The organism is Cellulomonas chitinilytica, assembly GCF_016862675.1.
Lineage (GTDB): Bacteria > Actinomycetota > Actinomycetes > Actinomycetales > Cellulomonadaceae > Cellulomonas > Cellulomonas chitinilytica.
In genome coordinates this window covers 57,672-115,342 of sequence record NZ_BONK01000016.1, presented here as the reverse complement: position 1 = coordinate 115,342, position 57,671 = coordinate 57,672, and the positions used below count along the sequence as shown (strand labels likewise).

The window sequence follows — 57,671 nt, the reverse complement described above, 5'->3', positions numbered from 1 at the left end:
GAGGCCATCGCTCGGCTGCGGTCGCGCGAGGTGCACTCGGTCGTCGTCTCGGCGCACACGGGCGAGGGGATCGCGGAGCTCCAGGCGCTGGTCGCGGACCAGCTCCCGCGGCCCGGCGTAGCGGTCGACGTCGTCGTGCCGTATCACCGTGGCGACCTCGTCAGCAGGGTCCACGAGCACGGTGACATCGAGTCGGAGGAGCACGTCGCGGACGGCACGGTGCTGCGCGCACGGGTCGACGCAGGCCTCGCGGCCGAGCTCGAGGCGGCCGCGCTGCCGCGTGCCTGACGGGCGGCCCGGGGCCGGTCGGGGCGAGCGTCGTCGCGCACTAGGCTGACGCGGTGCCTCCAGCCGACCCGTCCGTCGACGACCTGCTCGACGTCGCGGTCGGGGTGCTCGGTGGTTCCCGCCGGGACGGTCAGCACCGCATGGCCGTGGCGGTCGCGCACGCCCTGGAGAACGGTGAGCACCTGCTCGTGCAGGCCGGCACCGGCACGGGGAAGTCGCTCGGCTACCTCGTCCCGGCCGTGCGGCACGCCGTCGTCGCGGAGGAGCGCGTCGTCGTCTCGACCGCGACGCTCGCGCTGCAACGGCAGGTGATCACGCGCGACCTGCCGCTGGTGGCCGACGCGCTCGCCCCGAAGCTGCCCCGGGCGCCGAAGATCGCGCTGCTCAAGGGGTGGCACAACTACGTCTGCGTGCACAAGGTGGCCGGCGGTTACCCCGAGGACGACGCGGGCACGCTGTTCGACCTGGGCGAGCACGCGGGCGCCGCAGAGCACCCGGCCCTCGGCGGCACCGGCAGGTCGGGTGGCGGCGAGTCGCTCGGCGACCAGGTGGTGCGCCTGCGGGAGTGGGCGGAGGAGACGGAGACGGGCGACCGCGACGACCTCGTCCCCGGCGTGGGCGACCGTGCCTGGCGGCAGGTGTCCGTGACGTCGCTCGAGTGCCTCGGCTCCAAGTGCCCGATGCTCGACGAGTGCTTCCCGGAGCGGGCCCGCGCCGCCGCCCGCGAGGCCGACGTCGTCGTCACGAACCACGCGATGCTCGGCATCGCCGCGTCGGGATCGCCGGGCGTCCTGCCCGAGCACGAGGTCCTGGTCGTCGACGAGGCCCACGAGCTCACCGACCGGGTCACCGCCCAGGCCACGTCCGACCTGTCGCTCGGCAGCGTCGATCACGCCGCGCGCCTCGCCCGGCGGTACGGCGGGGTCCCCACGACCGACCTCGACTCGGCCGGTCAGGCGCTCGCGGCCGTGCTCGTCGAGCTCCCTGAAGGACGGTTCCCGCAGGGGCTGCCGGACGCCGCGCGCGACGCGGTCGCCGCGGTCCGCGACGCGTCGCGCACCCTGCTGAGCGTTCTCAAGCCGGACACGGCGTCAGGCGGCAAGCAGGTGCCCGCCGACGGCGGGATGAAGATGGCGTCGTCCGCGATGCTCGCCCTGTTCGAGACCGCGGAACGCATGGCCGCCGACCCGGAGGACAACCGGCACACGGTGCTGTGGTGTGCTCGGACGGAGGACCGCCGGGGCACGGTGCAGACCCGCCTGCATGCCGCTCCGCTCGCGGTCAACGGGCTCATCCGCACGAACCTGCTCGCGGGGCGCTCGGGCGTGCTGACGTCCGCGACGCTCGCGCTCGGGGGGTCGTTCGACCCGCTGGCCCGCGCCGTCGGGCTGGAGGTCCGCCCCGACGCCGAACCGGTGGGGCCGCCGACCCTCGGTCCGGGGGACGACGACGACCAGGCGGAGGGCGCGAGCTCGGCGTCGTCGGCCGAGCCGGCGCGCGCGCAGTGGTTCGGCCTCGACGTCGGCAGCCCGTTCGACTATCCCCGCCAGGGCATCCTCTACATCGCGCGGCGCCTCCCGCCGCCCGGCCGGGAGCCCGCGACCGACGCCCAGCTCGACGAGATCGAGGCGCTGGTCCGCGCCGCCGGTGGCCGGACGCTCGGGCTGTTCTCCTCGCGTCGCGCGGCCATCGCCGCAGCGGCCGCGATGCGGGAGCGGCTGGAGGTCCCCGTGCTGCTCCAGGGGGACGACCAGCTGCCGACGCTCGTCTCGCAGTTCGCCGCCGACGAGCCGACCTGCCTGTTCGGGACCCTGTCGCTCTGGCAGGGTGTCGACGTCCCCGGACCGGCCTGCCGGCTCGTCCTGATCGACCGCATCCCCTTCCCGCGACCCGACGACCCCGTGCGGTCCGCCCGCTCCGAGGCCGTCGCGTCGGCGGGCGGCAACGGCTTCATGGCCGTGTCGGCGACGCACGCGGCGCTCCTGCTCGCGCAGGGTGCCGGCCGGCTCATCCGGACCGTCGACGACCGCGGCGTCGTCGCCGTGCTCGACCCGCGCCTCGCGACCGCGCGGTACGGCGAGTACCTCGCCGCGTCCCTCCCGGACTTCTGGCGGACGACCGACCGTGCCGTGGCCGAGCAGGCGCTGCGGCGGCTGGCCGCGTCCGACTAGCCTCGACGTGTCGGCACCCTGCGCGCCGAACACGCCGACACCACCGGGTGCGGGCGTGCGATCCGAGGAGGATGCATGACCGAGAGCCGCGACAGCGACGACGAGCAGCTGACGCCGTCGGCGCCGCACCGCCGCCGGTCCAAGCTCGCCATCGTGGGCGCGGGTGCGGTCGGCTCGACGATGGCGTACGCGGCGCTCATGCGCGGGGCCGCCCGGACCGTCGCGCTGTACGACATCAACAGCGCGAAGGTGAACGCCGAGGTGCTCGACCTCGGGCACGGCATCCAGTTCATGCCGATGGCGGAGGTCGTGGGCTCCGACGACATCTCCGTGTGCGCCGACGCCGACGTCGTCATGTTCACCGCGGGGGCGAAGCAGAAGCCCGGCCAGACCCGGATGGACCTCGCCGAGGCCACCATCTCGCTGGTCCGCAAGGTGCTCCCGTCGCTCGTCGAGGTCGCACCCGACGCGGTGTACGTCATGGTCACGAACCCGGTCGACATCGTCACGTACGCGGCGCTCAAGCTGTCCGGTCTCCCGCCGACCCAGCTGTTCGGCTCGGGCACGGTGCTCGACTCGTCACGCCTGCGCTACCTCATCGCCCAGCGCACCGGGGTCGCGGTGCAGAACGTGCACGCGTACATCGCCGGTGAGCACGGTGACAGCGAGCTCCCGCTGTGGAGCTCGGCGAGCATCGGCGCCGTCCCGCTGCTCGAGTGGAACGGCCTCGGGGAGCACGGGCCGCTCACCGCGCAGGTGCGCGACGAGATCGCGCGCGAGGTCGTGGAGTCGGCGTACCGGATCATCGAGGGCAAGGGCGCGACGAACTACGCGGTCGCGCTCGCCGGCTCGCGGATCATCGAGGCGATCCTCAACGACGAGCGGCGCATCCTGCCCGTGTCGTCGCTGCTCGACGACTTCTACGGCATCAGCGACGTGTGCCTGTCCGTGCCCACGATCGTCGGCGCGCAGGGGGTCAGCGACCGACTCGCGGTCCCGATGTCCGTCGACGAGCTCGCGGGACTGCGCCGTTCGGCGGACGCGCTGCGCGCGGTGGCGCAGCGGTTCGGCCTCTGAGCCCTCGCTCGGCGCGCGCTTTGCTCGGCGCGTCACCGGCGCCGCGTCCTGCCGCGTCCCCGAGGAACGGTGCAGGTGACACGGGCGCACCTGACTGCCCGGCCCGGCCGGGTCCGCCGCTGATCGTCGGGTGACTGACCCGCGTCCTGCCCGGGTGCCCGCGCGACGCGGGCACCCGGGAGACGCTCAGAGGCTGCGCAGGACGCTCACGACGCGACCGAGCACAGTGGCGTCGTCGCCCGGGATCGGGGCGTATGCCGCGTTGTGCGGGAGCAGCCAGATGTGCCCGTCCGTGCGCTTGAACGTCTTGACGGTCGCCTCGCCGTCGATCATCGCGGCGACGATCTCGCCGTTCTCCGCGACCGGCTGCCGCCGCACGACCACCCAGTCGCCGTCGCAGATCGCCGCTTCGACCATCGAGTCGCCGCTGACCCGGAGCAGGAACAGCTCACCGTCACCGACGAGCTGGCGGGGGAGCGGGAACACGTCCTCGACGACCTGCTCGGCGAGGATCGGCCCACCGGCCGCGATGCGGCCCACGACCGGCACGTAGGACGGCGTCGGGACGGACTCGTCACCGTCTGCGCCGAACGTGCTCCGGGTCCCGTCAGGTCCGGTCCAGGCGCCGACGCCTCGCGAGTCGTCCGGATGCACGACCTCGATGGCGCGCGGCCTGTTGGGGTCGCGTCGCAGGTACCCCTTGCGCTCGAGGGCCATGAGCTGGTGCTTGACGCTCGACGGGCTCGTCAGCCCGACGGCCTCGCCGATCTCGCGCATGCTCGGCGGGTACCCGCGGGACTCGACGGACGACCGGATGGTGTCGAGCACGAGGCGCTGGCGCGCCGTGAGCCCGTCGGGTCCCTGCGCGCCGTCGGGCAGCGCGTGGATGGTCGCCAGGTCTGCCTCGTGCGGGGACGCGTCCCGTGTGTCCGCCACTGCACCCTCCTTGGTCGGGGCCTCGACGAGGCACCCGTGTCCGTCCTGCGTGCCGCGGTCGCGGCCGTCGGGCTGGTCGCCCTGCGAGCTGCCCACCACCGGTCACGGTCGCGTCCGTGGTCACGGTCGTGTCAGTGGTCGGTGGTGGGCTGTGCTCGCACCGCCAGCCTAGGGATCACGGACGTCCAGATCAAACATCTGTTCGATCAGATCTCGACACGTGTCGGCGGTTGCTGGTAGACATCGTACAGGCGTTCGTAGAACACCCGTTCGAACGCAGCCCGGCCGGCTCGGCGGGGTCGCAGCGGATGAACCGGACCAGACCGGACCGGAAGAGGGAGTGAACCACGATGACCGCACTGGTGATGACGCGACCCGGGGTCGTCCGTGTGCCTGTGTCGGCGCGCACAGCCGGCGCGGTTCGTCGCGACCGGCCGGTTCCGCCGGCGGGCGGCGGCCAGCTCCGGCTCACGGCCCGCGGGCGTGTCGTCCTCGCGTTCCTGGCCCTCCTGCTGGTGGGCGTCGGCCTCGTCATGACGCAGGCGGACCGCGCGTCGGCGGACGGGCCGTCCGGGGCGGTCGAGGTGGTCCGGCACGTCGTGCAGCCCGGCGAGACGCTGTGGGGGATCGCGCGCCAGGTGGCGGGTCCCGGTGAGGATGTCCGCGACGTCGTCCTGCAGCTCGTCGAGCTGAACCGGTTGCCGAGCGCCGGGCTGATGGCGGGTCAGTCGATCGTGGTGCCGGCGGCGTGAGCGCCGGTCCTGGCAGGTTGACCCGTGCGGCGAGCGGCGGCTAGGTTAGCCTTACCTCACTACGCGGGCTGGGGGGCTCGCGTGAGGAGCGGGACACCAGGTGCGACAGCACCGGTGGCCACCGCAGCACCGGGCGTGGCCGAGGCGAGTCGGCAGCGCCACGAGGACGGGGGCGTCCTCGCCGGGGGCGGCCGACAACGTGCGGCCGCCCCCGAACCATTCCTCCGCGCGACCGGACGAGTCGCCTTGCATGCGGCGAACGCGGTGGCCTAGCGTCGCCTGGACGTCCACGGCGAGCGCGGTCCCGCGTCGCCGGGTCTGCTCGAAGGGGTTTCTCGGTGCACTGTCCGTTCTGTCGACACCCGGACTCCCGGGTCGTCGACTCGCGCACGTCCGACGACGGCTCGTCCATCCGGCGTCGCCGCCAGTGCCCGCAGTGCAACCGGCGGTTCACGACGGTGGAGACGGCAAGCCTCTCCGTCGTCAAGCGCTCCGGCGTCACGGAGCCGTTCAGCCGCGAGAAGATCGCGGGCGGTGTGCGCAAGGCCTGCCAGGGCCGGCCCGTGAGCGAGGACGACCTCGCGCTGCTGGCCCAGCGGGTCGAGGAGACGCTGCGATCGTCAGGGTCCGCCGAGATCGACGCCTACGAGATCGGGCTCGCGATCCTGGGTCCCCTGAGGGAGCTCGACGAGGTCGCCTACCTGCGTTTCGCGAGCGTCTACCAGGCGTTCGACTCGCTCGAGGACTTCGAGGCGGCGATCACCGTCCTCCGCGCCGATCGTGACGGCGTCGACGAGGGTGCGCAGGACGCGGTCGCCGGCGACACCGCGGTCACGCCAGGAGCCACGTCGGCGTCGTAGGTTCGTCGGGTGATCCCTGACGACCTCCCCCTTCTCCGTGTCCCCGGTGCCGCCGCGGTCCTCCCCGACGGGAGCGCGGCGATCGTCTCCGTGACGCATCCCGATCTCGAGAGCGACGAGTACGTCGGGCAGCTGTGGTCCGTGCCGCTGACCGTCGACGGCCCGAGCGTGCCGACCCTGCTGACCCGAGGACACCGCGACACCGCGCCGGACGTCTCGCCCGACGGGCGCTGGGTGGCGTTCTGCCGCGCCGAGCCTCAGGGCAAGCCCCAGGTTTTCGTCGTCGAGGCCACCGGAGGGGAGCCGGTGCGGCTCACCGACGCCCCGCTCGGTGCGGCATCGCCGCGCTTCTCGCCGGACGGCACCCGGATCGCCTTCCTCGCCCGGGTGCCGGACGAGGGCCGGTACGAGTCGGGCGGCGACCCGGCCGGCGAGCCGCCGCGCCACATCACCGAGCTGCGCTACCGGGCGGACGACGTCGGGTTCTACCGGGACCGGCCGAAGCACCTGTTCGTCGTCGAGCTCCCGACGCGCGACCTCGAGGGCGCCGAGCCCCCGACAGCCGAGTCGCCCACAGCCGAGCCGCCCACCGCCGTGGCGCTCACCGCCGGCGACCTGGAGGTCGGCCAGGCGCGTTGGCTCCCGTCGGGCGACGCGCTGGTCGTCACGGCGGCCCGGCACGGGTCCAGGGAGCAGGACCTGCGGTCGGACGCCGTCCTCGTCCCCGCGCGGCCCGACGGCGCTCCGCAGCCGCCGCGGCCCGTGACGGACGCGGACGCCGGCAGCACCCTCGACGTGCACGTCGCTCTCCCGTCGACCGACGGCAGCACCCTGTGGCTGGTCGCGACCGACCTGGGCGCGTCCGGCCTCGACTTCGTCGCCGCGCATGCGGGCCTGTACCGGATGTCGCTCGACGAGGGCGGTGCGCCGCTCAGCGGGCCGGAGCGGCTGACCGACGAGGAGTCCGTGAGCCTGCTGGAGTCGGTGCTGGTGGAGGCTGACGGGTCGCCGCTGGTGGCCGGGGAGCACCGGGGTGCCGTGCACCTGTTCCGGCTGGACGAGCGGGACGCGCTGGTCCCGGTGCTGGCCGGCACGCACGTCGTGTCCGGTGTCGCCGCGACCGCCGACGGCCGGCGGGCGGTCGTCACGGCGGCGGGTCCGTCGACGGCCGGCGACCTGCTCGAGGTGGACCTGGGCACGGTCGCGAGCCGGTCGCTCACCGACCTGTCGGCGCCGCTCGTCGGGACCGGGCGCGTGCGGGTGCCCGTCGAGCTCACGACCTTCGCCCCGGACGGCTACCCGGTGCACGGCTGGGTCGTCCACCCCGACCCTGAGCGGTTCGGCGCGGGTCCCCACCCGACGGTCCTCATGGTCCACGGCGGCCCGTTCGCCCAGTACACGCACGCCCTGTTCGACGAGGTGCAGGTGCTCGCCGAGGCGGGGTACGCGGTGGTGCTCGGCAACCCTCGTGGGTCGTCCGGGTACGGACGGGCGCACGGCCGGGCAATCCGTGGTGCTTTCGGCACGGTGGACGCGGACGACGTCCTCGCGCTGCTCGACGCGGCGCTCGCCGACCCGACGCTCGACGGCGACCGGGTCGGTGTCATGGGTGGCTCGTACGGCGGGTACATGACGGCGTGGCTGACGACCCGCACCGACCGGTTCGTCGGGGCGATCGTCGAGCGGGGCTTCCTCGACCCGGTGAGCTTCGTCGGGTCCAGCGACATCGGCTGGTTCTTCGGTCTCGCGTACCTCGGCGACGACCGTGACGACGAGGGTGCCGCGGCCCTGGCGGCGCAGTCTCCGATGGCGCACGTGGACGCCGTGCGGACGCCGACGCTCGTCATCCACTCGGAGCAGGACTGGCGCTGCCCGGTCGAGCAGGGGCAGCGGTGGTTCGTCGAGCTGAAGCGTCGCGGTGTGGAGGCCGAGCTCCTGCTGTTCCCGGGCGAGGGGCACGAGCTGACCCGGTCGGGCCGGCCGCGGCACCGCAAGCAGCGGTTCGACCACGTGCTCGCCTGGTGGGCGAGGCACCTGCCGGTGCAGCCGTGACGCCGGGCGGGGTCACCGGTCGCTCGAGCGTGGCCCCCACAGGTTGATGCCGGCCTCGACGGCGTGCGGCTCGACGGCCCGGAGCTCGTCCGGCGACAGCGGCGGGTCGGTCGCGGCGGCGAGGTTCTCGTCGAGCTGCTCGACGGTGCGCGCCCCGACGAGCACGGACGTGATGCGGGGGTCGCGGAGCACCCACGCCAGGGCGAGCCGGGGCAGTGTCCGGCCGCCCGCGCGGGCGATCCCGTCGAGTGCGCGGACGTGCCCGAGCACGTCGTCCGTCAGCCACTCGGGCCGCAGCGGCCCACCCCGGGCGGCACGCGAGTCGTCGGGGACGCCCGACAGGTAGCGGCCCGTGAGCATGCCTTGGCCGAGCGGGGAGAACGCGACGACGGCCATCCCGGCCCGGGCGGCGACGTCGAGCAGCGACGTGCCGTCCGGGCCGGGGCGTTCGACCCAGCGGTTGAGCAGCGAGTACGCCGGCTGGTGGACGGCGAGCCGCACCCCGAGCCGGTCGGCCACGGCGAGCGCCTCCACGGTCCGCTCCGCGGAGTACGACGAGATGCCGACCTGCCGGGCCTTGCCCGACCGGACGGCCTGCGCGAGCGCTCCGACGGTCTCCTCGAGCGGTGTCGCGGCGTCGAACCGGTGGCTGTAGAACACGTCGACCGCGTCCACCCCGAGCCGCCGCAACGACTCGTCGAGCGACGCGCGCAGGTACTTCGCCGACCCGTGCTCGCCGTACGGCCCGGGCCACGCCCGGTACCCCGCCTTCGTGGTGAGCAGGAGCTCGTCGCGCCGGCCCCGCAGCTCACGGCCCAGCAGCCGGCCGATCGTCTCCTCCGCGGCGAACGGCGGCGGGCCGTAGTTGTTCGCGAGGTCCAGGTGCACGACGCCGCGGTCCACGGCGTGCAGCACGAGCCGCCGCTGGGCGTCGAACGACGTGCCGGTGCCGAAGTTCTGCCAGAGGCCGAGCGAGACGACCGGGAGCGACAGCCCGGAGGTCGAGCGCCGGTGGGGCAGTGAGCTCACCGGGCGACCGTACCCCGGAGGAACCCGGCGGTCGGCGGTCCCGCCCGCAGGTGGGAGCATTGCCCTGGCGTCCTCGGCTCGCGTCGGTCAGGCTGACGGTCGGGGCCGACGACGCCCCCAGCACCGAGCACCCCACAGGAGGAGACGCCGATGGCGAACGACGAGAGCACGGCCGGGGCGGTGACCGAGGACACGAAGGCGAAGTTCCGGGAGGCCCTGGAGCGCAAGAAGTCCACGCAGCACCGGACGGCCGACGGATCCTCGAACACCGGTCAGGTGCACGGTTCCGAGACCGCGGGCCCGGCCCAGCGCCGGTTCCAGCGCAAGAGCGGGTCCGCCTGACCTCATGACGACGAACGCCCCCTGCCTCGCACGAGGCAGGGGGCGTTCGCGTGCGTCAGGCGCTCAGGACAGCAGCCGCAGCCGCACCGACTCGGGGCGCGACGACAGCGCCTCGACCACGGCGGCGTCGACCGCCGAGCCGGCGTCCGTCACCACGTAGCCGAGCTCGCCGCGGGTCGCGAGCAGCTGGCCCTCGATGTTCACGCCGTGCTCAGCGAGCGTCGCGTTGACGGCGGCGAGCACCCCGGGCACGTTGCGGTGCAGGTAGGCGAGCCGGTGCACGCCCGGCGGCTGGTCGAGGGCCACGTTCGGCAGGTTCACGGACAGCGTGGTCGACCCGGTGGCGAGGTAGTCGCGCACCTTCTGCGACACGAACTGCCCGATCGCCTCCTGGGCCTCCTCGGTGGAGCCGCCGGTGTGCGGGGTGAGGATGACGTTCGGCAGGCCCCGCAGCGGCGACTCGAACGGGTCGCCCTTGCGCTTCGGCTCGACCGGGAAGACGTCGATCGCGGCGCCGCTCAGGTGACCGGACACGATGGCGTCGCGCACGGCGGCCGGGTCCACCACGAACCCGCGCGACAGGTTCAGCAGCACCGACCCGGGGCGCATGCGCGCGATCTGCTTGGCGCCGAACAGCCCCGCGTTGCCGCTGCGGCCGTCGACGTGCAGCGTGACGACGTCGGCCGTCTCCAGCAGCTCGTCGAGCGTGTGCATCCGCCGGGCGTTGCCGAGCGCGAGCTTCTCCGCGGTGTCGTAGAACACGACGGACATGCCGAGGTTCTCCGCGAGCACGGACAGCTGGGTGCCGATGTTGCCGTACCCGATGATGCCGAGCGTGCGGCCGCGGACCTCGTGGGCGCCGGTGGCGGACTTGTTCCAGACGCCGTCGTGCATCGCCTTGTCGAACTCGGTGAGCCGGCGCGTGAGCGCGATGATGTCGGCGATCGCGATCTCGACCACGGAGCGCGTGTTCGAGAACGGCGCGTTGAACGTCGCGACCCCACGCGCCGCCGCCGTCGCGAGGTCGATCTGGTTGGTGCCGATGCAGTACGCACCGATCGCCACCAGGTCCGGCGCGTTCTCCAGCACGGTGGACGTCACGTGCGTCTTGGAGCGGATGCCGAGGAGGTGCACGCCGTCGAGCGCCTCGATGAGCTCGGGTTCGTCGAGCGCTCCGGTGCGCGTGGTCACGTCGAACCCGGCCGCCTCGAGGATCTGGCGCGCCTGGGGGTGGAGGTTCTCGAGCAGGAGGGCTTTCAGCACGCCCCTATGGTGCGCCCCTCCTGCACCGGAACCCAGGGCGGTCCGGCCCTCGGACAGCCGTCTCACGCCAGACCGGCGGGCAGGGGGGCCGAGTGCAGCACGTGGAGGCTGCGCGTGGGCCGGGTCATCGCGACATACAGGTCACCTGCGCTCGCGGCGAGCACCTCCGCGGGCTCCACGAGGACGACGACGTCGAACTCGAGCCCCTTGGCCTCCAGCGGGGTGAGCAGGACGAGGGTGGCGTCGAGGTCGGCGGCCGACGACGCGGTGCCGACGACGGCCGGCACACCGGCGTCCGCGAGCACCTGCGCGAGCCCGGCGACACGTGCCGCGGGAGCGATGAGCGCCACCCGCCCCGCGCCCGCCGAGTCCCGGACCTCGGAGGCGGCCTTCTCCGCACGCCTGGCCGCCGCGACGGCCAGCCCGTCCGCCGGGACCTGCTCGACGACGAGGGCGTCGGGCACCTCGCGCGCCGAGGTGAGCGGGCTGACGGGCAGCCCTGCGGCGACGGCGACGCGGCGCGCGGCGTCCGCCACGGCGGCGGGCGTCCGGTAGTTCACCGTGAGCTCGGACAGCCGCCACGACGAGCGCAGCACCGGGTCGAGCATCCGTGCCCAGTCCCGGGCACCCGCGGCGGCCGTCGTCTGCGCGACGTCGCCGACGATCGTGAGCGACCGGGTCGGCACGCGGCGCAGCAGGCTCCGCCACGCCATCGCCGACAGCTCCTGCGCCTCGTCGACGACGACGTGCCCGTACGTCCACGACCGGTCCGCCGCGGCGCGCTCGGCGGTCGTGAGGCTCGGGCCGGTCGACGCGAACCGGTCGGCCAGCATCTCGGCCGACACGAGGGCGCCGCTGCCCGTCGAGGCGAGGACCTGCCGGGCGTACTCGAGCTCGGACTGCCGGCGCTCCGCGGCGGCACGGGCCTGGGCCTTCGCGGCCTGGTCGTCCTCGCCGAGCAGCTCGGCAGCCTCGTCGAGCAGCGGGACGTCGGCGGGGGTCCAGGGGGAGTCCGCGGGGCGGGCGAGCATCTCCCGCTGGGCGGGGGACAGCCCCCGGGCCGCCGACTCCAGGCGGGCCGGCTTCGACCACAGGTCGGAGACCAGCTTCTCGGGCGTCAGCGGCATCCACGCGAGGTTGAGCGCGATCCGTACCTCGCGCGTGGTCCGGAGCTCCTCGACGATCTCGCCGCGCTCGTCGGGCGGCACCTCGAACTGGAGCTGGCTCACGTACTGGTCGGCGAGCCGGCCGAGCATGTCGCGCACGAAGCCGACCCGCGCCAGGTTGTGCGGCCGGTGGTTGCGACGGGCGCGGGCGATCGCCTGGGCCACGTCCTGCGGTCGCACGACGACGGTGCGGCCGTCGACCCGGATGCGGGTGGGCTGCGCGGGAACCCGCTGGCGGTCGTGCACGGCGCGCGCGACGACGTCGGCCATGAGCGCGCGACCCTTGAGCTCCGCGACGGCCTCGTCCTCGTCGGCGGTCGCGGTGATCCCGGGGAACAGCTCCGCGATCGTGCTGGTCACGACGCCGGTCTCGCCGAGCGAGGGCAGCACCTGGTCGATGTACCGCAGGAAGGTCCGGCTGGGACCGACGAGCAGCACGCCCGAGCGCTCGAGGGTGCGGCGGTGGGCGTACAGCAGGTACGCCGCGCGGTGCAGCGCGACGGCCGTCTTCCCGGTGCCGGGACCGCCCTGGACGACGAGCGCGCCGCCGAGCTCCGAGCGGATGATCGCGTCCTGCTCGGCCTGGATCGTCGCGACGATGTCGCCCATCCGGCCGGTGCGGCCGGCCGCCAGGCCCGCGAGCAGGGCGCCCTCGCCCGACAGTCCCGAGAGCCGGGTGTCGTCCTCGTCGTCCAGCAGGTCGAGGTCGAGGACCTCGTCCTCGACACCGGTGACCGTGCGCCCCTGCGTGACGACGTGCCGACGCAGCACCACGCCGTCCGGGTGCGCGGCGGTGGCCCGGTAGAACGCCTGCGCGGCCGGTGCGCGCCAGTCCGTCAGGAGCGGGGTCTGCTCCTCGTCGGTGAGACCGAGCCGCCCGATGTAGCGCCGCGACCCGTCCTCGAGGTCGAGCCGCCCGAACACGAGCCGCTCCTCGACGGCCTCGAGCTGCGCGACACGGTCCTCGTAGAGGGTCGCGAACGCGTCCCGCTCGCTGCGGTTCTGCGGCGAACCCGACGGCCCGGTCCGGCGGACGTGCGCGAGCCGTTCGCGTGTCGCCGCGCGGAGCGCGTCGAGGCGGGCGTAGCGCTCGTCCACGGCCCCCTGCTCGCCGGCGAGCTCGCTGTCGATCCCTGCCACTGCGCGTTCTCCTGTCCGCCGGTGGGGCCCGGCGTCGACGACCTGCCGCCACGGCGCACAGGCGGTCGGGGGACGGCACGGGCGCGCGAGCGGCCGTCCATTATCCGCCCCCGCCGACGTCGACGCACGCATCCGTCCGGGTGGCGCGTCCACCCCGGAGCGCGAGACGTCTCGTCGACCCTTACGCTCACTGCCAGCCCCCGAGAGGAATCCCGTGCCCCAGAGCCCGATCGCGGCCGGTGAGCAGCACCGAGCCGCCCCGGACCCGGTGTCCGCGCGCGCCGGTGACGGCGCGATCCGGCTGCTGCTCGTCGAGGACGACGACGGCGACGCGATGCTCGTGCGCGAGCACCTGGCCGACGCGGGCCTCGTCGTGGACCTCACCTGGGTCCGCACGCTCGACGAGGCGCTCGACCACCTCGACGTCGACTGCGTGCTGCTCGACCTCGGGCTGCCGGACGCCATGGGGATCGGCGCGCTCGAACGGCTGCTCGCCGCGGGCGCTCCCGCGGTCGTCGTCCTGACCGGCCTGGCGGGCACCGACGCCGGGGTGCAGGCCGTCGCCACCGGTGCGCAGGACTACCTCGTCAAGGGCGAGGTCGACGGCGAGCTCCTGGGGCGCTCGGTGCGGTACGCCGTGCAGCGCCGGCAGCTCGAGCACGCGGGCCGTGAGCTGTACCGGGGCATGGTCCGGGCGGAGGAGACGAACCGGCTGGAGCGCGCGCTCCTGCCGACCCCGGCCGTGCGCGACTCGGGCCTGCACGTCGGGGTGGGGTACCGCGCGGGCCGCGACGGCCTGCTCGGCGGTGACTTCTACGACGTCGTCGAGCGGCCCGACGGCACGGTGCTCGCGATGGTCGGCGACGTGTGCGGCCACGGCCCGGACGAGGCGGCGCTCGGCGCGACGCTGCGGACCGCCTGGCGCACCCTCGTGCTCGCGGACGTCCCGGCCGACGCGATCCTGCCGCTGCTCGAACGCGTCCTGGCCTCGGAGCGGGCGCGTCCCGAGATCTTCACGACGGTCTCGATGCTCGCGGTCGCGCCGGACCGGGCGTCGGCGGACCTGTACCTCGCGGGCCACCCGGTCCCGCTGCTGCTCGGCAGCCCGTCGACGCTGCTGCCCACGCAGAGCCGTGGCCGGGCGCTCGGCATCCCGGTCTCGGGCGGCTGGGAGCCGCACCGGCTGGAGCTCGGGGACCGCTGGCGCATCCTGCTGTACACCGACGGGATCCTGGAGGCGACCGTGCAGGGCGGCTCGGGGCGGGTCGGCAAGGCCGGTCTGCTCTCGCTCGTCGACGCGATCGTGGCGTCCGACGGCGAGGCGGGGCCGGACCTGCTCGTCGACCGGGTCCTGCACGACGTGCGTGCCCTGCACGGCGGTGACCTCGTCGACGACGCCGCGGTCGTGGTCGTGGGATGGCGCAAGTGAGCGTTGCCCTGCCGCCCGCGCGGCGGACCTCGACGCTGCGCGGGCGCCTGCTGGCGCTCCTGGTCGCGGCAGGCGTCGTCCTCGGCCTGGTCCTGACCGCGACGGGGCTGGTGTTCGCGCACCTCGTCGACGTCCAGCGCACCGTCACGGTCGAGTACTTCGACGCGATCACCCGCGCGACGACGGCGTTCGTCCAGCTCGTCGACGCCGAGACGGCGGTGCGCGGCTACGCGCTCACGGGGGACCCCGTGACGCTCGAGCCCTACGAGCGGGCACGTGCGTCCGACGTCGACTTCGCGACCGTCGCCGAGGAGGTCGCGGCGACGGCGGAGGACGACGAGCTCGTCCGGCTGTCGCAGGACGCGGCGCAGGCGGCGCAGAGGTGGCACGACGAGTTCGCGGCGCCGATGATCGCCCAGATCGAGGCCGACGGGCACGAGTCGGTGCAGCCCGCCCAGATCGAGGAGGGCAAGGAGCTCTTCGACGAGACGCGCGCGGCCGCCGAGGCGTACCTCGACCGCCTGCAGACGATCCGCGCGCACGGGGTCGACGAGCTCGACCGGTGGACGCGCATCGCGTCGTCCATCGTCGCCGTCCTCGTCCTGGCGGCGATCGCCGTCGGGATCCTGCTGTGGGTCGCGCTCAAGCGCTGGGTCGTCGAACCCGTCGACGCGCTCGCGGCGGACGCCCGTGCGGTCTCCTCGGGCGACCTCGAGCACGCCGTCGAGGCGACCGGTCCCGGCGAGATCGCGACGCTCGCGGCCGACGTCGAGAGCATGCGCGTCGCGCTCGTCGCCCAGGTCCAGGCGCACGAGGCGAGCCGCGCCGAGATCGCGGCCGCCCACGAGCAGCTCACGGAGCAGGCCGAGGAGCTGCGCCGGTCGAACCGCGACCTGGAGCAGTTCGCGTACGTCGCGTCGCACGACCTGCAGGAGCCGCTGCGGAAGGTCGCGAGCTTCACGCAGCTCCTGCAGAAGCGCTACGGCGGGCAGCTGGACGAGCGGGCCGACCAGTACATCGACTTCGCCGTGGACGGCGCCAAGCGCATGCAGCGGCTGATCCAGGACCTGCTCGGGTTCTCCCGGGTCGGGCGGGTCGGCGGCGAGGTCACGGACGTGGACCTGGGGTCGGCGCTCCGCGGGGCGATCGACAACCTCGAGGAGGCGATCGCCGAGGCGGGCGCCGAGGTCACCCGCGACGAGCTGCCCGTGGTCCGCGGCGAGGCCGCGCTGCTCGTGCAGCTGTTCCAGAACCTCGTCGGGAACGCCGTGAAGTTCCGCCACCCGGACCGTGCACCCCGGGTGCACCTGTCCGCGCAGCGGGTCGACGACGCGTGGCAGCTCGAGTGCCGGGACAACGGGATCGGCATCGACGCCCAGTACGCTGACCGCGTCTTCGTCATCTTCCAGCGGCTGCACGCCAAGGACGTGTACGAGGGCACCGGGATCGGCCTCGCGCTGTGCAAGAAGATCGTGGAGTTCCACGGGGGCCGGATCTGGATCGAGTCGCACGACGGCGAGGGCACCAGCATCCGCTGGACGCTGCCGGACCGAGCATGAGCTGAGCGTCCCGCGCGGACGAGAGACGGAGCACCTGTGCCCAACGCCAAGGTCATCGACGTCCTGCTGGTCGAGGACGACCCGGGCGACGTCCTGATGACCCGCGAGGCGTTCGAGCACAACAAGCTCCGCAACCGGTTGTCGGTCGTCGCCGACGGCGTGAGCGCGATGGAGTTCCTCCGCAAGGAGGGCGAGCACGCCGACGCCCCGACGCCGGACCTGATCCTCCTCGACCTCAACCTGCCGCGGATGGACGGGCGCGAGGTCCTCCAGGCGCTCAAGGCCGACGATGCCCTGCGGACCATCCCGGTCGTCGTCCTCACCACGTCCGAGGCGGAGGAGGACGTCGTCCGCAGCTACTCGCTGCACGCGAACGCCTACGTGACGAAGCCGGTCGACTTCGACCAGTTCATCGACGTCGTGCGGCAGATCGACGAGTTCTTCGTCGAGGTCGTGCGCCTGCCCGGCCGCTGACCGCGACGCCGACGGGGGAACAGTCCTCCGTGCCGGTGCGTTGTGGCCCGGTGTACCTGCCCGGCGAGGGCAGGCGGCGGACGGAAGTGAGCGCACACGCATGCTGAACCCCTCGGACATCTACGACGTCGACCCGGAGGTCGCCGCGCTGCTCGAGTCCCGCGCCCCGGAGGGGTCGGGGCCGGTGCTGGTGCACGCGGTCCGCGGTTTCGTCGACGCGGGCAGCGCCGGGTCGTTGCTGGCCGAGCACGTGACGGACGCGCTGCCCAGCACCCGTCTGGTGACGTTCGACGTCGACCAGCTGCTCGACTACCGCTCGCGGCGGCCGATGATGACGTTCGACGCGAGCACGTGGAGCGCGTACGAGGAGCCCGAGCTCGTGATCGACCTGGTCGACGACGTCAACGGCGTCCCGTTCCTCCTGCTGCACGGCGTGGAGCCGGACGTGCAGTGGGAGCGGTACGTCGCGGCCGTCCGGCAGATCGTCGAGCGGTTCGACGTCCCGCTGACGGTCGGGGTGCACGGCATCCCGATGGGGATCCCGCACACGCGGCCGATGTCGGTCACCGCGCACGCGACGAGGCCCGAGCTGGTCGCCGACCACGCGGCGTGGTTCGGCACCGTGCAGGTCCCGGCGAGCGCGAGCGCGCTCCTGGAGCTGCGGCTCGGGCAGTCGGGGCACGACGCGATGGGCTTCGCGGTGCACGTGCCGCACTACCTCGCGCAGTCGGCGTTCCCGCAGGCGACGGTCGCGGCGCTGCACAGCGTCGAGCGCGCGACGGGGCTGGACCTCAAGTCGGCGGCTCTGACGGACGCGGCGGGCGAGGCGATGCGGGAGATCGAGCGGCAGGTGGCGGGCTCGGACGAGGTCGGTGCCGTGGTGCAGGCGCTCGAGGAGCAGTACGACGCGTTCGCACGCAACGCCGGGCGCACGAACCTGCTGGCCGGCTCGGTGGACCTGCCGACGGCGGAGGAGCTGGGGGCCGAGTTCGAGCGATTTCTCGCGCAGCAGGGGGACGACGGGACCCCGTCCTGAACTGTGACCGAACCTTTACCGGATCGTTGTCGGAGCGTGCCAGACGAGCGTCCGAAAACGTGGCGTGGCCCACACCGCCATGCAAGGATGCCAGCGTTGCAGTGACGTACTCGCTTGACCGGCGCCGATCCCGGGGTGTCTTCCGAGGTCGATCCCGCCAGCCGACCCGGCTGGGCCATCCGGTGCAGGACGTGAGGCATTGCGGCACGGCACGGGCAGAAGGCGCGGCCGTCACCGGTTGGACAGAAGGAACAGAACATGGCACAGGGTGCTGTCAAGTGGTTCAACGCCGAGAAGGGCTACGGGTTCATCGCCCAGGACGGCGGCGGCGCTGACGTCTTCGTGCACTACTCCGCGATCGACACGCAGGGCTACCGCTCGCTCGACGAGGGTCAGCGTGTCGAGTTCGAGATCACGCAGGGCGACAAGGGCCCGCAGGCCGAGCGCGTCCGCCCGCTCTGATCTCCCGCTGACGGTCGCACGGCGACCAGCTCTCCGACGCAGGGCCGCACCTCCGGGTGCGGCCCTGCGTCGTCTGCGGCGTGCCCCGCCCTCGGTCAGGCGTCGGCGCCCTCGGCCTCGGTCTCGGGCGCCAGGTCGACGAGCGCCGGGCTCGCGCCACGGAACGCGCGGACGTCGTCGCCGTGCAGCAACCGCGCCGGCGCGGGCAGGCTCCGGATCGCGCGGTCCAGCGCGGCCGACGCGAGCACCGTGGGGTCGTCCGTGCCCGCGAGCACGACGTTCCCGTACCCGCGACCGCGCAGGAGCGCGGGCTCGGCCACGACGGCGACGTCGGCGAACACCGCCGCGAGCGTGGCGACCTCGGCGCGCGACGTCGTCAGCGGCGGCCGGTCGGCGCAGTTGGCGAGGTAGAGGCCCCCCGGTCGCAGGACCCGGGCGACGTCCTGCGTGAACTCGAGCGTGCGGACGTGCGGCGGGGTGGTGTCACCCGCGAACACGTCGCGCACCACGACGTCCGCGGACCCCGCCGGCATCGCGGCGAGCTGCGTGCGGGCGTCGCCGGACCGGATGCGCAGCGCGGGGGAGCGCGGCAGGTCGAACCAGCCGCGGACCAGCTCGGGGAGAGTCGCGTCGAGCTCGACGGCGATCTGCTGCGACCCCGGCCGGGTGGTGTGCACCCACCGGGCGAGCGCGCACCCGGCCGCGCCGAGGTGCACGACGGTGAGCGGCTGACCGGCCACGTCGAAGCGGTCGACGACCGCGGCGAACTGCTGCATGTACTCGAACACGAGCCGGGTCGGGTCCGCCAGGTCGAGGTAGGAGCTCGGCACCCCGTTCACGAGCACGGTGACGGCGTCGGGGTCGTCCGGGTCGGTCACGAGCTCGACGGTCCCGGTGGCGATCGGCACCGGGCCGGTGGGCCAGGACGCCCGTCGTGTGGGTGGTCGCTGCGACGCTGGTGCGCGTCGAGCGCTGCGGTCGCGGCCGGACATGCGGCCCACGGTACGCAGTCGCAGGGCCGCGGACAGGCGGGCGACAGTTGACGGACATCGAACACCTGTTCGATACTGAGGGCGGAGAGGAGCTCACGCGATGGCACACCAGACCGACAGGACGTTGCCGGGGGGCGCGGCGCTTGTCCCCGCGCGCGTGGCGGAGCAGCTCGGTCGCGCCGATGCCGAGCTCCTCGCGGCACAGTTCTCCTCGGAGCCGTGGGAGCAGTTCTCGCACGCCCACCTCGCGGCGCTGCGCGCGGGGGCTGCGGTCGTCGCCTCGACGGGGCGCCCCGGCGGCCGGCGAGGCCCCCGGTCCGTCTGGGAGATGCTCGACGTCGTCGCCCCCGACCTCGGACGCTGGTCCGCCTACTTCGCGGCCGCGGCGCCGCTGCGCTCGGCAGTCGATGCCGGACGGTTCGACGCGATCTCGGCCGAGCGCGCCGAGCAGGCGGTCTGCGCCGCCGAGGACTTCGTCGACGCCGCCCGCGACATGATCGAGACGGGCGCCGTCGCCGACGGCCCGCCGCGGATGCTGAGCGTGAGGGCGTCGTGACCGGGATCGCGCGGTCGTCGCGGTGAGTCGCGGGCCGCTGTCGGTCGCCGCCCGGGACGACCCGGGGGGTGCCGAGGCCGGCTGCTCCGTGCTGCACGTCGGCCTGGACGCGTTCTTCGCCTCGGTGGAGCTCGCCCGGCGCCCGCAGCTCCGCGGCCGACCGGTGGTCGTCGGTGCGTCGCACCGCGGTGTCGTCCTCGCGGCCACGGACGAGGCGCGGACGTTCGGGGTCCACCCGGGCATGCCGATGGCGGACGCCCTGAGGGTGTGCCCGCAGGCGATCGTCGTCCCGCCGGACCACGCGGCCTACCGCGAGGTCTCGTCGGGCGTCATGGCCGTCCTGCGCGACGTCACCGCCCTCGTGGAGCAGGTGAGCATCGACGAGGCCTTCCTCGACGTGAGCGGCGCCCGCCGACGACTCGGTCCGCCGACGGCGATCGCGGCGCGGATCCGGTCGCGGGTGCGCCACGAGCACGGCATCACGTGCTCGGTGGGGATCGCCTCGACGAAGACGGTCGCGAAGCTCGCCTCGGAGGCCGCCCGGCCCGACGGCGTCCTGCTCGTGCCCACCGCGGCCGCGGCCGACTTCCTGCGCGTCCTCCCCGTCGGCGCCCTGGGGGGCGTGGACCAGCGCACCGAGGCCGCGCTCGCACGTCGCGGCGTGCGCACGGTGGCCGAGCTGGCCGACAGCGACCGGGCGACGATCCAGCACGCGGTCGGCACGGTGCCCGGCGCCCACCTGTTCGACCTGGCATGGGGGCGCGACCCGAGACCGGTCGACCCCGACCGCGACGAGCGCTCCGTCGGCGTGCAGGAGGCGTTCGACGACGACGTGGCCGACCTGTCCGTCGTGGAGCTCACGGTGCTCGAGCTCGCGGACCGGTGCGGGGCGCGGCTGCGCCGGCTCGGCCGGGTCGCGCGCACGGTGAGCGTCACGGTGCGGACGTCCGACCTCCGGACGCTCACCCGTTCGCGCACGCTGACCACACCGACGGACGTCGGTCGCGAGGTGTACCTCGTCGCGCGCGAGCTGCTGGCCGCCGCGGACCTCGACGGCCTGCCGGTACGGGTCGTCGGGGTGCGCCTCGAGGGGCTGTCGGCGGTATCCGACCTGGTCCGGCGGCCGACGCAGGACGAGGCGACGGATGTTCCGGACAGGCGCTCCGGGGATGGTCGGCGTCCCACGAACCAGGCGCACGGCGCGTTCGGAGGTGCTGCGGTCCGTGCCGGAGCCGAACGGGTCGGTCGGGGCGACGGTTCGACTACCACCATCGTTCCCTCCGATCTATCCTGAACCCGTCATGGGTTTTCCTTGGTGCAACGGGGGTCAGGATGCCTCTCTCCGAGTACGAGCAGCGCGTACTTGAGCAGATGGAGCGCCAGCTGACGTCTGACGACCCTCGGCTCGCCAACACGCTGACCCAACGTGGGCGACGGCCCTTCGGGCGGTACGCGCTCGCGGGCACCGGCGCGGTCGTCGGCCTGCTCGTCCTCGTGCTCGGCGCGGCGAACAGCACCGCGTGGCTCGGCGTGATCGGGTTCGTCGTGATGTTCGCGGCCGTCGCCTTCGCCTTCGCGAAGCCGCGCAGCGCGAACGCTCGACGTGGACCTCAGGGCACCGTGCAGCCGGACGGCGCGATCAAGCCGGCCGCCGCCTCGCGGCACCACAAGCCGGGACTCATGGCACGGCTCGAGGAGCGCTGGGACCGCCGCCGCGGCGAGAGCGGCCGCTGACCTGACGTCGACGACCGTCGGCACGACGAGGTGCCGACGGTCGCCTGCCGCTCGGGCGACCCGTGCGTGATGAGCGGCACCCGGGCGCAACCTCTGCGGACGAACCCCTTCGGCGCGCCGCCCGGATCGGGAGCACCCGGATCAGGGCTGTCAGGCTGTGGACGACCTGGACCGAGGCGGCCGGTCGCCCGCCGCGCCGTCGCCCGCCGCCAGGAGAGCTCGGGACCGCTCAGCCGCCACGGACGAGGTCGCCGGGCTCCGCGTCCTCGGGCGTCGCAGACGTGCCGCCGGCCGGACGCTCCTTGAGCAGCGCCTCGACGCCGCCGACCAGCTCGTCGACCCACCGGTCGAGCTCGTCCGGGTCGAACTCGATCGGCTCGCGCGCGTAGCGCTCCCGCTCGACCGTGCGGGCGAGCGCGACGAGCGCGGCCTCGGGCGGCCCGCTCAGCGTGCTGCCCGAGACGGTGCGGAGCTGGTCCTGGACGGTGGCGACGACGCCGCGGGGAGTCGTGGAGTCCGTCCAGGTGACGCCCCGGTTCGCGAGCCCGCGCCGTGCCCGGAGCCACGCCCGTTCCGGGGTGAGGTCAGCGCGGGTACGGGTCCGACGGCGGGCGACGGTGAGCCCGAGGATGCTCGCGACCAGGACGAAGCCGACCACGACGCCGACCGTCACCCAGTGGTCGCTCGTGGACTCCGCGGTGGTGGTCGTCGACCGGCCGGCCGGCTGGCTGGCGGCGACCGACGGCGCCACACCGCTGGGCGCGGCTTCCGTGGGCTGGTTGCCCGGCCCCGAGACGGCGGTGAAGGGGTCGCTCCAGATCGGCGGCGCGCCCGTCTGGACGGCGGGCGTCGGCTCGAAGCGGACCCATCCGGAGCCCTCGAAGTACAGCTCGGGCCACGCGTGCGACTTGCGGCCGCTGACGACGTACAGGCCGTCGCCGTTGTTGTCGCCGGGCAGGAACCCGACGCCGACGCGCGCAGGGATGCCGAGGGTGCGCGCCATCATCGCCATGGACGTCGCGAACTGCACGCAGTACCCGCGGCGTGACTGCAGGAAGTCCCATACGGCGTCGGTGCTCCGGGCGGGCGCGACGCGGGTGTCGTACTGGAAGTTCGTCGTCGCACGGAAGTAGGACTGCAGGTCCATGGCCTGCTCGTACGGCGTCGTCGCGTCCTGCGTCAGGTCGCGGGCGAGGGCGGCGATGTCGTCGGAGTGCGACGTCGCGGGCACGACCAGCGAGGCGCCGTCGTCGCCCGGGTCGCCGACGTCCGCGTTCTCCAGGTCGTCCGCCGTGAGGTCGGGGACCTCGACGACCATGCCGTAGTGCATGCCGTCGAACGTGCTGCGCTGGCCGACGACCTCGTCGCGCAGCTCGTCGTACCCCCAGGCGCCCCGCACGTCGACGGTGCGGGGGAACGTGCTGACCGGCAGGTGCCGCTCGCGGAGCGAGCCCACCTCGACCTGCACCGTGGCGATCGTGCCGCGCGTCGCGTCGGGGGCGCTGCCGCGGATCGTGGGGTCCGACGTGAGGAGCTCCTCGGGTTCCCACGTGCCGCTCGCGTCACCGTCGTCGCGCTGCCAGCTCTGCCCGTCGAAGGAGGTGAGCGTGAAGGCGCGCAGGGGCCCGACGAGGCGCGCGGTCACGGTCTGCGCGGGGTCGGCCGACGCCCCCGGCGAGGGCTCGTCGGCGGGCGCCGGCTCGCCGTCGGCGCCGACCACGGTGTAGCGCAGCACGACCTGGCCCGACCGTGTGCCGAGGCTCTCCCGCAGGTCCAGGTTGTCGCTGAGCTGCAACGGGCCGACGGGGCCGGTCCCGAAGTCCGGCAGCCGCAGGGACGCCCAGCCGGGCAGGGCGGCGATCACGGGTCCTGCGACCAGGGTGGCGACGACGACGCCGGTGGCGCACACGACCGCGGTCCCGACGCGTCGGCCCCCGTCGCTGTGCGCCGCGGCGGGTGCGGCGCTCAGGGCGAGCAGGAGCAGGTAGGCGAGGCCGGTCCAGGCCAGCGCCCACGCGCTCGCGGGGAAGCCGAGGACGACGGCGGGGAACCACAGGGTGACGAGCGCGAGACCGGCCCAGGCGGGCGCGCCGAGCCCGACGGCGACGAGGTCGGTGACGAGCAGCACGACGAGGGCGCCGGTCACGACGAGCAGCTCGGCGGGTCGCACGCCCGGCATCGGGACGAGCGACTGGTTGATGACGGTCACGCCTTCGCGCGCCGTCGCGAGCGTCCGCTCGAGCGCGCCGAGGTCGGGCAGCACCTGGATGCGTCCGGGGGGTGCGCCGTACCGGACCACGAGCCCGGCGACGGACACGAGCAGCCCGGCGAGCGTGGGGGCCCACCAGGAGCGGGTGACGGACCGGACCCCGGCGCAGACGGCGGCGACGAGGACGATCGCGACCCACGCACGGACGAGCCAGGTGGTGCCGTCGATCAGGCCGGTGAGCGCGAGCAGGCTCGACCCGGTCGCGACGGCGCACAGCCCCGTGGCCAGGGTGGCGCGCGAGCCGCGGGGGATCCGGGCGCGGGCGTTCATCGGACGCTCCCGAGCAGGCGGAGCCAGCACGCGACGATGTCCTCGCCGGGGACGACGACGCAGGCGCGCCACCCGGCACGGTGCAGGGCGTGCACGGTGTGCTCGGCCTCGCGCTGCTGGGCCGGGTTCGGACCTTCGGCGCGGACGACGGCCCACCCCTGCGCGGTGTCGGCCACGTGCGCGAGCGCGGCACGCGCGGTTCCTCCGAGCGGGCCCAGGACCGCCAGGACGATCTCGCCGCCCGCGTCGGTGGTCTCCAGGAGGTGGGCGGCCGCGACGAGCTCGGCGTCGGCCTGCTCGCTGGTGCGCGGCGCCTCGAGGTCGACGGTGCGGTCGAGGAGGGCTGCGCGGACGGCGGGCCCGGTGCGGGCGTGCACGAACCCGACGGGCGACCGACGCGCGACCGCGGAGCCGGTGGGGACCTCGGGTGCGGCGCCGCCGACGAGCCGCACGGGGTGGCCGGCGTCGAGCATCGCCAGCGCCATCGACGCCGCGAGCGAGATGCTCCACTCGAGCGCGGTGGTGCGGGCGGGCAGGTCGAGCAGCACGGAGACGGGCCGCATGCCCGCCCGCTCGTCGGAGCGCACCATGAGCGCGCCGCGCCGGGCGCTGCTGCTCCAGTGCACGCGGCGCAGGTCGTCGCCCTCGCGGTAGTCGCGCAGCGACGCATCGTCGGTCGAGGGGGTGCGTGCCCCGAGCGCGACACGGTCCGGCTCGCCGACGAGGACGTCGGACGGCGTCGGCAGGGGGACGACCGCGGGCCACACGATGACCTCGGCCGGTTCGCCGAGCGTCGCGGTGGTGCGCGCCACCCCGAACGGGTCGGTGCGCGTCACGACGAGCGGCCCGAGCGGCCACCGGCCCCGTCGTGCGGCCTGCACCGTGTAGCTGACGGTGACGCGCTGGGCGCTGCGGGCCACCCGGGCCCGCAGCGGCCGTCCGGCGGACAGCTCGGTGGCGGCCTGCTCGGCGAACCGCAGGCCGGCGAGCCGCACGCGGGCGGCCTGGTCGGTCGCGGTGATGACGACGTCGACGAGCGCCTCCTCACCGGCGTGCACGGGGTTCGGCGTGGTGCTGCGCATGATCGACAGCCGGTGCCGCCCGCGCCCGGGGTCGAGCAGCCCGACGCCGATCGCCGCACCGACGACGAGCAGCAGCGCGAGCGAGCCGATCCGCACGAGGTCCACCGCACCCAGGAACACGCCGACGAGCATCACGGCGACGCCGGCGAACGCGAGCCCCCAGCCTCGGGTGGTGGGTCGAAGTCGCATCAGCCGATCGCGCGACGGGCGCGTGCCGTCCCGACGCTCACCGGGAGCGGGATCCGCTCGACGATCTCCGCGACGATGTCCGACGTGCTGCGCCCCGAGAGGCGGGACTCGGTGCTGGGGAGCAGCCGGTGGGCGAGCACGGGCTCGGCGAGCTGCTGCACGTCGTCGGGCAGGACGTGGTCGCGTCCGCCGGTCGCGGCGAGGGCCTTGGCGGCCCGAAGGAGCTGGATCGCGGCGCGCGGCGAGGCCCCGAGGCGCAGCCCGTGGTCCTCGCGCGTGGCCGTGACGAGGTCGACCACGTACCGCTTGACGGCCGGCGCGGCGTACAGGCGGCGCGCGGTGTCGACCAGGGTGCCGATCGTCGCGGCGTCCGTGACGGGCCGCAGCTGGTCGAGCGGGTCGGACGTCTCCTGCAGGTCGAGCATGTCGAGCTCGGCGTCGATGCTCGGGTAGCCGACCGTGAGCCGAGCCATGAAGCGGTCCCGCTGCGCCTCGGGCAGCGGGTACGTGCCCTCCATCTCGACGGGGTTCTGGGTGGCGACGACGAGGAACGGGCGCGGCAGCGGGTAGGTCTGCCCGTCGACGGTCGCCTGCGCCTCCTGCATGCACTCGAGGAGGGCCGACTGCGTCTTGGGGGAGGCGCGGTTGATCTCGTCGCCGATGACGACGTGCGCGAACACGGGGCCGGGCCGGAACTCGAACTCGTGCGTCTGGCTGCGGAAGATGTTGACGCCGGTGAGGTCGCTCGGGAGCAGGTCCGGCGTGAACTGGATGCGGCCCACCGTGCAGTCGATGGTGCGGGCGAGCGCCTTGGCCAGGGTCGTCTTGCCGACGCCGGGGACGTCCTCGAGCAGCAGGTGCCCCTCGGCGAGCAGGACCGCGAGCGTGACGCGGATGAGCTCGGGGCGGCCGGTCATCACCGACTCGATGCCGGCCCGCATCTGTGTCGTGATGTCGACGACGTCGTCGAGCTCGCTCGACGACGGCACTGCCTGCAGCATGACGCCTCCCTTGGCGGAACTGTGACGAGCCTAAGGGAAGGGGGGCTCACAGCACCCACCTTCCCCTCCACTTCGCTCCACCGCAGCACCTCGTGCAGCCCGCGGCAGCACGCAGCGTGCCGGTCGGACGTCCTGTTCGTCCAGGAGCGTCCGTTACCGGGCTGTGTCGACACGCCAGGACACCCCGTGGCGGTGTCGGGCACTCCACTTCGCTCCACCACGTCTGACCTGCGCTTTCACCTTCTCGTTCGGGTGAAATGGCCCTCCCTTCCGGTGGCCGGTGGAGGGAAGTGGAGTACCGTGGAGGCACGTGGTGAGGCGGGGAGCGCGACACCGAGTCCGGAGCTGGAGCGGGCACGAGACCTGGGGAAGGAGGCGGGGTGACGCATGAGTCGTCCGCCGGCTTCGTCGGGTCGTTCGCGCCCTTCCTCGGCACCTACACGCCTCGCCTCGACGAGAAGGGCCGGCTCATCCTTCCCGCGAAGTTCCGTGGCCAGCTCGCTCCGGGACTGGTCATGACGCGCGGCCAGGAGCGCTGCCTGTTCCTGCTGCCGATGGACGAGTTCCGCCGCATGCACGACCAGCTGCGCCAGGCGCCCGTCACGAGCAAGCAGGCCCGCGACTACCTGCGCGTGTTCCTCTCGGGCGCGAGCGACGAGCTGCCGGACCGGCAGGGGCGGATCTCGATCCCGCCGATGCTCCGCAAGTACGCGGGTCTGGACCGGGACGTCGCCGTGATCGGTGCGGGCACCCGGGTCGAGATCTGGGACCTCGAGGCGTGGGAGACGTACCTCGCCGAGCAGGAGGCCGGCTACGCCGACACCGCCGAGGAGGTCTTCCCGAACGGCCCGTTCTGACCGCAGCACCGCAGGACCGCACCACCCGCAGCACCGCACGACCGCAGCACCGCAGGCCCGCACTTCCGCCCGACGAGACCTCCCCCCGTCCTTCCTGACGCACTTCCCCGGCGTCAGAGGGTCGGTGGGGGATCTGGTCGGACGGCGGAGGGGCCGCCCGACCACAACCCACCCCGCACCGAGAGGAGCAGCCATGACCGACGACGCCGCCAGCCGCCACACGCCCGTGCTGCTCCAGCGCTGCCTGGACCTGCTCGAGCCCGCGCTCGCCGCCGAGGGTGCCGTGATGGTCGACTCGACGCTCGGCATGGGCGGGCACACCGAGGGCGTGCTGCGGGCGTTCCCGCACGTGCGGGTCGTCGGGCTGGACCGCGACCCGCAGGCCCTCGAGCTCGCCGGCCGCCGGCTCGCTCCGTTCGGGGACCGCTTCACGCCGGTGCACGCGATCTACGACGAGATCGGCGACGTGCTCGCCCGTCTGGGCATCGCGCAGGTGCAGGGCGTCCTCATGGACCTCGGCGTCTCGTCGCTGCAGCTCGACGAGGTCGACCGTGGCTTCTCGTACGCGCAGGACGCACCGCTGGACATGCGGATGGACGCCACCGCCGGGCTCACGGCGGCGGAGGTCGTCAACACGTACGACGAGCGCGAGCTCGCCCGCATCCTGCGCGTGTACGGCGAGGAGCGGTTCGCCGCCCGCATCGCGCGGAACATCGTGCGCGCCAGGGCCGCGGCGCCGCTGACCCGCACGGGTGAGCTCGTCGACCTGCTGCGTGCGAGCATCCCGGCGGCGACGCGCAAGACGGGCGGCCACCCGGCCAAGCGCACGTTCCAGGCGCTGCGCATCGAGGTGAACGGCGAGCTCGAGGTCCTCGAGCGTGCGGTGCCCGCCTCGATCGAGACGCTCGCGGTCGGCGGCCGCATCGTCGTCGAGGCGTACCAGTCCCTCGAGGACCGGATCGTCAAGCGGGCGTTCGCCGCCGGTGCCACCTCGAGCGCACCGCCGGACCTGCCCGTCGAGCCCGAGACGCACGCGCCGTACCTGCGGCTCGTCACCCGCGGGGCGGAGGAGGCCGACGAGGCCGAGCTCGCCCGCAACCCCCGTTCGCAGTCCGTCCGCCTCCGCGCGGCGGAGCGGATCCGACCCACCCCCGACCACATGCGTGGTCCCCAGCCAGGCAGGAGGGCAGCATGAGCGCTCAGTCGGCAGTCCGTACCAGCGCGGCGCGCGCCTACCCGGCACCGGCGCGTCCGCGCCCGGAGCAGAGCCCGGCACCGCGGCTGCTGCTGGTCCGCGCGCCCCAGACCACCCGCACGCGGGTGCCGTTCGTCCTGGCGTGCATGGCGATCCTCGCCGGTGCGCTGCTGTCCGCGCTGCTGCTCAACACGCAGATGGCGCAGGGCTCGTACGAGCAGCACCGCCTGGCGAACGAGCTCGGCAAGCTCGACCAGGACCAGAAGGACCTCGGCGCGGAGCTCGACCGCCGGGCGGCACCGGCCCAGCTCGCGCAGGCGGCGCAGGGTCTCGGCATGGTGCCGGCTGACGGCACCGGCTGGGTGACCCTGTCCGACGGCACCGTGCAGGGGGCGCCGGCACCTGCCGGAGCCGGCGGATGACGACGCCCGTCGGCGGGTCGACGCGGTCTTCGTCGCGCGGCCCGCACACTGGGCGCATGTCCGCCGCCCGCACTCCCGGTGCCACCCGTGCCCCGAGCGCACCCCGTGCGGCGGGACCCCGGCAGGACGCGGCACCGACCCGGACGACGGGTGCGCCGCGCCCGCGGTCGAGCTCGGCCGGCGCCCGCCCGGCACGGTCCGGCGCGGCGGGTCTGGTGCCTCGCCCGCGGGGCGCCGGTCGTGCGCCCGTCGGTCGTCCCGGCGGACCGCCGCCGCGCGGACCGCGTCCGACGATGTCGGGGTCGCGCGGGCGGATGGCGTTCCTCACGATCGCGATCGTCGTCGTCATCGCGGTCGTCGCGTGCCGCCTCGTCTACGTGCAGGGCCTGCGCGGCCCGGAGATCGCCGCCGAGGCGCGCGACGCCCGGCTGCTGTCGTTCTCGGAGCTCGGCATGCGCGGGCAGATCACGGACGCGAACGGCGTGGCCCTCGCCGCTTCCGTCGAGCGCTACGACATCTCGGTGAACCAGAAGCTCGTCGGGTCGTTCCGGAGCACGGGCACGCCCGCCGTGCCGGACGGTGCCGCCGGTGCCGCGGCGCGGCTCGCCCCGCTGCTCGACATGAGCCCCGCGGAGCTCGGCGGCATGCTCGTGGGCGACCGCTCCTTCAAGTACATCCGCAAGGGCGTGCTGCCCGACGTCGCCCGGCAGATCTGGGAGAAGCGGGTCCCGGGCATCAACGTGGACAAGGTCGCGGAGCGCGTCTACCCCAACGGGAACCTCGCCGGGAACGTCATCGGCTACGTCAACTCGAACGGCGTCGGGCTGGCCGGGCTCGAGAAGTCGCTGGACGGCAAGCTGCAGGGCACGGCAGGCTCCGAGACGTACGAGAGCGGGATCCACGGCCAGGCGATCCCCGGCGGCTACTCCAAGGACGAGCCCGCCAAGCAGGGCGACTCGGTGCAGCTGACGCTGCGCTCGGACGTCCAGTGGAAGGCGCAGCAGGCGCTCACGGCGCAGGTGGCCGCGACCGGCGCGGACTCGGGCTCGATCATCGTCATGGACACCAAGACCGGGGAGATCTACGCGCTCGCCGACTCGAACACGGTGGACCCGAACCATCCGGGAGACGCGAAGGGCTCCCTGTCGAGCGCGGTCTCGGACGTGTTCGAGCCGGGCTCGACCGGCAAGGTCGTGACGATGTCCGCGATCCTCGAGAACCACATCGCGACGCCGACCGACCAGTGGCAGGTCCCGTACACGTACTCGCCGGACGGCAAGGAGACCTTCAAGGACTCCCACGAGCACGGCGTGCTCAACCTCACGACGACGGGCGTGCTCGCGGAGTCGTCGAACACGGGCACGGTGATGATCGGCCAGAACCTGCCCGTGCAGACGCGGTACGACTACCTCGCGAAGTTCGGGTTCGGCTCGAAGACGGGCATCGAGATGCCGAACGAGTCGGCCGGCCTGCTGCACCCCGTCGAGGACTGGCAGCGGCGCGACAAGTTCGCCGTGCTGTTCGGCCAGGCGGTGTCCGTCACGGCGATCCAGGCGGTCCAGGTCTTCGCGACGATCGCGAACGGCGGCGTCCGCGTGCAGCCGCACATCATCAAGGGCTGGACGGCCGCCGACGGCACGTACACGCCGGCCGCGGCAGCGCCCACCACGCAGGTCGTGTCCCCGGAGACCGCCAAGACGGTGCTCACGATGATGGGCAGCGTCGTCGACGACGGCACGGGCGCGAGCGCGGCGATCCCGGGCTACCAGGTCGCCGGCAAGACCGGCACCGCGCAGAACTGGGTCGGCGGGGTGCAGGGCATCACGGCCTCGTTCATCGGGGTGGCGCCGGCGGACGACCCGCGGATCGCCGTGGCCGTCATCCTGCACAACCCGCGCTCGTCGATCTACGGCGGCACGGTCGCCGCCCCGGTGTTCAGCGACGTCGCGTCCTACACCCTCGGTGACCTGGGCGTGGCGCCGTCGGGGGCCACGACCCAGCTGTTCCCGACGACGTGGTGACCGGCGTCGGACGTGGCCCCGCGCAGTCCGTCCACGGGCTCCCGGGTCGACGGTCGGCCGCCTGCGTGCACGGTAGATTCTCCGCATGACGTCACCGGTCCGGATGCGCCCCGAGCATCCCGAGTCCCGCCGGGTGGACGAGCTCCTCAGCACGTTCTCCCTGGTCAGCGCCGGTCGACCGGCAGATCCCGACGCCACGCTGACAGGCGTGACGCTCGCGAGCAGCGAGGTCGTCCCGGGTGACCTGTTCGTCGCGGTCCCGGGCCTGAAGGTGCACGGCGCCGCGTACGCGGCCCAGGCGGTCGCCGCCGGTGCGGTCGCGGTGCTCACGGACGCGACCGGTGCGGGCGACGCGGCGCACCTGGACGTCCCGGTGCTCGTGTCCGACGACCCGCGCTCGCTCGCCGGTCCCGTCGCCGCCTGGGTGTACGGGGCGCCCGCCACCGAGCTGGTGACGGTCGGCGTCACGGGCACGAACGGCAAGACGACGACGACCTACTTCCTCGACGCCGCGCTGCGTGCCGCGCACGCACTGACGGCCGTGCTCGGCACGGTCGAGCTGCGGGTGGGCGAGGAGGCCATCGAGAGCCCCCGGACCACGGTCGAGGCACCCGCGCTGCAGGCGATCCTCGCGCTCGCCCGCGAACGTGGCGCCACCGCGGTCGCGATGGAGGTGTCGTCGCACGCCCTCGCTCTCGGGCGGGTGCGCGGGCTGACCTTCGACGTCGTCGGGTTCACGAACCTGCAGCGCGACCACCTCGACTTCCACGGCGACATGGACGGCTACTTCCGTGACAAGGCCCGCCTGTTCGCGTCGGGGCAAGCGCGTCGGGGTGTGGTGGTCGTGGACGACGAGTGGGGCCGCCGGCTCGTCGCGCAGTCGCCGATCCCCGTCGAGTCGGTGTCCACGCACGTCGGCGCGGACGTGGCCGCCGACTGGACGGTCGTCGCGGCCGACATCGGCCTGGACGGCGTCGGCTCGTCGTTCGTGCTGCGCGGCCCGGACGGTGCCGAGCACGACGCGGCGAGCCCGTTGCCGGGCCTGGTGAACGTCTCCAACGCGGCCCTCGCGATCGTCCTCGCGCACGCCGCGGGCGTGGACCTCGACGTCGCCATCGACGCGGTGGCGCACGCGCACGAGATCCCCGGCCGGATGGAGCGGGTCATCGAGCGCGACGAGCGCTGGCCCCTCGCGCTCGTCGACTACGCGCACACGCCGGACGCGCTCGTGCTCGCCCTGGAGGCCGTGCGGCCGATCACCCCGGGCCGGCTCGTGCTCGTGTTCGGCTCCGACGGCGACCGGGACCAGGGCAAGCGCCCGATCATGGGCGAGATCGCCGCCCGGCTCGCCGACGTGATCGTCGTCACCGACGAGAACCCCCGTTCCGAGCGGCCGGAGGTCATCCGGTCCGCCATCCTCGACGGGGTGCGGGCGATCCGCCCGGACCTGACCGACGTGCACGAGGCGACGAGCCGCGCGCAGGCCATCCGCGACGCCCTGTCCCTCGCGACCGCGCAGGACACCGTGATCATCACGGGCAAGGGCCACGAACCGACACAGGAGATCGCCGGGGTGTTCCACCGGTACAACGACCGCGACGTGCTCCAGGCCGCCTATGCGGCCGGACCTGACCAGCGGGCGGAGCAGCACGCGTGATCGCCTTGACGGCGGCCGAGATCGCGGCCGCGACGGGTGGTGTGCTGCACGCCGACCCGTCCCTCCTGGTGAGCGGGCCGGTCGTGGTCGACTCGCGGGACGTCCTGCCGGGCGGCCTGTTCGTCGCACTGCCCGGCGAGAACGTCGACGGGCACGACTTCGCCGCGACCGCCGTCGACGCGGGCGCGGCGCTCGTGCTGGCGAACCGGGAGCTGCGCGACGGCGACCGAGCCCTGCCGACCGTCGTCGTCGACGACGTCGAGGTGGCGCTCGGCGAGCTGGCGCGGACCGTCCTGGTGCGGCTCCGTGAGGCCGCGCTGGAGCCCGGTGGCAGCGACCTGCGCGTGATCGGTGTCACGGGGTCCGTCGGGAAGACGACGACGAAGGACCTGCTCGCGCAGCTGTGCGGGAGCGTCGGACCGACGATCGCCCCGGTCCGGTCGTTCAACAACGAGATCGGCCTGCCGCTGACGGTCCTGCGCGCGGACGAGCAGACCCGGTTCCTGGTGCTGGAGATGGGTGCGAGCGGCCTCGGTCACCTCACCTACCTGACGCGGATCGCGCCGCCCGACGTGGCGGTCGTGCTCGTCGTCGGGCAGGCGCACATCGGCGAGTTCGGCGGCATCGAGGCGGTCGCGAAGGCGAAGGCGGAGATCGTCGAGGGGCTCGTGCCGGACGGTGTCGCGGTGCTCAACGCGGACGACCTGCGCGTGCGGGCCATGGCGGACCTCGCGCCCGGTGAGGTCGTGCTGTTCGGCGAGTCCTCGGACGCGGCCGTGCACGCCCGTGACGTGCGGCTGGACCGGGCCGGTCGGGCTCGGTTCACCCTCGTGGAGCGCACGCGCGACGGCGAGGAGGCCGCCGAGGTCGAGCTGCGGCTCGTCGGCGAGCACCACGTGCACAACGGGCTCGCCGCGGCTGCGGCCGCGAGGGCCGTGGGGCTGAGCGTCGACGAGGTGGCCGCCGGGCTCACGGCCGCGGACGCGCTGAGCCCGCACCGCATGCACGTCGTCGACCGGCCGGACGGCGTGACGGTCGTCGACGACTCGTACAACGCCAACCCGGACTCGATGCGCGCGGCGCTCAAGGCCCTGGCCGTCCTGGCGGGTCGTGACCGGCGCTCCGTGGCGGTGCTCGGCGAGATGCTCGAGCTCGGTCCCGGGTCGCGCGACGCGCACGACCAGATCGGCCGGCTCGTCGTCCGGCTCAACATCAGCCTCACGGTCGTCGTCGGGGAAGGGGCCCGCGCGATCCGCGACGGCGCGAACCACGAGGGCTCGTGGGGCGACGAGGTGGTGCTCGCCGAGGACCTCGAGGCGGCCGGCCGGTTCCTCGAGCACGAGCTGCGCGAGGGCGACGTCGTGCTCGTGAAGTCGTCGTACGGCGCGGGCCTGTGGAAGCTGGGCGACCGGCTCGTGGGGGAGGCCGTCTCGTGAGGGCGCTCCTGCTCGCCGGCGGCCTGTCGATGCTCATCGCGCTGCTCGGCACGCCGCTGTTCATCCGGTTCCTGGTGCGCAAGCAGTACGGCCAGTTCATCCGTCAGGACGGCCCGACGGCGCACTTCACGAAGCGCGGCACCCCCACGATGGGCGGCGTCGTCATCATCGGCGCGACGGTCCTCGGGTGGGCGGGCGCCCTGGCCGTCACCGGCACGCTGCCGAGCGCGTCGGCCGTGCTGGTCATGTTCCTCATGACCGGGCTCGGCCTCGTCGGGTTCCTTGACGACTACATCAAGATCTCCCGGCAGCGCAGCCTCGGGCTCAAGGCGCGGTGGAAGATCCTCGGCCAGGGCATCGTCGGCGTGACGTTCGCGGTGGCGGCGCTGCAGTTCGCGAACGAGAAGTTCCGCACGCCCGCCTCGACGCGCATCTCGTTCATCCGCGACACCAACGTGGACCTCGCGTTCGCGGGTGCGACCGTCGGGCTCCTGCTGTTCGTCATCTGGGCGAACTTCCTCATCACCGCCTGGTCGAACGCGGTGAACCTGACGGACGGCCTCGACGGCCTCGCGACGGGCGTCTCGCTCATCGTGTTCGGCGCGTACGTGATCGTCGGCGTGTGGCAGTTCAACCAGAGCTGCCAGGTGCTCGCCTCGGCGGGGCCCCGCTGCTACGAGACCCGGGACCCGCTGTCGCTGGCCGTGGTCGCCGCCGCGATCACCGGGGCGTGCTTCGGGTTCCTGTGGTGGAACGCGAGCCCGGCGAAGATCTTCATGGGCGACACCGGCTCGCTGGCCCTCGGCGGTGCGCTCGCGGGCCTGTCGATCCTGTCCCGCACGGAGATCCTCGCGGCGATCATCGGCGGCCTGTTCGTGCTCGAGGTCCTCTCGGACGTCATCCAGATCGGCTTCTTCCGGATGACCGGGAGACGGGTGTTCAAGATGGCGCCCCTGCACCACCACTTCGAGCTCCAAGGCTGGGGCGAGGTCACCATCGTCATCCGGTTCTGGATCATCGCCGGGCTGTTCGTGGCGCTCGGGGTGGGGATCTTCTACGCCGAGTGGGTGGCGGGCTAGATGGCGGCGCTCGACCTCGACGGTGCGCACGTCGTCGTCGCCGGGCTCGGCGTCACCGGGCGTGCGGCGGCGGACGTGCTCGCGTCGCGGGGCTCGCGGGTCGTGCCCGTCGACGACGGGGTGGACGACGTCATCGGCTCGCAGGACTTCCTCGCCGGCACCGGCCTCGACCGGGCGGACCTCGTCGTCGCGTCGCCGGGCCTGGCCCCGCACCACCCGCTGATCGCCGAGGCGCTCCGGCGCGGGCTTCCCGTGTGGAGCGAGGTCGAGCTCGCCTGGCGGCTGCGCGCACCTCGGCCCGACGGCCCCGCTCCGTGGCTCGCCGTGACGGGAACCAACGGCAAGACGACGACCGTCGGGATGCTGGAGTCGATCCTCCGGGCCGGCGGGGAGCGTGCGCCGGCGGTCGGGAACGTGGGGACGCCCGTCGTCCTCGCCGCCACCGACCCGACGTTCGACGTGCTCGCGGTGGAGCTGTCGAGCTTCCAGCTGCACTTCACGCACTCGATGTCCGCGCAGGCCGCCGCCGTGCTCAACGTCGCCCCGGACCACCTCGACTGGCACGGGTCGTTCGAGGCGTACGCCGCCGACAAGGGCCGGATCTACGAGCGTGCGCAGGTCGCGTGCGTCTACAACGTGGCCGACCCGCTGACCGCGGACCTCGTGCGCGAGGCCGACGTGGTCGACGGTGCGCTCGCGGTGGGCTTCACGCTGGGCACCCCCGGCGTCGGGCAGGTCGGGCTGGTCGAGGACGTCCTGGTGGACCGCGGGTTCACCCGGCTGCGGCACACGCACGCGGCCGAGCTGGGCACGCTGGACGACCTGCACCGGCTCGCCGGACCGGACGGCACGGTGCCGCCGCACGTCGTCGCGGACGCGCTCGCGGCGGCGTCGCTCGCGCTCGCGCACGGCGTCGACCCGGCTGCGGTCCGGGACGGTCTGCGCGCCTACGCGCCCGGCGCGCACCGCATCGCGCCGGTCGCGACGCTCGACGGGGTCGCGTACGTGGACGACTCCAAGGCGACCAACGCCCACGCGGCCGCCGCGTCGCTCGCGTCCTTCCCGGACGGGTCGGTCGTGTGGGTCGCCGGCGGGCTCGCGAAGGGCGCGCAGTTCGACGACCTCGTCCGGACCCGCCGCGACCGGCTCCGCGCCGTCGTGCTCATCGGGACCGACCGTGCGCCGCTGCGCGACGCGCTCGCCCGACACGCACGGGACATCCCGGTCGTCGAGGTCGACGCCGGTGACACTGGGGCGGTGATGACCCGTGCCGTGCAGGAGGCCCGCCGCCTGGCGGTGGCCGGGTCGACCGTGCTGCTCGCGCCCGCGTGCGCGTCGATGGACCAGTTCGCGTCGTACGCAGCCCGGGGTGAGGAGTTCGCCGCCGCCGTGCGCGCGCTCGGCGAGGGTGCGTGACGGGCCGTGGCTGACGTCCGCACGGGTCCGCGCGCGTCGGCTCGGCCGAGCGCCGAGCGCAGCGGTTCGAGCACTGAGCGCGGCGGTTCGAGCGCCGAGCGCAGCGGTTCGAGCACCGAGCGCTCCGGGTCGCTGATCGGCCAGTGGAACAGCGCGGTGACGAGCTACTACGTGCTCGTCGGCGCGACCACGCTGCTGCTCGTCATCGGGCTCGTGATGGTCCTGTCGAGCTCGAGCGTCGAGTCCCTCGACCAGGGCGACTCGGCGTACTCCGTCTTCTTCGACCAGGCCAAGTTCGCGCTCGTCGGGCTGCCGGCGCTGTTCGTCCTGTCCCGGATGAAGGTCCGCGTCCTGCAGCTGTTCGCGTGGCCCGCGCTCGGCGTCGCGCTCGTGTTCCAGCTCCTCGTCTTCGTGCCCGGTCTCGGTGCCGGTGTCGGCGGCAACCAGAACTGGATCCGCGTCGGCGGCATCTCGGCGCAGCCGTCCGAGACGATCAAGCTGACGCTCGCCGTCTGGCTCGGCGCCGTGCTGGCCCGCAAGCTGCACCTGCTGCAGCAGTGGAAGCACGCGCTCATCCCGGCCGTGCCCGTCGCGGGCCTGGCGGTCCTCGTCGTGCTCGCCGGGCACGACCTGGGCACCGCGCTCGTCCTGCTCATGCTCGTCGCCGGCGCCCTGTTCGTCGCGGGTGTGCCGCTGCGCATGTTCGGGCTCGCGGCCCTCGCGGGTGCCGGGGTGGCGACCCTGCTGACCGTGACGAGCAAGAACCGCACCGGGCGCATCACGAGCTGGCTGTCCAACGAGTGCGACGCCCAGAGCGCCTGCTACCAGACGCTGCACGGCGGCTGGGGTCTCGCGAGCGGCGGCTGGGGCGGTCTGGGGCTGGGGGAGAGCCGGGAGAAGTGGTCGTACCTGCCTGCGGCCCACAACGACTTCATCTTCGCGATCATCGGTGAGGAGCTGGGACTGATCGGCACGTTGCTCGTCGTCGGCCTCTTCGGACTGCTGGCGTTCGCCATGATCCGGGTGATCCGGCGCCACCCCGACCCGTTCGTGCAGATCACGACGGGCGCGATCCTGTGCTGGATCATCGGCCAGGCGCTGGTGAACATCGCGGTCGTGATCGGCCTCGCGCCGGTGATCGGGCTCCCGCTGCCGCTGGTGTCGGCGGGCGGGTCCGCACTGATCATGACCATGGCGGCGCTCGGGGTGGTGATCGCGTTCGCGCGCGACGAGCCCGGTGCGGCCGAGGCCCTCGCCGCGCGCGGCGGGGTCGTGCGCCGGTCCCTCGCGGTCGTCGGGAGGGCCCGTGGCTGACGCGCCGACGTCCGGCTCGGTGCTCCTGGCGGGCGGCGGCACGGCGGGGCACGTCAACCCGCTGCTCGCCGTGGCCGACGAGCTGCGCCGCCGGCGCCCCGACGTCCGGCTCACCGTCCTGGGCACGTCCGAGGGCCTCGAGGCGCGGCTCGTCCCCGAACGTGGGCTGCCGCTCGCGGTGGTGCCGCGGGTGCCGCTCCCGCGCCGACCCAGCCTCGACCTGCTGCGCCTGCCCGGCCGGCTGCGCGCCGCGGTCCGGGCCGCCGACCGCGCGATCGCCGAGTCGGGGGCGGACGTGGTCGTCGGGTTCGGCGGCTACGTCTCGACGCCCGCGTACCTGGCGGCGCGTCGTCGTGGGGTCCCGATCGTGGTGCACGAGGGGAACACCCGCGCCGGCCTGGCGAACAGGGTCGGTGCACGGTGGGCGAAGGCGGTCGCGGTGACGTTCCCGGCGACCCGTCTGCGCGGGGCGCAGGTGACCGGGCTGCCCCTGCGGGCGTCCATCGCCGAGCTGCTCGCCGCGCGGGAGGCGGACGCCGAGGGCACCCGGCGGTCCGCGGCGTCGCAGCTCGGGCTCGACCCGACGCTCCCGACCCTCCTGGTGTTCGGCGGCTCGCTCGGTGCGGTCAGCATCAACTCGGCGGTCGCGGGCGCCGCGCCGGACCTGCTCGCCGAGGGCGCCCAGGTGCTGCACCTGACGGGTCTCGGCAAGGCGGACGCGGTGCGGCAGTCGCTCGACGGCGTCGCCGGCGCCGACCGGTACCACGTGCTCGAGTACCTCGCCGAGATGCACCTGGCCCTGGCGGTCGCCGACGTGGTCGTCGGGCGCGCCGGGGCGGGCACCGTGAGCGAGCTCGCTGCGCTCGGCCTCCCCGCGGTCTACGTCCCGCTGCCGATCGGCAACGGTGAGCAGCGGCTCAACGCGGCGCCCGTCGTGGCCGCCGGCGGCGGTCTCCTCGTCGAGGACGACGAGCTCGACGCGGGCTGGATCCGGGCGCACGTCCCGGTGCTGCTCGTCGGCGAGGCCGCGGCGGAGACCCGGGCGCGGATGGCCGCGGCGGCGGCCGGTGCGGGCGTGCGCGACGGGGCTGCCCGGGTCGCGGCGCTCGTCGAGCGTGAGCTGCCTGTGGTCCCGGCCGCTCCCGGGAAGGCACCCGCGGGCACGTCGTCCGGACGTCCGGTCGTGGACCCTGTCGGGCTCGACGCCCTGGGGCGGGTCCACCTCGTGGGTGTCGGCGGTGCCGGGATGTCCGCGATCGCCGCGCTGCTCGCGGCCCGTGGCCTCGCCGTGAGCGGCTCCGACGCCGCCGACGGCCCCGCGCTGCCCGGCCTGCGCGCTGCGGGTGTCGCGGTGCACGTGGGCCACGACGCCGCCCTCGTGGAGGGCGTCGACACCGTCGTGGTGTCGTCGGCGGTGCGTGGCACGAACCCGGAGCTTGCCCGCGCGCGTGCGCTCGGCCTGCGCGTCCTGCACCGCTCGGAGGCGCTCGCGGCGCTCATGGCCGACCGGGACGCGGTCGCCGTGGCGGGTGCCCACGGCAAGACGACCACGTCGGCCATGGTCGCCACGGCGCTGCTGCACGCCGGTGCGGACCCGTCGTTCGCGATCGGTGGCACAGTCCTGTCCGACGACGGGCCGCTGGGCGGGAGCCGTGACGGTGCGGGCCGGGCCTTCGTGGCGGAGGCGGACGAGTCCGACGGCTCGTTCCTCGCGTACGCACCGCTCGTCGCGGTGGTGACGAACGTCGAGCCCGACCACCTGGACCACTACGGCTCGACGGAGGCGTTCGAGGACGCGTTCGTCGCGTTCGCAGGGCGTGTGCGGTCCGGCGGGACGCTCGTGGCGTGCGCGGACGACGCCGGTGCCGCCCGGCTCGTCGACCGGGTGCGTGACGACCTCGCCGCGCGCGGCGTCGACGTGGTGACCTACGGGACGTCGGCGGGTGCCGACGTCCGGGTCGGTGCGCTGCGCCCGTCCGGGACGGGATGGCGGGTGCGGCTCGAGGCCCCCGACGCCGGGGTCGAGGTCACGCTCGCCGTACCAGGCGAGCACAACGCGCTGAACGCGGCCGCGGCGTGGGTCGCGGCTCGCCGCCTCGGGGTGCCCGGGGACGTCGCGGCGGAGGGGCTCGGCGCGTTCCGCGGCACGGGGCGCCGGTTCGAGGACCGCGGCACGGTCGCGGGCGTCCGGGTGGTCGACGACTACGCGCACCACCCGACGGAGGTGGCGGCACTGCTGCGGGCCGCCCGGTCGGTGGTCGGCGACGGCCGGGTGCTCGTCCTGTTCCAGCCGCACCTGTTCTCCCGCACACGCACGTTCGCCGAGGAGTTCGGCCGGGCGCTGGACCTCGCGGACCTGGTGGTCGTGACCGACGTCTACGCGGCGCGCGAGGACCCGGACCCGACCGTCACCGGCGCGCTGCTCGTCGAGCGCGTGGCGACGCCGGGGAAGGCGACGTTCGTCCCCGACCGGGTCGCGGCCGCGCGTGCGGTCGCGGCGGCCGCGCGGCCGGGCGACCTGCTGCTCACGGTCGGTGCGGGCGACGTCACGGCTCTGGCGCCCGTGGTCCTCGAGGAGCTCGGCCGGGCGGCGGAGCAGGGCACGTCATGAGCCCGTCCCGGCCTCCGCGTCCGCGCGTGACGCCGTCGGAGCGACCGGCCGGACCGCGTCCCGCCGTCGACGCCGGGGCGCCACGCCCGGACTCCGACGCGTCCGCACGTCGGTCGGCACCGGTGTCGCCGGTGCGCCGCGTCGCCTCGCCGGACCCGGGACGGAGCGCGGGCGACCGCGGGGACGCCGGGCGCGCCACGCCGCGTCCGAAGCCGGCTTCGCCCTCCCCGGTGTCGACGGACTCGGCACCGACGCCCTTCGGGCGGGCGGTGACGACCTACACCGGTGGGCGGGGCGGGCCGGTGGTGCGCCCACCCGTGGTGTCGACGACCTCCGTGGCCCGGTTCGCCGAGCGGGCCCGGGCGCGCCGGACGGTCGCACGCCGCAAGGTCCTGCTGACGGCGTGCGGGGCGGCGGTCGTGGCCGCCCTGGGGTGGCTGCTGCTGCTGTCGCCGGTGCTGGTGCTGGAGCCCGCCGAGGTCGAGGTGCGCGGTGCGGGCACCGTCGTGGCGGTGGACCAGGTGCTCGCGGTCGTCGACGTGCACGCGGGCACGCCGTTGCCGCGGCTCGACACCGTCGGGCTGCGTGACCGCGTCCTGGAGGTCCCCGGCGTGCGGGAGGCACGCGTGACGCGGGCCTGGCCCCACGGGCTGACGGTGGTGCTGGTGGCACGTGAGCCGGTCGCGGCGGTGCCGGAGCCCGCGAAGGACGGCACGGGCCCGGGCTTCGCGCTCCTGGACATGGACGGTGTGCAGGTGGGTCGCGTCGATGCGGCGCCCGAGGGGCTGCCGGTCGTGGACGTGCCGGTGGGGGACAAGCGCGCGCTGCGCGCCGTCCTGACGGTGCTCCAGCAGCTGCCGGCGGACCTGCTCGCGCAGGTCGCGGCGGTGTCGGCGCACACGCAGGACCGGGTGACGATGATGCTCCGGGACGGGGTGGAGGTCGACTGGGGGAGCGCCGTCGAGACGCCGTTGAAGATCGCGGTGCTGAGCACGCTGCGGGCGTCGCCCGCGACCCAGGGGGCCACGGTGTTCGACGTGTCGGCGCCGCGGCTGCCGATCACGCGCTGATCCGGCGGGCGATTTCACGGCCGGTTGGAGACACGCGCGGCGTGGTCGTTGATCCGGTGCGCGAGCCCACCTAGCGTCACGCACTGACAGCACACCTGACATAACTATAACCCTCAACCTGAGGGTGAAGGTTGAACCCCGGCCGTGGCGTGTCGCGGCCGGACCCCGTGACCGGACCCGCGACCGGACACGACCGGCACAGAACGAGAGGCACCCACCGTGGCAGCTCCCCAGAACTATCTGGCGGTCATCAAGGTCGTCGGCATCGGCGGCGGCGGCGTGAACGCCGTGAACCGCATGATCGAGGTCGGCCTCAAGGGTGTCGAGTTCATCGCCGTCAACACCGACGCCCAGGCCCTGCTCATGTCCGACGCCGACGTCAAGCTCGACGTCGGCCGCGAGCTGACCCGTGGCCTCGGCGCCGGCGCCGACCCGGAGGTCGGCAAGAAGGCAGCGGAGGACCACAAGGAGGAGATCGAGGACGTCCTGCGCGGTGCCGACATGGTCTTCGTCACCGCGGGCGAGGGTGGCGGCACCGGCACGGGTGGTGCCCCCGTCGTGGCGCGGATCGCCCGCTCGCTCGGCGCGCTGACGATCGGCGTCGTCACCCGGCCGTTCACGTTCGAGGGCCGCCGCCGCTCGGTCCAGGCGGACACCGGCATCGAGGCGCTGCGCGCCGAGGTCGACACGCTCATCGTCATCCCCAACGACCGCCTGCTGTCGATCTCCGACCGCTCGGTCTCGGTGCTAGACGCGTTCCACTCGGCGGACCAGGTGCTGCTGTCCGGCGTCCAGGGCATCACCGACCTCATCACCACCCCGGGCCTCATCAACCTCGACTTCGCCGACGTGAAGTCCGTCATGCAGGGCGCCGGCTCGGCGCTCATGGGCATCGGGTTCGCGCGCGGCGAGGACCGTGCGGTGCAGGCTGCCGAGATGGCGATCTCGTCGCCGCTCCTCGAGGCCAGCATCGACGGCGCCCACGGCGTCCTGCTGTCGATCCAGGGCGGGTCCGACCTCGGCCTCTTCGAGATCAACGAGGCCGCCCGGCTCGTCCAGGAGGCCGCGCACCCGGAGGCGAACATCATCTTCGGTGCCGTCATCGACGACGCCCTGGGCGACGAGGTCCGCGTGACGGTCATCGCGGCCGGGTTCGACGGCGGCTCGCCGGTCGTCCGCCGCGACGCCCGCGCGCTCGGCCAGATCAGCGGCGCGACGTCCCGTCAGGTGCCTCCGGCCCAGGCGCCGCGGCTGCCGACCCCGCGTCCGGTCCTCGACCCCGACGACGACGTCGTGCCCGTCGCGTCGCTCGCGGCCGCCCGCGGTCCCGTGCAGCCCGACGTGCCGGCGTTCCTCTCGACCGAGGCCGAGCCCACGCCGATCACCGGCGCGCTCGAGGTGCCGCGGATCTTCACCGACGAGGTCCCGCGGCGCGAGCGCGACGAGCTCGACGTGCCGGACTTCCTCAAGTAGTGGTGCACGAGGACGACGAGCTCCCGGTCGAGCTCGTCGACCTCGGGCCCGGCGTCCGCGCCGGGTTCACGACGCGCGCCGGCGGCTTCAGCCGACCTCCCTACGCGTCGCTCGACCTGGGTGCCGCGGTCGGGGACGACCCCGGGGCGGTGCGCGAGAACTGGTCGCTGGTCGAGCGGTGGGCCGGTGCCCCCGTCGCCTACGGGCGGCAGGTGCACGGCGGGACGGTCGCCGTGGTCGGGTCGCGGCCCGCGGACCCGCCCGAGGCCGACGCGCTCGTCTCGGCGTCGCCCGACCTGGCGGTGGCCGTGGTGGTCGCCGACTGCGTGCCGGTGCTCCTCGCCGATCCCGTCGCGGGTGTCGTGGCGGCGGTGCACGCGGGTCGTCGCGGTCTCGTCGCCGGCGTGCTCCAGGCTGCGCTCGGCGCGATGGTCGGCCAGGGTGCGTCGACCGAGCGCGTCCGGGCGGCCGTCGGGCCTGCGATCGCCGGCGCGTCGTACGAGGTGCCCGCGGAGCTGCGTGCCGAGGTCGCGCGAGTGGTGCCGGCCACGTGGTCGACGACCTCGTGGGGGACGCCGTCGCTGGACCTGCCGGCCGGGGTGCGGGCGGTGCTGGAGCAGGAAGGGGTCGCATCGGTGTCCGTCTCGACGCGCGACACGTTCACGGACGACCGCCTGTTCTCCTTCCGGCGGGCGGCCGTCACGGGCCGGTTCGCCGGGGTGGTGCGGCCCCCGGTGCGCTGACGCGCCGTCCGTGCAGGTGACACGCGCGCGTGTCGGGCGTGTCGCGGTGTGGTCCCGCGTGCCCGTTGCTAGCGTGCTCGGCAGAGGGAGCCCGTCCCCGCTCGACCCGGTGTCCGCCGGACCGGGTCACGGGTTCCGGGGAAACCGGAGCTGATCCGGGGAGGGAGCGAACCGATGGCCGGAGCGCTGCGCAAGACGATGCTGTACCTCGGCCTGGCCGACGACCGGTCGGAGCACGAGGAGTACCTCGAGGAGTTCGACGGGGGAGACGCCACGGTGGAGCACGAGTACGAGGCACAGGTCACGCCGCTGCACCGCCCCGCCCGGTCGGCCGTCGCGGCCCCGGTGGCGGTGCCCGTGCCCGCGCACACCGGTGAGCTGCGCCGGATCACGACGATCCACCCGCGGTCGTACAACGACGCGCGCAAGATCGGTGAGGCGTTCCGCGAGGGCACCCCGGTGATCATGAACCTCACGGACATGGACGACGCCGACGCCAAGCGCCTGGTCGACTTCAGCGCCGGTCTCATCTTCGGGCTGCACGGTGCCATCGAGCGGGTCACGAGCAAGGTGTTCCTGCTCTCGCCCGCGCACGTCGAGGTCGCCGGCGACGGTGCGCCCGCCCCCGAGCCCGCCGCGCGTGCGGGCTTCTACAACCAGAGCTGACGCGTGCAGCTCGTCTGGTCGCTGCTGTACTTCGTCGTCCTCGCGTTCTTCTTGCTGCTCCTGGTCCGGCTCGTGCTGGACTGGGTGCAGTTCTTTGCGCGCGAGTGGCGGCCGCGGGGTGTGGCACTGATCATCGCCGAGGTCACCTACTCGGTGACCGACCCGCCGCTGCGTGCGCTGCGGCGTTTCCTGCCCCCGGTCGGCATCGGTTCCGTGCGCCTGGATCTGGCTTTCTTCGTGCTGATCCTGCTGTGCTCGGTCCTGCTGTCCGTGCTTGGGAGCCTCTGACCGATCCGTCCCCTCGCGACGTCTGACCTCGTGTCGAGCGGGGCGGACTGCCCAGAGATTGTCCGCTACGGTGATCCGAGACGGTCGCAGGAAAGCTGCCGCCGGCCTGACCGAGAGCTCGACCGACAGAGGTGACGACGATGGCACTGCTGACCGCAGACGAGGTCCTGAACAAGAAGTTCCAGGCCACCAAGTTCCGCGAGGGCTATGACCAGGACGAGGTCGACGACTTCCTGGACGAGGTCGTCAACACCCTCCGTGAGCTCCAGAACGAGAACGAGGACCTCAAGACGAAGCTCGCGGCGGCCGAGCGCCGGATCGCCGAGCTGAGCCGTGCGGGTGCGCAGCAGGCCGCGCCGGCCCCCAAGCCGGAGCCGACGCCCGAGCCGGTCCCCGCGGCCGTCGCGCCGGTGGCGCCCCCGGTCGTCGCCCCCGTGGCGCCCGCGCCGTCCCGCGCGAACGAGCCCGAGTCCGCGACCGGCATGCTGGCGCTCGCGCAGAAGCTGCACGACGACTACGTGCGCAGCGGCCAGGAGGAGTCCGACCGCCTGATCGGCGAGGCGAAGAGCCAGGCCAACCGCATCGTCCGGGAGGCCGAGGAGACGTCGCAGCGCACGCTCGGACAGCTGGAGCAGGAGCGTTCGCTCCTGGAGCGCAAGATCGACGAGCTGCGGGTGTTCGAGCGCGACTACCGCACGCGCCTCAAGAGCTACCTGGAGAACCTCCTGGGCGACCTGGACAACCGGGGCAACGCCCTCCCGCCGCGCTCCGGTCAGGCGCAGCCGGTGGGCGACGGGCAGAACCTCTGAGTTTTCGCCCGCCTCCGGGAGCGTCCGGGCAGGTCACGCCACCTCACACCACGCCGGGTTTCACCCGGCGTGGTGTGTTGTGCGATGCAGATTGCCCGTTTAGAGTCACGTGACTTCAAGGACTAGGGGGGCCCGGTCGTGGCCATCAACGACTCACTGAGTGCCGTCGCCGCGACGGTCGACGCCAAGGAGCTCTCCAAGCTCGTGCGGCAGTTCCCGGTGCGGGACGGCGAGAAGCCGTGGACCGCCCGCGAGGTCAAGGACATCGCGGACGAGCTGACGGGCGATATCGACCGGCTGACCGGCGAGCTCGCCGCAGCCGACGCGGAGCTCTCCGACCTGCTGCGCAACTCCGGGGACGGCGCGGGCGACGACCAGGCGGACTCGGGCTCGTCGGCCCTGGAGCGCGAGCAGGAGCTCACGCTCGTCAACAACACGCGCGACCTGCTCGCGCAGACGCAGCGCGCGCTCGGCCGGATCGCCGCGGGCACGTTCGCGACGTGCGAGTCGTGCGGCCGTGCGGTCGGCAAGGCGCGCCTGCAGGCGTTCCCGCGGGCGACGCTGTGCGTCGAGTGCAAGCAGCGCGAAGAGCGGCGCTGACCCGCACGTAGACTCCACCGGTGCCCACCACCACGGACGACGAGCCGGTCGAGACCCAGACCACCCCCGCCCGCAGGCGCCACCTGCTCACGACGCTCGTCGTGATCACGGTCGTCGTGCTGGCGGTCGACCAGCTCAGCAAGGTGTGGGCGCTCGCCGCGCTCGAGGGTGAGGGGCGGCGCGACCTGCTCGGCAGCCTGCTGGGCTTCGAGCTCGTGCGGAACCCCGGTGCGGCCCTGTCGATCGCGACGGGGATGACGTGGCTGCTCACGCTCGTCGCGGTCGGCGTCGTGGTCGTCATCGTGCGCGCCGCCCGACGGATCGGGTCGATGCTGTGGGCCGTCGCGCTCGGGCTGCTGCTCGGCGGGGCGCTCGGCAACCTCGTCGACCGGCTGTTCCGCGCGCCGGGTGTCGCACGTGGTCACGTCGTGGACTTCATCGCCTACGGGAACTGGTTCGTCGGGAACGTCGCGGACATCGCGATCGTCGTCGCGGCCGTGCTCGTCGTGCTGCTGGCGATGCTCGGCATCCGGATCGACGGCACGCGCGAGCGTGACGACGACACGAGCGGCGACCCCGACGGGCCGCACGACGACGCACCGGGCGACGAGCTCGCGAGCGGGACACAGGTCGACGAGCCTGCGGGCGACGCCCCGGCGGACGAGCTCGCCGACGACAAGGCGGCGGGGTCGCAGGGTGCCTGACGTCCGGTCCCTGCCCGTGCCGGACGGGCTCGCGGGCGAGCGGGTCGACGCGGGGCTGTCCCGGCTGCTGGGGCTGTCGCGCACGCGTGCGGCCGAGATCGCGGCCGCGGGCGGCGTGCGGGTCGACGGCCGCGAGGTGGGGAAGTCGGACCGGCTGGTCGCCGGGGGGTGGCTCGAGGTCGAGCTGCCCGACCCGGCCGCTCCCGCGGGCCTCGAGGTGGTCCCCGAGCCGGTGCCGGGCATGGTGATCGTGCACGACGACGACGACGTGGTCGTCGTGAACAAGCCGGTCGGCGTCGCGGCGCACCCGTCGCCCGGCTGGAGCGGGCCGACGGTCGTCGGGGCGCTGGCCGCCGCGGGGTACCGGATCTCGACCTCGGGCGCGGCGGAGCGTCAGGGCGTCGTGCACCGGCTCGACGTGGGGACGTCGGGGCTCATGGTCGTCGCGAAGAGCGAGCACGCGTACACGGTGCTCAAGCGCGCGTTCAAGGAGCGCACGGTCGACAAGGTCTACCACGCGCTCGTCCAGGGGCACCCGGAGCCGACGACGGGCACGATCGACGCCCCGATCGGCCGGCACCCGTCGGCGGACTGGAAGTTCGCGGTGGTCGCGGACGGCAAGCCGTCGATCACGCACTACGAGGTGCTCGAGATGCTGCCGGCGGCGTCGCTCGTCGAGGTGCACCTGGAGACGGGTCGGACGCACCAGATCCGGGTGCACTTCTCGGCGCTGCGGCACCCGTGCGTGGGGGATCTCACCTACGGCGCGGACCCGACGCTGGCGGCCAAGGTCGGGCTCACCCGGCAGTGGCTGCACGCCGTCCGGCTGGGGTTCGAGCACCCGGGGACGGGCGAGTGGCTGGAGCTGACCAGCGACTATCCGCAGGACCTGGCCGCCGCGCTCGAGACGCTCTCCGCCGGGTACCGCTGAGCCTGTTCGACCGGCCCCCGGTGACGCGCCGCGCGCGACGCGCCGGATGTCGCGGACGACACCGCCGACACGTCGTCCGACGGTCCGGGGCTGTCGGTGGGCCGACCTAGGATGGCCCGCATGGCAGCTGCTGGAGGTTCCGACTTCGTCCACCTCCACGTCCACACCGAGTACTCGATGCTGGACGGTGCGGCCCGGCTCGGGGACCTGTTCGCGGAGGTCGAGCGCCAGGGCCAGACGGCCATCGCGACGACGGACCACGGCTACCTGTTCGGTGCGTACGACTTCTGGGCGAAGGGCACCGCCGCCGGGATCAAGCCGATCGTCGGCATCGAGGCGTACGTCACGCCGGGGACCAGCCGGTTCGACCAGACGAGGGTCCGGTTCGGCGGCCAGGGTCAGGAGCAGGACGACGTCTCGGCGCGGGGCGCGTACACCCACATGACGATGTGGGCCCGCAACAACGAGGGCCTGCACAACCTGTTCCGCGCGAGCTCGCTGGCGTCGCTCGAGGGCCAGATGGGCAAGTGGCCCCGGATGGACCGGGACCTGCTCCAGCGGTACGGCAAGGGGCTCATCGCGACGAGCGGCTGCCCGTCGGGCGAGATCCAGACGCGGCTGCGGCTCGGCCAGTGGGACGAGGCGGTCCGCGCGGCCGGCGAGCTGCAGGACATCTTCGGCAAGGAGTACTTCTACGTCGAGCTGATGGACCACGGGATCGAGATCGAGACCCGGGTGCTCAAGGACCTGCTGCGGCTCTCCGAGACCATCGGGGCGCCGCTCGTCGCGACGAACGACCTGCACTACGTCAAGCAGGAGGACAGCGCGTCCCAGGAGGCGCTGCTCGCGATCAACTCCGGCTCCACGCTGTCGGACCCGGACCGGTTCAAGTTCGACGGCGACGGGTACTACGTGAAGTCGGCGGCGGAGATGCGGCGGATCTGGGCCGAGCTGCCCGAGGCGTGCGACAACACGCTGCGCATCGCGGAGCAGTGCGAGGTCTCGTTCAACACGTCCGCGAACTACATGCCGAACTACCCGTGCCCGCCCGGCGAGGACGAGACGTCGTGGTTCGTCAAGGAGGTCGAGCAGGGGCTGCACGTGCGCTACCCCGACGGCATCCCGGACGAGGTCCGCAAGCAGGCGGAGTACGAGACCGAGGTCATCACCCAGATGGGCTTCCCGGGGTACTTCCTCGTGGTCGCCGACTTCATCAACTGGGCCAAGGACAACGGTATCCGCGTCGGGCCGGGCCGTGGTTCCGGCGCCGGCTCGATGGCCGCGTACGCGATGCGGATCACCGACCTCGACCCGCTGCAGCACGGCCTGATCTTCGAGCGGTTCCTCAACCCGGACCGCGTCTCGATGCCCGACTTCGACGTCGACTTCGACGAGCGTCGTCGCGGCGAGGTCATCCGGTACGTCACGGAGAAGTACGGCGAGGACCGCGTCGCGCAGATCGTCACGTACGGCACCATCAAGGCCAAGCAGGCCCTCAAGGACTCCGCCCGGCTGCTCGGCATGCCGTTCGCGATGGGGGAGAAGCTCACCAAGGCGATGCCGCCCGCGATCATGGGCAAGGACATCAGCCTGACGGGCATCTTCGACCCGGCGGACAAGCGGTACAACGAGGCCGAGGAGTTCCGCCAGGTCCACGCGGTCGACCCGGAGGCGCAGCGCGTCGTCGAGCTCGCCAAGGGCATCGAGGGCCTGAAGCGGCAGTGGGGCGTGCACGCGGCTGGCGTCATCATGTCGAGCGACCCGCTGATCGACATCATCCCGATCATGCGGCGCCCCCAGGACGGCGCGGTCATCACGCAGTTCGACTACCCGACGTCCGAGGGCCTCGGCCTGATCAAGATGGACTTCCTCGGGCTGCGCAACCTCACGATCCTCGACGACGCGCTCGAGAACATCGTGATGAACGGCAAGGACCCGGTCGAGCTCGAGGCGCTCACGCTCGACGACCGCAAGACGTACGAGCTGCTGGGCCGGGGTGACACGCTCGGTGTGTTCCAGCTCGACGGCGGCGGCATGCGGTCGCTGCTGCGGCTGATGCGTCCTGACAACTTCGAGGACATCTCGGCCGTCGGCGCCCTGTACCGGCCGGGCCCGATGGGTGCGAACTCGCACACCAACTACGCGCTGCGCAAGACGGGCGTGCAGGAGGTGACGCCGATCCACCCCGAGCTGGCGGAGCCGCTCGAGGACATCCTCGGCACCACGTACGGCCTGATCGTGTACCAGGAGCAGGTCATGGCGATCGCCCAGCGCGTCGCCGGGTACTCGCTCGGCCAGGCCGACATCCTGCGGCGCGCGATGGGCAAGAAGAAGAAGTCCGAGCTGGACAAGCAGTTCGAGGGCTTCTCGGGCGGCATGGTCGAGCGCGGGTTCTCGATGGCCGCCGTGCAGACGCTGTGGGACATCCTGCTGCCGTTCTCCGACTACGCGTTCAACAAGGCGCACTCCGCGGCGTACGGCGTCATCTCGTACTGGACGGCCTACCTCAAGGCGAACTACCCGACCGAGTACATGGCGGCGCTGCTCACGAGCGTGCGCGACGACAAGGACAAGTCGGCGCTGTACCTCGGCGAGTGCCGGCACATGGGCATCACGGTCCTGCCGCCGGACGTGAACTCGTCGTCGGCGAACTTCACGGCCGTCGGCTCGGACATCCGCTTCGGGCTGACCGCGGTCCGCAACGTGGGCGCGAACGTCGTCGACGCGATCGTGCGGACGCGGGAGGAGAAGGGCGCGTTCTCGTCCTTCACCGACTTCCTCGACAAGGTGCCGGCCGTCGTCTGCAACAAGCGGACGATCGAGTCGCTCATCAAGGCGGGGGCGTTCGACTCGCTCGGCCACCCGCGCCGGGCGCTGCTGCTGGTGCACGAGCAGGCGGTCGACTCCGTCATCGGCGTGAAGCGCAAGGAGGCCGAGGGCCAGTTCGACCTGTTCGCGGACCTCATGGGCGGCGACGACGACGGACCGGGCTTCGCGGTGACGATCCCGGACCTGCCGGACTGGGACAAGAAGCAGCGGCTGGCGTTCGAGCGGGAGATGCTCGGCCTCTACGTGTCGGACCACCCCCTGTCGGGGATCGAGCACGTGCTCGCGGCGGCGGCGGACGTGTCGATCGCGACGCTGCTCGCCGACGAGGCCCGGCCCGACGGGTCGACCGTCGTGATCGCCGGCCTGGTGACGTCGTTGCAGCGCAAGATGTCGAAGCAGGGCAACCCGTGGGCGGCGGTCACGATCGAGGACATGGAGGGCTCGGTCGAGATCATGTTCTTCGGCGAGACGTACCTCGCGTACTCGACGGTCCTCGCGGAGGACGCCGTCGTCGTGGTCCGCGGCCGGGTGCGGCGTCGCGACGAGACGATGCAGCTGCAGGCGATGGAGGTGTCGCTGCCGGACGTGTCCCAGGCGGCGGACGCCCCCGTGGTGGTGTCGATGGCCGTGGCGCGCTGCACGCCGCCGGTGGTCGAGCGGCTGCGCGAGGTGCTCTCGACGCACCCGGGGGTCACGGAGGTGCACCTGCGCCTGACGAGCCCGGGCCGGGCGACGGTGATGCGCCTGGGTGACGGGCTGCGGGTGGGCCGGTCGCCGTCGTTGTTCGGTGACCTGAAGGCGCTGCTGGGGCCGAGCTGCCTGTCGTCCTGACCATCCATCACCCTTGCGTTATATAACGCGAGGTGGAAATGTCGGTCCCGTGCACGCGCTGGACGCCCTGGGGGACCCGGTCCGACGCCGGATCGTGGAGCTGCTCGCCGACGGCGGGCGGTCCGCGGGCGACCTCGCGGCCGCGGTCGGCGCCGAGTTCGGCATCAGCCAGCCGGCGACCTCACGGCACCTGCGGGTGCTGCGGGAGTCCGGCCTCGTCGACTCCGAACCGCGTGGCGCGGTCCGGCTGTACTCGGTGCGCCCCGAGCCGCTCGACGACATCGAGGAGTGGGTGCGGGGCGTCCGCCGCTTCTGGGCCTCTCGGCTCGACGCGCTCGACACCGAGGTGTCCCGCGGCGTGCGAGAGCGCCGCCTCGGCGTCAGCGGCGCCACCGGCGAGACAGGACGGCAACGATGACGACCGACCCGCACGGGACGCTGGCCACGGACGCCGAGGGGACGACGGTCCGGTTCGAGCGGTGGTACCCGACGTCCGTCGACGACCTCTGGTCGGCGCTGACCGAGCGCGACCGGGTCGGCCGGTGGCTGGGCGCGCTGCACGGCGACCTGCGCACCGGAGGTCGCTTCGAGCTGCGCATGGGCGACGACCTGCCGGGCGCCGACCAGAACGCCACGGGCGAGGTGGTCGCGTGCGACCCGCCGCACGGGTTCGCCGTGTCGTGGGCGTTCCCGGGCGAGGCCGAGACGTGCGTGCGGGCGACGCTCCGGCCGGACGGGGACGGCGTGGTCCTGGTCCTGGTGCACAGCGGTCTGACGCTCTCCGCCGCGCGCGGGTACGGCGGCGGCTGGCACGCCAGCCTCGACCTGCTCGACGACGCCGTCGCGGGTCGCCCGGCCCGCTCGTGGCAGGAGGCCTTCGAGGCCGCCCTGCCGGCGTACCGGGAGGCGTGACGGGACGCCTGACGGCAGGCGTGACGACAGGCCCGACGGACCGGCGTCAGCCGACGCTGGCGCGCTCGCGCCCGCCGGGCAGGTCCACCTCGACGACGTCCCCCCGGACGAGCTGGCGCCCCCGGCGGGCCTCGGGCTCGCCGTTCACGGTGACGGCTCCGTCCTCGAGGAGCTCGCGGGCCTGCGCGCCCGACTCGGCGAGGTCGGCGAGCTTGAGGAACTGGCCGAGCCGGATGGAGTCGTCCGCGATGGGCACCTGCGTCATGGGAGCAGTCTGCCCGACCCTCACGAGCCGCTGCCCGCACCGTGGTCACACCGGCCGCCGCGTGCCGTCGCGCCTAGACTCGCGAAGGTGATCACCCGCATCGACCTGCGCGGTCGCTCCCTGTCCCGTCGTGACCTTCTCGAGGTGCTGCCGCGCGCGGAGGTCGACGTGGAGCACGCCGCGGAGGTCGTCGCGCCGATCCTCGCAGCCGTCCGCGAGCGGGGTGCGGCGGAGCTGCGGGACCTCGCGGAACGGTTCGACGGCGTGCGTCCCGTGCACCTGCGGGTGCCACCGGACGTGGTGCAGGCGGCCGTCGGCGCGCTCGACCCCCGGGTGCGGGCCGCGCTCGAGGAGACCATCAGCCGGGTGCGCCGTGTGCACGCCGCGCAGGTGCCTGCCGACTTCACCGTGGACGTCGCCCCGGGCGCCCAGGTCCGGCAGCGCTGGATCCCGGTGCGCCGGGTCGGGCTGTACGTGCCGGGCGGTCTCGCGGTGTACCCGTCGTCGGTGATCATGAACGTGGTGGCGGCCCAGGCGGCGGGTGTCGGTTCGCTGGTCGTCGCGTCGCCGCCGCAGAAGGACGAGGGCGGGCTGCCCGACCCGGTCGTGCTCGCCACGTGCGCGCTGCTCGGGGTCGACGAGGTGTACGCCGTCGGGGGAGCGCAGGCCGTCGCGATGCTCGCGTTCGGTGCGGCGGGCACCGACGAGGTGGACGGCGAGACGCTCTGCGAGCCGGTCGACGTGGTGACGGGCCCGGGCAACGTGTACGTCGCCGCCGCGAAGCGGCTGGTGCGCGGCGTCGTCGGGATCGACGCGGAGGCGGGCCCGACGGAGATCGCGGTGCTCGCGGACGGCACCGCGGACGCCGTGCACGTCGCGGCCGACCTCGTCTCGCAGGCGGAGCACGACCCGCTCGCCGCGGCCGTGCTCGTCACGCCGTCCGTGGAGCTCGCCGGCGCCGTGGAGTCCAAGCTGGTCGACCTGGTGGGCGCGACCCGGCACCGTGAGCGCGTCACGACGGCGCTCGGTGGGCCGCAGTCGGCGATCGTGCTGGTCGACGACCTGGAGGCCGGGCTCGAGGTCGTCAACGCCTACGGCGCGGAGCACCTCGAGGTGCAGACCGTGGACGCCGCCGCGGTCGCCGAGCGTGTGACGAGCGCGGGGGCGATCTTCGTCGGGGCGTTCTCGCCGGTGTCGCTCGGCGACTACATGGCGGGCTCGAACCACGTCCTCCCGACGGGTGGGTGCGCGCACTTCGCGAGCGGGCTGGGCGTGCACTCGTTCCTGCGGGCGGTGCAGGTCGTCGAGTACGACGCGGACGCGCTGCGGGCGGTCGCGGACCGCATCGTCGCGCTCGCGGACGCCGAGGGTCTGCCCGCGCACGGCGAGGCGGTCCAGGCACGGCTCTGACGGGAGCCGCTCGGCTGTGACGTGGCGGACACCCCCTGACCGGGCCGTCCCGCCGCGCTCCTGGTTACATGGACGATGACGGGACGACGAACGCGCGCGCCCGGACTGTCCGCACTCCGGAGGGCGCCCAGGTGAACGGGAACGCGACGTTCGAGCACCACGACGTGGCCCTGCTCGCGGTGACGGCGATCGAGGCGACGGTCCCGGTCTCGTCGTCGACGTTCGACGAGCAGCTGCGGCCCACGCTGCGACGGCTGCGCCTCCCGCGAGGTCTGCTCGGCCGGGTCGCGGGTGTGCACGAGCGCCGGTGGTGGGACTCCGGCACCACGTTCGACGACGCCGCCGTGGCCGTCGGCGCGAAGGCGCTCGCGGAGGCGGGCATCGACGCCGACGCCGTCGGCCTGCTCGTGAACACGTCGGTGACACGCACCCACCTGGAGCCGTCGGTCGCGTCGCGCATCCACGACGGCCTGGGCCTGCCGTCGCGCGCCCAGAACTTCGACCTGACGAACGCCTGCCTCGGGTTCGTGAACGGGATGACCCTCGCCGCGCAGCTGATCGACGCCGGGCAGGTGGACTACGCCGTCGTGGTCGACGGCGAGGACCCGCAGCCCACGCAGGAGGCGACGATCCGGCGGCTGTCCGACCCGGCGAGCACCCGGGCGGACTTCCTGCGCGAGTTCGCGACCCTCACCCTCGGCGCCGGTGCCGCGGCGGCGGTCCTCGGTCGGGCCTCGGCGCATCCCGGGGGCCACCGCCTGGTCGGGGGCGTCTCCCGCGCGGCGACCCAGCACCACGACCTGTGCGTCGGCGGCGTCGACGGGATGAGCACCGACCCGAAGGGCCTCCTCGACGGCGGCCTGGAGCTCGTGGTGGACGCCTGGAACGAGGCGGCACCGCAGCGCGGCTGGGCGGACGTCGACAGGTTCGTCACGCACCAGGTGTCGACCGTCCACACGCACTCCCTGGTGCGGGCGCTCGGCCTCGACCCGGCGAAGGTCCCGACGACGTTCCCGCGCTGGGGCAACGTCGGGCCGGCGTCGCTGCCGATGACGCTCGTCTCCCAGCAGGGGAGCCTGTCGTCGGGGGACCGGGTGCTCTGCATGGGAGTCGGCTCGGGCCTGAACACCGCGATGACGGAGATCGTCTGGTGAGGTCGCCCGTCGGCCTGCGCCTGCCGGCGTCGTTGCCGCCGGGTGGGCTGCCGGGCCTCGACCCGGCGTGGTCGCGCCTCGTCGACGTGCCGGGGTCGGGCACGTGGCACGTGCTCGACAACCATGACGCCCTCCCGGGCGAGCCCGTGGGGACGATCCTGTGCGTGCACGGCAACCCGACGTGGTCGTACCTGTGGCGCCGGCTGGTGGCCGCCGGCGGGCGGGCCGACCGGCCGTGGCGTGTCGTGGCCGTGGACCAGCTCGGCATGGGGTTCTCCGAGCGGGACGGGCGTGCCCGGCGCCTCGAGGACCGCGTCGCGGAGCTCGGCGCGCTGACGAAGGAGCTCGGCCTGGCCGGTCCTGTCGTCACGGCCGGGCACGACTGGGGCGGCGTCGTGAGCCTCGGCTGGGCGGTCGAGCACCGCGACGTCCTGGCCGGGGTCGTGCTGCTCAACACGGCCGTCCACCTGCCCCCGGGTGACCGCGCGCCGGCGGTGCTGCGACCGGCGATGGTGCCCGGCGTCCGGACGGCGTCGACCGTGACCACGACCGCGTTCCTCGACACGACGCTCGCGCTGGCCCACCCTCCGCTCACGCCGGAGGTGCGGGCCGCGTTCCGGTCGCCGTACCGCACGTCCGGCCGCCGGCAGGCGATCGGCGACTTCGTCGCGGACATCCCGGCGACCGCGGACCATCCGAGCCGGCCGGCGCTCGACCGGGTCGCCACCGCCGTGACCACGCTCGACGTGCCGGCGCTGCTGCTGTGGGGCGCCCGCGACCCGGTGTTCTCGGACCGTTTCCTCGACGACCTCGCCGCGCGGCTCCCGCACGCGGACGTGCACCGGTCGCCGCGCGCCGGGCACCTCGTCGGGGAGGACGAGGATCTCGGCGGGGGCGTGCTGCGGTGGCTGGACGTGCGGGTGCCGGGTGACCCGGCCGACCGCCCGGAGGGACGAGCCGCAGCGACCGGCGAGCCCTGGGTCCCGCTCGGTGCGGCGCTCGCGGACCGGCAGGACGACGGCGGACCTGCGCTCGTCGAGCTCCGCGGCTCCGGGACCCGGACGATCCCGTGGTCGCTCCTCGCCACCCGGGTCGACGAGCTCGCGCGCGGCCTGGCCACGCTGGGGGTGCGGCCCGGTGACCGTGTCGCGGTGCTCGTGCCGCCGGGCGGGGACCTCACGGCCGTGCTGTACGCGTGCGTGCGGCTCGGCGCGGTCGTCGTCGTCGCCGACGCGGGGCTGGGAGTGCGCGGTCTGAGCAGGGCGGTCCGCTCGGCACGGCCCGCCGCCGTCGTCGGGGTGGAGCGGGCGCTGGTCGCGGCGCGGGTGCTCGGGTGGTCGTCGACGCTCGTCGCGGCGGGCCCGCTGCACCGGAGCGCGCGTCGCGCCCTCGGTGTCGTCGCGACGCTTCCTGAGGTCGCCGACCTCGGGCGGGTGGCGGCGGCCGACCTGCCGGTGCCTGGGCCCGACGACGACGCCGCGGTGCTGTTCACGTCGGGCTCGACGGGCCCGGCGAAGGGGGCGGTCTACTCGCAGCGGGGCCTGAGCGCCATGCGCGACGCGGTCGGCCGCGCGTACGGCGTCGGGCCGGGCAGCCCGTTCGTGGCGGCCTTCGCGCCGTTCGCGCTCCTCGGTCCGGCGCTCGGCGCCACGACCGCGAGCCCGGACATGGACGTCACGGCACCGCGCACCCTGACGGCCCGGGCGCTCGCGGACGCCGTGCGCGCGATCGACGGCCGGGTGGTGTTCGCGTCGCCGGCCGCGCTCGCCGGTGTCCTCGCCACGCAGGACGACCTGCCCGTGGACGGCCGTGCGGCGCTGGGCGAGGTCACGACGTTCCTGTCGGCGGGCGCCCCCGTGCCCGAGAGGCTCCTCGCGCAGGCGGCGGCGCTGCTCCCGAACGCCGAGCTGCACACGCCGTACGGCATGACCGAGATGCTGCCGGTCACCGACGTCGACCTCGCCGGGATCCGGGCCGCGGGTCCCGGCGACGGGGTGTGCGTCGGGCATCCCGTGGCCGGCGCGGACGTGCGGGTCAGCCCTCTCGACGCGGACGGGCGCGCCACGGGTGCGCCCACCACGGAGCCGGGGGTCGTCGGGGAGGTCCTCGTCGCCGGCCCGCACCGCAAGGTCCGCTACGACCGGCTGTGGCTCACCGAGCAGGCGTCGTCGCGCGACCCGGGCCGGCACCGCACCGGCGACGTCGGGCACCTCGACGCGCACGGGAGGCTGTGGGTCGGCGGGCGGCTCGAGCACGTCGTCGTCACCGCGGAGGGCGTCGTGACTCCCGTCGGTGTCGAGCGGCAGGTCGACGAGGTCCGCGGGGTCGCCCGCTCGGCGGCCGTCGGCGTCGGCCCGCGCGGCACGCAGCAGCTCGTGGTCGTGGTCGAGCCCGAGGCTCGGGTCCGCGGCGTCGTGGCCGACGACGAGCTCGCCGCCGCGGTCCGGGCCGCGGTCGCGCCCCGCCGGGTCGCCGCCGTCCTGGTCGCATCCCGGCTCCCGACGGACGTGCGGCACAACTCGAAGATCGACCGGGCCGCGGTGGCGGTCTGGGCCGACGCGGTCCTCGCCGGTCGACGGGCCAGGCTGTGACCGTCGACGGCTCGACGGTGCTCGTCACCGGCGCGAGCGGGATGCTCGGCGGCGCCGTCGCCCGCGCTCTCGTCGCCGGCGGCGCGCAGGTCCGCACGTTCCAGCGTCGCCCGGCCCGGGTCGACGGCGCGCGCGACGTCCTCGGCAGCGTGACCGACCCCGTCGCGACCGCCCGTGCCGTCGCCGGCTGCGACGCGGTCGTCCACCTCGCGGCGAGGGTCGACATCACCGGCCCCGAGGACGAGTTCCGGCGGGTCA

General features: G+C 74.0%; 50 protein-coding genes (2 of these 50 cut by a window edge). 41 read left to right on the top strand and 9 right to left on the bottom strand.

Annotation, left to right across the window (positions count from 1 at the left end):
• The 3 genes from hflX to Cch01nite_RS19640 all read left to right on the top strand — a co-directional run.
• Positions 1-288 carry the end of a GTPase HflX gene (gene hflX / locus Cch01nite_RS19650; RefSeq protein WP_203758186.1) on the top strand. Its footprint begins 1,236 nt before the window's first position, so 288 of the gene's 1,524 nt are visible here — the last part of the coding sequence; the start codon falls outside the window, past its left edge; it ends in the stop codon at positions 286-288.
• A 53-nt stretch (positions 289-341) separates the two neighbouring features.
• The gene (locus tag Cch01nite_RS19645) at positions 342-2,459 is read left to right on the top strand and encodes an ATP-dependent DNA helicase (protein ID WP_203758185.1); all 2,118 of its coding nucleotides are present in this window, start codon (positions 342-344) and stop codon (positions 2,457-2,459) included.
• Between the two features lie 75 nt (positions 2,460-2,534).
• Entirely contained in the window at positions 2,535-3,536 is a 1,002-nt protein-coding gene (locus Cch01nite_RS19640; RefSeq protein ID WP_203758184.1) for an L-lactate dehydrogenase, read from the top strand.
• Positions 3,537-3,722: 186 nt separating this feature from the next.
• On the opposite strand, the gene lexA is transcribed toward Cch01nite_RS19640, so the two are convergent.
• Entirely contained in the window at positions 3,723-4,433 is a 711-nt protein-coding gene (lexA, locus tag Cch01nite_RS19635; protein ID WP_203758212.1) for a transcriptional repressor LexA, read from the bottom strand.
• 389 nt (positions 4,434-4,822) lie between these two features.
• Between lexA and Cch01nite_RS19630 the strand changes: the two genes are divergently transcribed.
• From Cch01nite_RS19630 to Cch01nite_RS19620, 3 genes are all read left to right on the top strand, one after another.
• Complete coding sequence (locus Cch01nite_RS19630; RefSeq protein WP_203758183.1) at positions 4,823-5,224, top strand: LysM peptidoglycan-binding domain-containing protein; 402 nt, start codon at positions 4,823-4,825, stop codon at positions 5,222-5,224.
• 338 nt (positions 5,225-5,562) lie between these two features.
• Positions 5,563-6,084, top strand: coding sequence for a transcriptional regulator NrdR (nrdR, locus tag Cch01nite_RS19625; protein ID WP_203758182.1), 522 nt, complete (start codon positions 5,563-5,565; stop codon positions 6,082-6,084).
• 9 nt (positions 6,085-6,093) lie between these two features.
• The gene (locus Cch01nite_RS19620) at positions 6,094-8,136 is read left to right on the top strand and encodes a S9 family peptidase (protein ID WP_203758181.1); all 2,043 of its coding nucleotides are present in this window, start codon (positions 6,094-6,096) and stop codon (positions 8,134-8,136) included.
• Between the two features lie 12 nt (positions 8,137-8,148).
• Here the strand turns inward: Cch01nite_RS19620 and Cch01nite_RS19615 are convergent, their stop codons facing one another.
• Positions 8,149-9,165, bottom strand: a complete 1,017-nt coding sequence (locus Cch01nite_RS19615; protein ID WP_239071107.1) for an aldo/keto reductase — start codon at positions 9,163-9,165, stop codon at positions 8,149-8,151.
• Positions 9,166-9,315: 150 nt separating this feature from the next.
• Here Cch01nite_RS19615 and Cch01nite_RS19610 point away from each other — a divergent pair, with 150 nt between their 5' ends.
• On the top strand, positions 9,316-9,507 hold the full coding sequence (locus tag Cch01nite_RS19610; RefSeq protein ID WP_203758179.1) for a DUF5302 domain-containing protein: 192 nt from the start codon (positions 9,316-9,318) through the stop codon (positions 9,505-9,507).
• A 63-nt stretch (positions 9,508-9,570) separates the two neighbouring features.
• On the opposite strand, the gene serA is transcribed toward Cch01nite_RS19610, so the two are convergent.
• Positions 9,571-10,770 (bottom strand): phosphoglycerate dehydrogenase, encoded by a 1,200-nt coding sequence (serA, locus tag Cch01nite_RS19605; RefSeq protein WP_203758178.1) that lies wholly within the window; start codon positions 10,768-10,770, stop codon positions 9,571-9,573.
• Between the two features lie 62 nt (positions 10,771-10,832).
• The gene (locus Cch01nite_RS19600; RefSeq protein ID WP_203758177.1) at positions 10,833-13,076 is read right to left on the bottom strand and encodes a HelD family protein; all 2,244 of its coding nucleotides are present in this window, start codon (positions 13,074-13,076) and stop codon (positions 10,833-10,835) included.
• A gap of 214 nt (positions 13,077-13,290) precedes the next feature.
• Between Cch01nite_RS19600 and Cch01nite_RS19595 the strand changes: the two genes are divergently transcribed.
• The 5 genes from Cch01nite_RS19595 to Cch01nite_RS19575 all read left to right on the top strand — a co-directional run bounded on the left by Cch01nite_RS19595 (position 13,291) and on the right by Cch01nite_RS19575 (position 18,036).
• The gene (locus Cch01nite_RS19595) at positions 13,291-14,505 is read left to right on the top strand and encodes a PP2C family protein-serine/threonine phosphatase (RefSeq protein WP_373309965.1); all 1,215 of its coding nucleotides are present in this window, start codon (positions 13,291-13,293) and stop codon (positions 14,503-14,505) included.
• Entirely contained in the window at positions 14,502-16,064 is a 1,563-nt protein-coding gene (locus Cch01nite_RS19590) for a sensor histidine kinase (protein WP_373309964.1), read from the top strand. Before Cch01nite_RS19595 ends, Cch01nite_RS19590 begins: the two co-directional genes overlap by 4 nt.
• Before the next feature lie 36 nt (positions 16,065-16,100).
• Positions 16,101-16,538, top strand: a complete 438-nt coding sequence (locus Cch01nite_RS19585) for a response regulator (protein ID WP_203758175.1) — start codon at positions 16,101-16,103, stop codon at positions 16,536-16,538.
• Between the two features lie 100 nt (positions 16,539-16,638).
• A complete protein-coding gene (locus Cch01nite_RS19580) occupies positions 16,639-17,574 on the top strand; it encodes a proteasome assembly chaperone family protein (RefSeq protein ID WP_203758174.1) in 936 nt (311 codons plus the stop codon).
• A 258-nt stretch (positions 17,575-17,832) separates the two neighbouring features.
• Positions 17,833-18,036 (top strand): cold-shock protein, encoded by a 204-nt coding sequence (locus Cch01nite_RS19575; RefSeq protein WP_203758173.1) that lies wholly within the window; start codon positions 17,833-17,835, stop codon positions 18,034-18,036.
• 95 nt (positions 18,037-18,131) lie between these two features.
• On the opposite strand, the gene Cch01nite_RS19570 is transcribed toward Cch01nite_RS19575, so the two are convergent.
• A complete protein-coding gene (locus Cch01nite_RS19570) occupies positions 18,132-18,914 on the bottom strand; it encodes a spermidine synthase (protein WP_308439314.1) in 783 nt (260 codons plus the stop codon).
• Positions 18,915-19,128: 214 nt separating this feature from the next.
• Here Cch01nite_RS19570 and Cch01nite_RS19565 point away from each other — a divergent pair, with 214 nt between their 5' ends.
• From Cch01nite_RS19565 to Cch01nite_RS19555, 3 genes are read left to right on the top strand one after another with little or no spacing between them, the layout of a single operon-like run.
• Positions 19,129-19,584, top strand: coding sequence for an SAV_6107 family HEPN domain-containing protein (locus Cch01nite_RS19565; RefSeq protein WP_203758171.1), 456 nt, complete (start codon positions 19,129-19,131; stop codon positions 19,582-19,584).
• Between the two features lie 22 nt (positions 19,585-19,606).
• Positions 19,607-20,878, top strand: a complete 1,272-nt coding sequence (gene dinB / locus Cch01nite_RS19560) for a DNA polymerase IV (protein ID WP_203758170.1) — start codon at positions 19,607-19,609, stop codon at positions 20,876-20,878.
• Between the two features lie 38 nt (positions 20,879-20,916).
• Positions 20,917-21,318, top strand: coding sequence for an SCO2097 family morphological protein (locus Cch01nite_RS19555; RefSeq protein ID WP_203758169.1), 402 nt, complete (start codon positions 20,917-20,919; stop codon positions 21,316-21,318).
• A 229-nt stretch (positions 21,319-21,547) separates the two neighbouring features.
• On the opposite strand, the gene Cch01nite_RS19550 is transcribed toward Cch01nite_RS19555, so the two are convergent.
• Genes Cch01nite_RS19550 through Cch01nite_RS19540 form a run of 3 tightly spaced genes read right to left on the bottom strand, consistent with a single transcriptional unit; the run spans position 21,548 to position 26,129 of the window.
• The gene (locus Cch01nite_RS19550; RefSeq protein WP_203758168.1) at positions 21,548-23,857 is read right to left on the bottom strand and encodes a transglutaminase TgpA family protein; all 2,310 of its coding nucleotides are present in this window, start codon (positions 23,855-23,857) and stop codon (positions 21,548-21,550) included.
• The gene (locus Cch01nite_RS19545; RefSeq protein WP_203758167.1) at positions 23,854-25,128 is read right to left on the bottom strand and encodes a DUF58 domain-containing protein; all 1,275 of its coding nucleotides are present in this window, start codon (positions 25,126-25,128) and stop codon (positions 23,854-23,856) included. The genes Cch01nite_RS19550 and Cch01nite_RS19545 overlap by 4 nt, the downstream gene beginning before the upstream one ends.
• Positions 25,128-26,129, bottom strand: coding sequence for an AAA family ATPase (locus Cch01nite_RS19540; protein ID WP_203758166.1), 1,002 nt, complete (start codon positions 26,127-26,129; stop codon positions 25,128-25,130). The genes Cch01nite_RS19545 and Cch01nite_RS19540 overlap by 1 nt, the downstream gene beginning before the upstream one ends.
• Positions 26,130-26,509: 380 nt before the next feature.
• On the opposite strand from Cch01nite_RS19540, the gene mraZ reads away from it, so the two are divergent.
• From mraZ to Cch01nite_RS19430, 22 genes are all read left to right on the top strand, one after another.
• Positions 26,510-26,986: a division/cell wall cluster transcriptional repressor MraZ gene (gene mraZ, locus Cch01nite_RS19535; RefSeq protein WP_203758165.1), complete on the top strand. Its 477-nt coding sequence runs from the start codon at positions 26,510-26,512 to the stop codon at positions 26,984-26,986.
• 193 nt (positions 26,987-27,179) lie between these two features.
• Positions 27,180-28,181 (top strand): 16S rRNA (cytosine(1402)-N(4))-methyltransferase RsmH, encoded by a 1,002-nt coding sequence (gene rsmH / locus Cch01nite_RS19530; protein WP_203758164.1) that lies wholly within the window; start codon positions 27,180-27,182, stop codon positions 28,179-28,181.
• Positions 28,178-28,603 (top strand): cell division protein FtsL, encoded by a 426-nt coding sequence (gene ftsL / locus Cch01nite_RS19525; RefSeq protein ID WP_203758163.1) that lies wholly within the window; start codon positions 28,178-28,180, stop codon positions 28,601-28,603. Before rsmH ends, ftsL begins: the two co-directional genes overlap by 4 nt.
• Before the next feature lie 293 nt (positions 28,604-28,896).
• The gene (locus tag Cch01nite_RS19520) at positions 28,897-30,624 is read left to right on the top strand and encodes a peptidoglycan D,D-transpeptidase FtsI family protein (RefSeq protein ID WP_239071105.1); all 1,728 of its coding nucleotides are present in this window, start codon (positions 28,897-28,899) and stop codon (positions 30,622-30,624) included.
• Between the two features lie 85 nt (positions 30,625-30,709).
• Positions 30,710-32,281, top strand: coding sequence for a UDP-N-acetylmuramoyl-L-alanyl-D-glutamate--2,6-diaminopimelate ligase (locus Cch01nite_RS19515; protein ID WP_203758161.1), 1,572 nt, complete (start codon positions 30,710-30,712; stop codon positions 32,279-32,281).
• The gene (locus tag Cch01nite_RS19510; protein ID WP_203758160.1) at positions 32,278-33,717 is read left to right on the top strand and encodes a UDP-N-acetylmuramoyl-tripeptide--D-alanyl-D-alanine ligase; all 1,440 of its coding nucleotides are present in this window, start codon (positions 32,278-32,280) and stop codon (positions 33,715-33,717) included. The genes Cch01nite_RS19515 and Cch01nite_RS19510 overlap by 4 nt, the downstream gene beginning before the upstream one ends.
• Complete coding sequence (gene mraY, locus Cch01nite_RS19505) at positions 33,714-34,796, top strand: phospho-N-acetylmuramoyl-pentapeptide-transferase (RefSeq protein WP_203758159.1); 1,083 nt, start codon at positions 33,714-33,716, stop codon at positions 34,794-34,796. The genes Cch01nite_RS19510 and mraY overlap by 4 nt, the downstream gene beginning before the upstream one ends.
• Positions 34,797-36,212 (top strand): UDP-N-acetylmuramoyl-L-alanine--D-glutamate ligase, encoded by a 1,416-nt coding sequence (murD, locus tag Cch01nite_RS19500; protein ID WP_203758158.1) that lies wholly within the window; start codon positions 34,797-34,799, stop codon positions 36,210-36,212.
• A 132-nt stretch (positions 36,213-36,344) separates the two neighbouring features.
• The gene (gene ftsW, locus Cch01nite_RS19495) at positions 36,345-37,526 is read left to right on the top strand and encodes a putative lipid II flippase FtsW (protein WP_239071117.1); all 1,182 of its coding nucleotides are present in this window, start codon (positions 36,345-36,347) and stop codon (positions 37,524-37,526) included.
• Positions 37,519-40,137 (top strand): UDP-N-acetylmuramate--L-alanine ligase, encoded by a 2,619-nt coding sequence (murC, locus tag Cch01nite_RS23015; RefSeq protein WP_203758156.1) that lies wholly within the window; start codon positions 37,519-37,521, stop codon positions 40,135-40,137. The genes ftsW and murC overlap by 8 nt, the downstream gene beginning before the upstream one ends.
• Positions 40,138-40,454: 317 nt before the next feature.
• Positions 40,455-41,207, top strand: a complete 753-nt coding sequence (locus tag Cch01nite_RS19485; RefSeq protein ID WP_239071104.1) for a cell division protein FtsQ/DivIB — start codon at positions 40,455-40,457, stop codon at positions 41,205-41,207.
• 219 nt (positions 41,208-41,426) lie between these two features.
• Positions 41,427-42,680 carry a cell division protein FtsZ gene (gene ftsZ / locus Cch01nite_RS19480; protein ID WP_203758154.1) on the top strand — a complete coding sequence of 418 codons (1,254 nt, stop codon included), beginning with the start codon at positions 41,427-41,429 and terminating at the stop codon, positions 42,678-42,680.
• The gene (pgeF, locus tag Cch01nite_RS19475; protein WP_239071102.1) at positions 42,680-43,423 is read left to right on the top strand and encodes a peptidoglycan editing factor PgeF; all 744 of its coding nucleotides are present in this window, start codon (positions 42,680-42,682) and stop codon (positions 43,421-43,423) included. Before ftsZ ends, pgeF begins: the two co-directional genes overlap by 1 nt.
• A 174-nt stretch (positions 43,424-43,597) precedes the next feature.
• Complete coding sequence (locus Cch01nite_RS19470) at positions 43,598-44,089, top strand: cell division protein SepF (protein WP_203758153.1); 492 nt, start codon at positions 43,598-43,600, stop codon at positions 44,087-44,089.
• Positions 44,090-44,092: 3 nt separating this feature from the next.
• A complete protein-coding gene (locus Cch01nite_RS19465) occupies positions 44,093-44,377 on the top strand; it encodes a YggT family protein (RefSeq protein ID WP_203758152.1) in 285 nt (94 codons plus the stop codon).
• Between the two features lie 140 nt (positions 44,378-44,517).
• Positions 44,518-45,186 (top strand): DivIVA domain-containing protein, encoded by a 669-nt coding sequence (locus tag Cch01nite_RS19460; protein WP_203758151.1) that lies wholly within the window; start codon positions 44,518-44,520, stop codon positions 45,184-45,186.
• A 138-nt stretch (positions 45,187-45,324) separates the two neighbouring features.
• Positions 45,325-45,786, top strand: a complete 462-nt coding sequence (locus tag Cch01nite_RS19455; RefSeq protein WP_203758150.1) for a TraR/DksA family transcriptional regulator — start codon at positions 45,325-45,327, stop codon at positions 45,784-45,786.
• Positions 45,787-45,806: 20 nt separating this feature from the next.
• The gene (gene lspA, locus Cch01nite_RS19450) at positions 45,807-46,490 is read left to right on the top strand and encodes a signal peptidase II (RefSeq protein WP_203758149.1); all 684 of its coding nucleotides are present in this window, start codon (positions 45,807-45,809) and stop codon (positions 46,488-46,490) included.
• Positions 46,483-47,421 (top strand): RluA family pseudouridine synthase, encoded by a 939-nt coding sequence (locus Cch01nite_RS19445; RefSeq protein ID WP_203758148.1) that lies wholly within the window; start codon positions 46,483-46,485, stop codon positions 47,419-47,421. The genes lspA and Cch01nite_RS19445 overlap by 8 nt, the downstream gene beginning before the upstream one ends.
• A gap of 120 nt (positions 47,422-47,541) precedes the next feature.
• Complete coding sequence (dnaE, locus tag Cch01nite_RS19440) at positions 47,542-51,081, top strand: DNA polymerase III subunit alpha (protein ID WP_203758147.1); 3,540 nt, start codon at positions 47,542-47,544, stop codon at positions 51,079-51,081.
• Positions 51,082-51,130: 49 nt separating this feature from the next.
• Positions 51,131-51,499, top strand: a complete 369-nt coding sequence (locus Cch01nite_RS19435; protein ID WP_203758146.1) for an ArsR/SmtB family transcription factor — start codon at positions 51,131-51,133, stop codon at positions 51,497-51,499.
• Complete coding sequence (locus Cch01nite_RS19430; RefSeq protein WP_203758145.1) at positions 51,496-51,993, top strand: SRPBCC family protein; 498 nt, start codon at positions 51,496-51,498, stop codon at positions 51,991-51,993. The genes Cch01nite_RS19435 and Cch01nite_RS19430 overlap by 4 nt, the downstream gene beginning before the upstream one ends.
• A gap of 46 nt (positions 51,994-52,039) precedes the next feature.
• On the opposite strand, the gene Cch01nite_RS19425 is transcribed toward Cch01nite_RS19430, so the two are convergent.
• Positions 52,040-52,258 carry an RNA-binding S4 domain-containing protein gene (locus Cch01nite_RS19425; RefSeq protein WP_203758144.1) on the bottom strand — a complete coding sequence of 73 codons (219 nt, stop codon included), beginning with the start codon at positions 52,256-52,258 and terminating at the stop codon, positions 52,040-52,042.
• Positions 52,259-52,345: 87 nt separating this feature from the next.
• Between Cch01nite_RS19425 and hisD the strand changes: the two genes are divergently transcribed.
• The 4 genes from hisD to Cch01nite_RS19405 all read left to right on the top strand — a co-directional run.
• Positions 52,346-53,668, top strand: a complete 1,323-nt coding sequence (gene hisD / locus Cch01nite_RS19420) for a histidinol dehydrogenase (protein WP_203758143.1) — start codon at positions 52,346-52,348, stop codon at positions 53,666-53,668.
• A gap of 131 nt (positions 53,669-53,799) precedes the next feature.
• Positions 53,800-54,822 (top strand): 3-oxoacyl-ACP synthase III, encoded by a 1,023-nt coding sequence (locus Cch01nite_RS19415; protein ID WP_239071111.1) that lies wholly within the window; start codon positions 53,800-53,802, stop codon positions 54,820-54,822.
• Positions 54,819-57,413: an alpha/beta fold hydrolase gene (locus tag Cch01nite_RS19410; protein ID WP_239071100.1), complete on the top strand. Its 2,595-nt coding sequence runs from the start codon at positions 54,819-54,821 to the stop codon at positions 57,411-57,413. The genes Cch01nite_RS19415 and Cch01nite_RS19410 overlap by 4 nt, the downstream gene beginning before the upstream one ends.
• Positions 57,410-57,671 carry the start of an NAD-dependent epimerase/dehydratase family protein gene (locus Cch01nite_RS19405; RefSeq protein ID WP_275407239.1) on the top strand. The gene runs 716 nt beyond the window's last position, so the window shows 262 of its 978 coding nt (coding positions 1-262); it begins with the start codon at positions 57,410-57,412; its stop codon lies beyond the right edge, outside the window. The genes Cch01nite_RS19410 and Cch01nite_RS19405 overlap by 4 nt, the downstream gene beginning before the upstream one ends.

Coding starts and splice junctions, on each gene's coding strand:
- Cch01nite_RS19565 (WP_203758171.1), top strand. CDS start 19,129: ATGGCACACCAGACCGACAGGACGTTGCCGGGGGGCGCGGCGCTTGTC.
- Cch01nite_RS19640 (WP_203758184.1), top strand. CDS start 2,535: ATGACCGAGAGCCGCGACAGCGACGACGAGCAGCTGACGCCGTCGGCG.
- Cch01nite_RS19470 (WP_203758153.1), top strand. CDS start 43,598: ATGGCCGGAGCGCTGCGCAAGACGATGCTGTACCTCGGCCTGGCCGAC.
- Cch01nite_RS19575 (WP_203758173.1), top strand. CDS start 17,833: ATGGCACAGGGTGCTGTCAAGTGGTTCAACGCCGAGAAGGGCTACGGG.
- Cch01nite_RS19430 (WP_203758145.1), top strand. CDS start 51,496: ATGACGACCGACCCGCACGGGACGCTGGCCACGGACGCCGAGGGGACG.
- murD (WP_203758158.1), top strand. CDS start 34,797: ATGGCGGCGCTCGACCTCGACGGTGCGCACGTCGTCGTCGCCGGGCTC.
- Cch01nite_RS19555 (WP_203758169.1), top strand. CDS start 20,917: ATGCCTCTCTCCGAGTACGAGCAGCGCGTACTTGAGCAGATGGAGCGC.
- ftsL (WP_203758163.1), top strand. CDS start 28,178: ATGAGCGCTCAGTCGGCAGTCCGTACCAGCGCGGCGCGCGCCTACCCG.
- Cch01nite_RS19515 (WP_203758161.1), top strand. CDS start 30,710: ATGACGTCACCGGTCCGGATGCGCCCCGAGCATCCCGAGTCCCGCCGG.
- Cch01nite_RS19580 (WP_203758174.1), top strand. CDS start 16,639: ATGCTGAACCCCTCGGACATCTACGACGTCGACCCGGAGGTCGCCGCG.
- Cch01nite_RS19520 (WP_239071105.1), top strand. CDS start 28,897: ATGTCGGGGTCGCGCGGGCGGATGGCGTTCCTCACGATCGCGATCGTC.
- Cch01nite_RS19545 (WP_203758167.1), bottom strand. CDS start 25,128: ATGCGACTTCGACCCACCACCCGAGGCTGGGGGCTCGCGTTCGCCGGC.
- Cch01nite_RS19610 (WP_203758179.1), top strand. CDS start 9,316: ATGGCGAACGACGAGAGCACGGCCGGGGCGGTGACCGAGGACACGAAG.
- Cch01nite_RS19540 (WP_203758166.1), bottom strand. CDS start 26,129: ATGCTGCAGGCAGTGCCGTCGTCGAGCGAGCTCGACGACGTCGTCGAC.
- rsmH (WP_203758164.1), top strand. CDS start 27,180: ATGACCGACGACGCCGCCAGCCGCCACACGCCCGTGCTGCTCCAGCGC.
- dnaE (WP_203758147.1), top strand. CDS start 47,542: ATGGCAGCTGCTGGAGGTTCCGACTTCGTCCACCTCCACGTCCACACC.
- Cch01nite_RS19425 (WP_203758144.1), bottom strand. CDS start 52,258: ATGACGCAGGTGCCCATCGCGGACGACTCCATCCGGCTCGGCCAGTTC.
- Cch01nite_RS19550 (WP_203758168.1), bottom strand. CDS start 23,857: ATGAACGCCCGCGCCCGGATCCCCCGCGGCTCGCGCGCCACCCTGGCC.
- Cch01nite_RS19630 (WP_203758183.1), top strand. CDS start 4,823: ATGACCGCACTGGTGATGACGCGACCCGGGGTCGTCCGTGTGCCTGTG.
- Cch01nite_RS19460 (WP_203758151.1), top strand. CDS start 44,518: ATGGCACTGCTGACCGCAGACGAGGTCCTGAACAAGAAGTTCCAGGCC.